The following is a 57671-nucleotide window of genomic DNA, read 5'->3' as shown; positions in this document are numbered from 1 at the left end:
TGGGCGGCACGCGATCGGACAACCCGCTCAGCAGCGGGACCACGGCGGTCGCGCAGAGCAGATCCGCGATCAGGAAGAGTCGCAGTACGGAGATGTCCTGCAGGGCAAGTGCGACCACCGGCAGCATGAGCAGGGCCGTGAGCCAGCGCGCGCCGCTCAGACCCATCCGGCCGGTCTCGGTCACGCCCAGCGAGACCAGCGCGTTCTGCAGCGTATCCACCGAGGAGGCCACCAGCGTGATCGCCAGAACCAGTGCCGGTAGCGTGAGCCAGCCGGGCGCATCGCCGAGGAGGGCGAAGAAGGGAATCGGCGGCGTTCCCAGATCGAGTCCGCGGACCGCGGCGAGGACCCCGGCACCGCCCAGTACCGCGACGACGACAATGGTGGCCGCGCCACCCAGCAGGGCACCGCGGCGCAGCGACTGATCGTCCCGGGCCGCCCAGACCCGCTGCCAATAGCCCTGATGGAAGAGATTGGCGGCGGTGACCGCAATGATCAGCGTCGCGGCCACCGACAGCCCGGTGCCCAGTCCCGGTGAGGGAAAGTGACCCGCCGAGGGCGTTGCGCCCGCCGGCGCCAGACCCAGTGCGCCGTAACTCACCACACCGATCAACGCGATCAGCAGCCAGGCCTGCCAGCGATCGGTGACGAGGCTGGCGCGCAGGCCGCCGATCGCCGTGTAGAGCAGGGTGGCCACCGCCACCGCGATGATCACGTACTGCCCATCGACGCCGGAGAGCAGGCTGGTGATGGCGCCAATGGCCGTCAGTTCCGCGGCCAGGAAGCAGAGCATGTAGAGCACGGACAGTGCGGCGACCCAGTGGCGGAACCCGCTCCCGAAGCGGCTCGCCGTGAACTCGGTCAGGCTGCGGCCGCTGGGCAGGCGCCGACGGATGGCCGGCCCCAGGAGGCCGAGGATGATGAAGGGCAGGGCCGAGCCGAGGGCGTAGCCGGCCACCGCGACCGGGCCCACGAAGGCGCCGACCTCAGGTGGTGCGAAGAGGATCCAGGCGCCCATCCCGGAGGCGAGGAAGGAGAGGCCCACGGTGGTGCCGCTCTGCGATCGTCGGGCGGTGAGATAGTCGTCGAGTCCGGCCGTATGCCGGGCGCGCAGTCCGAGGCCGATGAAAACAAGCAATGCGGCGGCAATCGCCGCCAGAGTCAGGGCAGGCATGTCGCACTTCCTCCGCCGGTATGATCCGGTTCAGGTTCCAGGGTCAGCGCGATGCGCACTCTCAGTCCGAAGACTCCCCTGGCGACGTGGGTTCAGATTGTTCAGCGGCAGTGAGTATGCCGGCCGGTATGCGCTGGTGCAAACAGGGCTGGCTGGGCAATCGCGCCCGCGCCGGGCATGATGCTCACCTGACTCAGGGTGCGTTCAGGGGTGTCTGATGACAAAGCAATGGCGCTGGGGGATTGTCGGTGCACTGATCCTGCTGGCGGGGATCGCCGCCGCGGTCCCGGTGTTCAATGGCTGGCAGGCCGAGCAGACCTGGCACAACCAGATCGATGAGCTGAATGCCCGGCTCGCGGCGGCGGGCGATGGCTCGGGTGCCCGGATCATCGAGTACGAGCGCGGGGCCTTCGCCGCCCGCACCCGTGCGCTTGTCGAGCTGTCGGCCGCCAACTTTTCCCCCGCCATGCGGGCCACCCTTGCGCTGCCGCCGGGCCCGGCCGAGCTGATGCTGACGCAGACGCTCCGGCATGGCTGGCGTGGGGTGTCGTTCGACGGCTATCTGCAACCGGTCGGCGCCCTCGCCGAGACCTTTGCCCGGCTCGGCGGCCACGAGCGCAGTGTGCGTATCGCCGGGCGTTTCGGCATGGGCCGGCAGTCGCTGACGGTGGAGAGCGAGTTGCTGGCCGGGGCGCTGGATCCCGCCGGCACACTGAGGCTGCGCAGCGAGCCGTTGCGCTTTGAGGCCGACTACCATGACCGGTCGGATCGGTTGACGACGCGACTGGTCTGGCCCGAGCTCTCACTGCAGGCCCCCGAAACCGATGGTGCCCTGCGCCTCGAGGGGGTGCTGATCACCACCGACGCCCGACTGCTCGCCGGCACGCCGACACAAGGGCTCTGGGTGGGTGAAAGCCAACTGGACCTGGGTCTGTTCAGCCTCGAGCCGGCGAGCGAACCCGGTCTGACCCTGCGGCAGTTCGCGTCCCGGGCGAGCACTCGGGAAGGTGAGGCCGGCCTCGTTGAAGCGGACTTCGACTTTGACTGGGCGTCACTGGCCATCGGCAGGTTGCCGCCGCTGCGCGGTGGGTTCGCGCTGGCAATCGAGCGGCTCGCGCCGGCCGGGCTGCTCGCGCTGTCGCAGCACACGCCAGGCGCTGATCCGCCGGCGACCTTCGATGCTCGCCAGCGGCGGGCACTGGCATTGCTCGCCGAGGCAGGTCCCCGCTTCGCATTGACCCGGTTGCGGCTGGAAAATCCGGCAGGCGCCGGTATGAGTGGGACCGCCGACCTGCGGATCCTGCCACTCATGGCCGATCGGCTGCGCATGGGCGAGAGCGGCATGGCACTGTGGTCCGCCGCGCGTCTGGACGCCGCCATGGGCATCGATGACGCGCTGGCCCGGGCGTTTCCGGCCGAGCAGGCAAGCTGGCTGCGGCAACTCCAGGCCTTCGGTGTTCTCCAACGGCAGGATGACCAATGGCGCCTGGAGGTATCGATGGACGAGGGGCGCCTCAGCGTTCATGGCCAGCCCTGGTGGCGTGGTGGCTAGCGGGCGGAGTCGACCATGAACCTGGCCGCGGACAGTCTGCCGGTATGGATGGCCTGGGGGCTGCTGGCGGTCTTTGGCCTGATCATCGGCCGTGCGGCGTGGCGCGCGCCCTGGCGCGCATTGCGCGCCAATGGGCTGGTGACGGTATTCATCGCGGCGACGGCACTGGCAGGGTTGCTCTGGAGCATGCAGGTCGGTGTGCGCGAAGGCCTCACGCTGCATCTGCTCGGCACGGCGAGCCTGGTGCTGGTGTTCGGGCCGGCGCTTGCCATGATGGCCGGCGCCGGCGCGCTGCTGATGACGATCATGGCCGGTCAGACCGATGTCCTGATGGCCGGTTACCAGGGGCTGCTACTGGCGGTGCTCCCGGTGTGGGTGGCCGACGGGTCGCACCGGCTGCTGCGCCGCCTGTTACCACCCAACCCGTTCATTTTCTTCCTCGGTAGCGGGTTTGTTGGCGGCATGCTGGCCCTGGCCGCGCCCATCCTCGTCTCCGCCGTGCTCATCGCCTTCCTGGGGCTGCAACCCGGCTGGGCCATCCAGCGCGACTATCTCGCCCTGCTGCCGCTGGTGCTATTCCCCGAGGGCTTTATCAACGGCGGGGTGATGACGGCGCTCGCCGTCTATCAGCCCGACTGGGTTCGAAGCTTCGACGACGAGACCTATCTGCGCTAGAGCCGCTCGATGCGGGCCATCTGCCCGTCGATGCGCTCCAGCGCCGAGCGCCCCTCGGCCAGCTTGTCGCGCTCGCGCTGGACGACATCGGCCGGGGCCCGGCTGACGAAGGCCTCGTTGGCGAGCTTGCCCTCGGTGCGCGCGAGATCGTCGGCGAGGCGCCGGCGCTCCTTGTCGAGCCGCGCGAGCTCGGCGGCCTTGTCAATGAGGCCGGCCATGGGGACGCGCACTTCCAGCTCGTCGACCAGTGCCAGGGCCGACTCCGGCGCCTCCTCGCCGGCCTCCAGCACGGTGACCGACTCGAGCCGGGCGAGGAAGTCGAGCTCGGCGCGATGGCGTTGCAGGCGCTGCCGGTCGAGGTCGGCGGCATTCTGCAGCAGCACCGGCAGCGGCTTGCCCGGGGCGATGTCCATCTCCCCGCGGATGCGCCGGATGCCGAGGATGAAGCGCTGCATCCATTCGATCTCCGCCTCCGCGGCGGGATCCTCGCGGCCGGCCTCCGCCACCGGGAAGGGCCGGGTCATGACCGTGTCTCCATCAACGCCGGCGAGCGGCGCCACGCGCTGCCAGATCTCCTCGGTGATGAACGGCATGATCGGGTGCGCCAGCCGCAGCAGCGCCTCGAGGACCCGGACCAGCGTCTGGCGCGTGCCCCGCGCGCGGGCCGGATCGGCATCGCCCTGCAGCGTCGGCTTGCTGAGCTCGAGATACCAGTCGCAGTACTCATCCCAGGTGAACTCGTAGATCGCCTGCGCGGCCTGGTCCATGCGATAGCCTTCGATGGCCTCGGCGACCGCACGCTCGGTGCGCTGCAGCCGTGAGATGATCCAGCGCTCGGCGGTGCCGAGCTCGATCCCGCCGTCGCCACTGCCGCAGTCCTCGCCCTCGGTGTTCATCAGCACGTAGCGCGCCGCGTTCCAGAGCTTGTTGCAGAAGTTGCGATAGCCATCGACGCGGCCCATATCGAACACCACGTCGCGGCCGGTGGTGGCGAGGCTCGCGAAGGTGAACCGCAGGGCATCGGTGCCGTGCGCGGCGATGCCTTCGGGGAATGCCCTGCGGGTCTGCTTTTCGATGGCGGGCGCGCGCTGGGGCTGCATGAGCCCGGTGGTGCGCTTGGCCACCAGCGACTCGAGATCGATGCCATCGACGATATCGATGGGGTCGAGGACGTTGCCCTTCGACTTCGACATCTTCGCCCCTTCGGAATCCCGCACCAGGCCGTGGATGTAGACCTCGCGGAACGGCACGTCACCGCGGAACTTCAAGCCCATCATGATCATCCGGGCGACCCAGAAGAAGATGATGTCAAAGCCGGTGACCAGCACGCTGGTGGGGTAGAAGGTGGCGAGCTCCGGGGTCTCCTCCGGCCAGCCCAGCGTGGAGAAGGGCCACAGCGCCGAGGAGAACCAGGTGTCGAGCACGTCCTCGTCCTGGGTGAGTGCGGTGGTCTCGTCCAGCCCATTGCGGCGGCGCACATCGGCCTCGTCATGGCCGACGTAGACCCCGCCCTGCCCGTCGTACCAGGCGGGAATGCGATGGCCCCACCAGAGCTGGCGGCTGATGCACCAGTCCTGGATGTCCTCCAGCCAGTTGTAATAGGTCTTGGTCCAGTTATCGGGGACAAAGCGGATGTCGCCCTGGCGCACGGCCTGGATGGCCGGGCGGGTGATCTCCGCCCAGCCGCCGGGACGGCCGTCTTCCTGCACCTCCCGGGTGAGGTCAACGAACCACTGATGGGTGAGATAGGGCTCGACCACGACACCGGTGCGGTCGCAGCGCGGGACCATCAGTTTGTGGGGCTCGATGCCCTCGAGCAGGCCGGCGGCCTCGAAATCCGCCACGATGCGCTCGCGCGCCTCGTAGCGATCGAGGCCCTGATAGGCGGCAGGGGCGTTGTCGTTGACCCGGGCCTCCTCGGTGAAGATGTTGATCGGCGTGCAGCCGTGACGCTGGCCGACCTCATAGTCGTTGAAGTCGTGGGCCGGCGTGATCTTCAGGCACCCGGTGCCGAATGCCGGATCGACGTACTCGTCGGCGACGATGGGGATCTCCCGGCCGACCAGCGGCAGCTTCACATGGCGGCCCACCAGATGGCGGTAGCGCTCGTCCTCCGGATTCACCGCCACGGCCGTGTCGCCGAGCATGGTCTCCGGCCGCGTCGTTGCCACCACAAGGACCTCATCGCCGTCGGCGAGGGGATAGCGCAGCTTCCAGATCGAGCCCTGTTCCTCGCTGGATTCCACCTCCAGGTCCGAGACGGCGGTCTGCAGCACCGGATCCCAGTTGACCAGTCGCTGGCCGCGATAGATCAGGCCCTCGTCGTGCAGGCGCACGAAGACTTCGCGGACCGCGGCGGAGAGGCCCTCGTCCATGGTGAAGCGCTCGCGCGACCAGTCCACTGAGGTGCCGAGCCGGCGCATCTGGTTCTGGATGGTGCCGCCGGAGTGGGCCTTCCACTCCCAGATTTTCTCGACAAAGGCGGCGCGTCCGAGCGCATGGCGGTCGGTCCCCTCGGCATTGAGCTGCCGCTCCACGACCATCTGCGTGGCGATGCCGGCGTGATCGGTGCCGGGCTGCCAGAGCGTGTTGTCACCCCGCATGCGATGGTAGCGGACCAGGATGTCCATCAGCGTGTCCTGGAAGGCGTGTCCCATATGCAGGGTGCCGGTGACATTGGGCGGCGGGATCATGATGCAGTAGGGGTTGCCCACGCCAGCGGGGCGGAAATGGCCGTTGCGCTCCCAGGTGGCATACCAGTGGGGTTCGATGCTGGCGGGATTGTAGGTCTTGTCCATCGCGGGCAGTGGCTCCTAGTGATCGATGCGGTGGGTGCGGGGTTCCGCGCCCCCTTGCTGATAGTCGCGGTAGCGCGTACGCCCGGCCCTGCGGGTGGTGGCGTCGGCGCTGATGATCTCGGCGATGCGGCTGCGCCCGGTCCAGTCCTCGGGGAGGGAATCGGCCAGATTGATGATCAGCGCGCCGGGGGCGGGGTCGGCGCTGATGACGATGGGGTTGTCGCCATCCAGCGCCTCGCGCCCGTGCGGGATGAAGCTCGCCTCCTCAAAGGTCCACAGCGCCGCGTCGATGCGCTCGCTCATGGCCTCGTCGGCGGTGCGGATATGCACATCCAGCCCCTCGCGCCAGGCGCGCGCCGCCAGACGGCAGCAGAAGTGCTCCCGTGGGTCATGGCCTTCGGCGGCCAGGATGTAGAAATCGATGCGCGGCATCATCGGCTCCGGCGCTGTACCATGACGATCCGAGGATCGGCTGGCATGGGAACGATCGCATTGCACAAACGGGGGAAGGTTACCGCAGCCGCCGGGGCGCTGTCGTGGGGCTGAGCCGGCTGACGCGCTATCTGCTGCGCGAGGTGCTGCTCGCCTGGCTGGCGGTGACGGTGGTGCTGGTGGTGGTGCTGCTGACCAATCGTCTGGTGCAGTTCATGGCCGACGCCGCGAGTGGCGACATCCCGGCCAATGTCATCTTCACGCTGCTCGGACTCAAGGCCGCCGCCAACCTGGGGGTGGTCCTGCCGGGGAGTTTCTTCCTCGGTGTGGTGCTCGCGCTGGGCCGGCTCTACCGCGACGCCGAGATGACTGCCATGGCCGGGTGCGGGATCGGCCCGGGCCGCATATTCCGAGGGATATTCGCCCTGGCGGTACCGCTCAGCCTGCTCGTGGCGCTGCTGACGATGTCGCTGGGGCCCGCCGCCGAGCGCGAGGCCGATCGCGTGCTCGCCAATGCCCAGCAGCAGGCGCGGTTTGCCGGCGTGCAGCCCGGCCGCTTCATCGAGCTCGGTGATGGCACCACCGTCTACGTCGCGCGCGTGAGCGATGACGGCGAACTCCAGGGGATTTTCGCCGAGCGGACTCTGCCGGACGGACGCCAGATCTGGGTGGCGGAACGGGGGCGGCGCGCCATGGATGCCATGGGCTCGGGAGAGTTTCTGGTGCTGGAAGACGGCTGGCGCTATGAGGGCGAGCCGGGCCAGGCCGCCTGGCGTTTGATGCGGTATGCGGAGCATGGCGTGCGCATCGCCGAGCCGGCGCCCGTGGAACCCGGGGCCGGGCTTGACGCGCAGTCACCCGGGCAGTTGCTGGCCGATGGCGGTGATGGCGCCATCGCCGAGCTGCAACTCCGGCTCTCCCTGCCGCTGATGGTCCTGGTGCTGGCCCTGGGCAGCCTGCCGCTGGCCAGTACCGATCCGCGCAGCGGCCGCTACGGCCGGGTGGTCGTGGCGGTGCTGCTGTTCATGATCTATTTCAACCTGCTCTACACCGCGGCTGACTGGGTGGGAAGCGGCGTGCTGCCCGCCTGGGTGGGGGTGGGCTGGGTTCACGCGCTGGCGCTGCTGGCCGCCCTGACGGGGCTGTGGGCGCGACTCGGCGTGCGCTGGCGGAGGCGGGCGGTGTGAGGCGCCTGGATCGCTACATCGCGAAGACCGTTTTCGGTGGGGCACTCGCCGGGCTCTTCGTGATCGTCTCGCTGAGCTTCGTCTTCGAGTTCATCGACGAGGCCGATGACATCGGCCGCGGCGGCTACGACCTTGCCTCGGCGATGCTGGTGGTGGCGCTGTCGATGGTGCAACGCGCCTACGAGGCCTTCCCCATGGCGACGCTGATCGGTGCCCTGGTCAGCCTCGGTGCGCTCGCCGCCCGCAGTGAGCTCACCGTGATGCGGGCCGTGGGCATGTCCGTCGGGCAGATCGCCCGCGCGGTGGTGGCCGCCGGCGTGCTGCTGGCCCTGCTGGCAGCAGCGCTGGGGGAGTGGGTGGCACCGCCGGCCAATCAGCTCGCCCAGGCCGTCCGGGCCGAGGCGGCCGGCGGCGGCGTGGGTGCGGTCGGGGGCGGCTTCTGGGCGCGGGATGGCGACTACCGGCTGCGGGTCGAGCAGGTCGTGCGGCCGGATCTGCTGGCCGGCGTGCGCGCCTATGAGCTGCGGGATAATCGGCTGCAGCGCATCATTGATGCCCCCCGGGCGCGTTTCGAGCAGGGGCGCTGGCGCCTGTCCGATGCCTCGGTGACGGCGCTCGGCGGCGAGTCGGTGGTCGTCTCATCCGGGCAGTCGCTGGCCATTGGCGGTGAGCTGCAGCCGGCCACCCTGGAGGTGGTCGTCCAGGCGCCGGAGACGCTGTCGGGGCGTGAGCTGCGTCGCTATATCGGCTATCTGGAAGGTAACGATCTGGACAGCGGCCGTTATCGGCTGGCGCTGTGGGTGAAGCTGGCCACGCCGCTCGCCACCATCGTGATGCTGTTGCTGACGGTGCCGCTGGTGTTCGGCTCGCAACGCGGCGCCGGGGTCGGCCAGCAGATCTTCCTCGGCGTGCTCATCGGCCTCGCGTTTTTCCTGCTCAACCGGTTCCTCGGCAATGCCGGACTGGTCTATGGGCTGCCGCCATCGTTCAGTGCGCTCGCGCCGACGCTGGTCTTTTTCGTGATCGCGCTGGCATTGCTGAGGCGGGTCCGGTGATCGGGGGCTCGACCCGGCGACGGCTTCCGGATCGCCTCTGCATGCCGCGGATGCTGCTGGCGTCGGTCCTGCTGCTGGTCGTCAGCTTCGGGGTCATGCATGCGGCTGCCGCGCCGCTGGAGCCCGCGGATACGCGGCGCGAGGTCTCCGGTGACTGGCACTTTCTCGATGATCCGAATGGTGAGCTGACGATCAGGGATGCGGCGCTCGCCTGGCGCACCGGCCGTTTCGAGGCGCGCGACGGATCAATCAACCGGGGTTACACGGATTCAGCGAGCTGGGTCGCGTTCGAGCTTGCCCCGGTGCCTGCCGATGCCCCGAGGCAGTACCTGCTCATCGAACCGGTCTACCTCGACAGGGTCGATCTCTACATCGCACCCGTGGTCGACGGTTCGCCTCCGGACGGGCAGGCATTCCAGGCCTATCGCTATGGTGACGCGAGACCTCTGGATGAGCGGCTCCTGCCGCAGACACGCATCGTGCATCCGCTGACGCAGGATCTGGACAGGACCCGACAGGTGTTCATCCGGGTCGAGACTCGCTCCACGCACACGGTTGACGTTGCCCTGGTGACCGAGGCGGCCCTTCAGGGGGCGCTTCAGTGGAGCGTCCTCCTACATGGTGGTTTTGTGGCCATTGCGCTCGCCCTCGCGCTGATCAACGTGCTCCTGGCGATCCGGCTCCGCCAGGGGCCGCTGGCGATCTACGGCGCCTACCTGCTGGCGCTCGCGATCGGCTATGCCGGCATCGAGGGCATCGGTAATCTGGTCTTTCCCCATTCCATTCACCGGCTGAACGACTGGTTTGTCTCGATCGGCACCGGTGGGAGTTTCGCCCTCGTGGCCTGGCTGGTAATGGCACTTTTCGATACGTCGAGACGCCATCGCTGGGCCCATTACTATCTCATCATCGTGGCGTTGGCCGGTCTCGGCGCCCTCGTGACCACCGGCGGCCCGCTTTACTCGCAGTCGGCGGAACTGCTTTTCGCGGTGAGCCTGCCGCTGGTGTTCGTGGCCATGTATCTGGCCTGGGCCAGCTACCGGGCCGGCGAACCGGCGGGGCGGATATTCCTGCTCGCGTTCTGTGTGTCGACCGTCGGCGCAACCGCGCCGTTTCTGCGCATTCTCGGGATTCTGCCGAGTAACCCGTTCACGCTGCATGCGCTGCAGGTCAGTTCATTCTTCCACATGATCCTGATGACCATGGGTCTGTCCGAGCGGGTGCTGGATGCCGAGGAGCGGGCGAAGAGAGCGCTGCAGGGTGCGGAACAGCGCGCCGTATCACTGGCCGGCAAGATGACGCAGCGGCTGGAGGCGAGTAACGAGGCGCTCACTCAGACACTCGAGCGTGAGCGTCAGCTGCGGCTCGATCAGCAGCGTTTCATCGAGTCGCTCAGCCACGACTATCGAACGCCGCTGGCGGTGCTGAACACCAACCTCGACATCATCAGGTCGGAAGGCGGTGTCGGGTCGGGCCGTCTGGCGGTCATGGGGCAGGCGATCCGACGGCTTCGAAGTCTGTTCGACGATGCGCTGCGCAGTCGGCGCTTCGGCTGGGTGCCCGATGACGAGAACCGGCGAGTCGATGTTGGCGAGATGCTCGAGCTGATGGTCGATGAGTTCCGTGTCCTGCATCCGGAATGTCCGCTCTCCCTCGAGACATCCAAGGCATCGATCGAGGCGCTGGGCAATGACCGGTTGCTTCGGGTCGTGCTCTTCAACCTGCTGGATAATGCGCGCAAGTACCGAGTCCGCGCCCCGGATGACCGCGGCATCGAGGTCTGCTGTCATATGAGCGATCATTCCGTGTCGATCGCGATACGCAACGCCGTTGAGAAAAAATCCGATGCGCCAGCGGATGCCCTGATGGCCCCCTTCGTGCGCGGGGGCTCGGAGGGCGATGAGTCCGGTACGGGGATGGGGCTTTTCCTGGTGCGTTCGGCGGTGGAGCAGATGAACGGTCGGATATGGCTTGTGGACGGTGATCCCTCGGTTTTCGAGGTGTTGATCGAGCTGTCAGGGGGAGCGCCCATCAAATGAACGACCCGCGCCTACGGGATGATTTCGAGCCTGCCCCGGTTCTGCTGGTGGAGGATGATGAAGACCTGGGAGCCGCCCTGGTGGAGTTGCTCGAGCTGAGCGGCTTCCGGGTCGCCTGGGCACGCTCCGGCCTCGAATGTTACGCGAGGCTGCAGTCGGGGCCGGATTTCCACGTGGCTGTCGTCGATGTGGGCCTGCCCGACCAATCCGGCCTTGTGCTCGCCGAATACATCCGCAGTAACACGGCAGCCGGCGTCATCATCCTGACCGCGAGTGACCGCATTGACCTGACCGCTCAGAGTTACGAGCTGGGCGTTGATCTTTTCATCGCCAAGCCAGTGGACAATGAGGTTCTGATCGCGGCCATCCGCTCGTTGAATCGCCGTTATTTCCAGCGCCACGGCGATCCCGTCACCGGCGCCATTCCCCCGCGGATTCCATCCACGGCGACCCGGCCCCCGGCCGGCGAGGCGGGCTCGGGCTGGACACTCAATGCCCGTCGGCGCCTCCTGGTCTCCCCCGAACGGGCCGAGATCCCGCTGACCGCCCAGGAACTTGCCTTATTGCGGTTGTTCGCCGATGCGGGGGACGAGACCCTGCCCCGCGCCATACCGTTGCAGCACCTCTATGGGCGAGAGGATGAATCGGCCGGCAGAGCGCTTGATGCGCTGATCAGTCGCCTGCGACGGAAAATCGCGGAGGCACGCGATGGTGACAACCCACTGCTCACGGAGCATGGGGCCGGGCACCGGTTTGCCGATCCGCTGCAGTTCCGTGATTGACGGGCGTCAGTGCCCGGCGCGGTCCTGGTCTGTCACATACCGTCATAATCCGTGCGTTCTGTTTGTTGCCGATCTGATGGCCGCCACCTAGCGTTGTTCCCGTAAAAAGGAATTTCGATGGAGTCCGTTTGATGGCGCGCATCCATGCGCAGTCCCTGGCTGCTCTCGCCACGCTGGTTCTTCTGTCCGGGGATGCATTCGCCCAGGAAGTGCCGGATGCCGGTTCTCTCCTGCGCCAGGAAGAGGAGAGCCGGCAGCCGGAGCCTGATGCGCTGCAGCGCTTCGAGGCCGAGCGGCCGCTCCCCGAGCTCACTGGCATCGGTGACGCGACGGTTGTGGTCAGGCAGGTGGAATTCACCGGGGCCACCGAACTCGTTGGCGAGGCGGGTCTGCAGGCGGTCGTCTCAGAGGCGCTGGGCCGCCGGCTCGACTTTAACGGGCTCCAGGCGCTGGCTGAACGGGTCACCCGGCACCTGAAGGCCGAGGGGTGGATTCTGGCGCGTGCCTACCTCCCCGAGCAGGATGTCACCAACGGCATCATCACCATTGGCATCATTCCGGGGCGTCTGGATACCGAGGGGCGCGCTTTCCGCATCGAGGCGGTGGGCGAGCGCGCGCTGCGCATCGATCCGCTGCGCCTTGGCCGGATGCTGACCGAACTGGTGCCCGAAGGCGAGCCGGTTCGCGCCGACGATATCAACCGAGCGGTCCTGCTCATCAATGATCTACCGGGGATTGGCGCGGCCGCACGATTCGAGCCCGGCGAGTCGCCCGGTAGCAGTCACGTGCTGCTCAGCGTCGAGGAAGGGCCGCTGTGGGCTGGCGATGGCAGCCTGACCAATACCGGCAACCGCAGCACTGGGCGGACACGCAGCACGGTTCAGGCAAGGCTCAACGACCCGGGCGGCCGTGGTGAGCAGTTCCAGTTCGGCGCGACCCGGACCAAGGGGCTCGATTACCTCAATTTCGGGTATTCCCAGCCGCTCGGCCACAACGGGCTTGTCGGTTCGCTCGAGTATGCACGGCTGCACTATGACATCGTCTCGGGGGAGGGCAGCGACAGCGATATCAGCGGTAAAGCCGCCGCCTACCGCGCCAGTGTCGAATATCCCCTGCTGCGGTCACGGCGGACGAACCTCTGGCTGGGGTTTGACCTCGAGCGTGAAAACCTCAAGGACACGGTCGAATCCGAAACCATCAGCGATCGACATGTTGACGTGGCCTCACTGCCGCTGACCTTCGTCCGTTCGGATGCATGGCGCGGCGGTGGGCGCAATACCGTGCGGCTCACGCCCGTCTACGGCGATCTCGACCTCTCGGGCTTCCCACGGCAGGCCGCCGATGATGCCGCCAGCTTCGAGCGTGCGGGCCACTTCGGGCGGGTGGCCTACGAACTGAACCGGCTCCAGGCCCTTGGCGACACACGCCTGTCACTGTTCGCGCAATGGCGCGGACAATGGGCGAGCAAGAACCTCGACTCGTCGCAGCGATTCCAGCCCGCGGGCCCGCGCGGCGTGCGTGCCTACCCCGGCGGCGAGGCGTCATCCGACGAGGGTAATCTGCTGCGTGCCGAACTGCGTTATGCCCTGCCGGTGAACGCGCTCCGCTACGGCAGCGGCCTGTTCGGCGTCTTCTACGACGTGGCCTGGGTGCGCCGCAACAAGGATCTCAGGGGCGAGGATATTGATTCGGCCACCGGCAGGAACCGCTACCGCATCGAGGGCGCCGGCGTCCGATTCGTCTATCAGTTACCCGAGCGACTTTCCCTGAGTGTCACCTGGGCCCACGCCATCGGCGATAACCCCGGTCGCAGCGTCGACGGAACCAACAGTGACGGCCTGGCCGATGATCATCAGGTCTGGCTGGAGGCCACCCTGCAGTTATGAAGCACCATAGTTCACTCACCCTGTTCGCCCTGTTGATGGCGCCGACCGCACTGGTGGCGCAGCCACTGGCTGACCAGCTGCCAGAGGGCGGTACCGTGACGCACGGTTCGGCCGCCATGGAGCGCACGCCGGGTGCGCTGACGATCCGCCAGGGAAGCGAACGGCTGATCACCGAGTGGCAGGAATTCTCCATCGGCCGGGATGCGCGGGTGGAGTTCATCCAGCCCTCCGCCGACAGTGCCGCGCTCAACCGGGTGGTCGGTGTGCGTCCGAGCGAGATCCACGGCTCGCTGACGGCCAACGGCGAGGTGCTGATCATCAACCCCGCGGGCATTCATTTCGCCAGCGGCAGCACCATCGACGTGGGCGCACTGACCGCCTCCACGCTCAACCTCAGCGACGCCGACTTCCTGGCCGGAAACCGCCGCTTCGCCGGCACGGGCGCGGGGGCGATCACCGCCGAGGGGGAAATCAAGATCGGCCGCGATGGCTGGCTGACGTTCGTGGCGCCCCTGATCGAGCATCGCGGCAACATCACGGCACCGTCGGGCCAGGTCAGCATGGCGGCGGGCGAGGCTGTTGAGCTTGCACTGGACGCCGATGGCCTGGTGAGCCTCAAGGTGACCCAGGGCGCCATTGATGCGGCCATCGAGAATGGGGGCGCCATCGAGGTCGGTGACGGGGCGGTGCTCCTCAACGCCCGGGGCATGGACGAGCTCACCCGTGCGGTGGTCAACAACACCGGCTACATCGAGGCAGACGGGCTCGACACCGATGGCGGGCGGATTCGCCTGACCAGCAGCGGCGATGTGAACAACAGCGGTACGCTGAGTGCGGACAGCCGCGACGGCGCGGGTGGACGGATTGTCGTGGAGGGTGACGCCATCACCCTTGGCGAGGACAGCGTGGCGACCGCCACCGGTGCGGCCAGCGGCGGCGATATCCTGGTGGGCGGCGACTGGCAGGGCGGCGCCAACGACCAGCGCCGTGTCTTTGAGGACCCTGACGCGGTGCGCGAGGCCACCACGGTCACCATGGACTCGGGGGCCCGCATCGATGCCAGCGCCACCGGGAATGGCGACGGTGGCACGGTGGTGCTCTGGTCCGATGTCACCCACCCCGACTCGCTCACCTCCGTCCACGGCGAGATTTTTGCTCGCGGCGGCCCCCAACGCGGTGACGGCGGTTTGGTGGAAACCTCTGGCTATTCGCTGAACGCAGAAAGTGGGAGGGTTGACGCGGGCGCTGATGAGGGTGCAGGCGGTCTTTGGTTAATCGATCCAGACGATATCACGATCGATCAATCCACAGCCGATGGTTACGCAAGTGCCTTGGACTCCGGAACAAGCGTTGAGGTGCTCGCAGAGGACGGCAAAATCGACTGGGACGGCGCCACGCTTGAAAAGACGGCGGGCGGTGATGCCACCCTTACACTGCGCACCAGCAGCACCGACACCATTACTAAATCCATCTCTTTCAATGGTGGAAGCATCAGCTCGAGCAGCGGTGCACTCAATGTGGTGGCGTGGACGGATTCGGGCGCATCAGGATCAGGAACCGCGACTGTCAATCTAGATGGTGTCAGCATCGACACCAATGGCGGGCATTTTTGGATCGGTGCCGGAGCCGAGGAGACCTGGAACGGCATTCAAGGTGGCAGCGGTCGCGCATTTACTTATAACCCCGACTCGTCGGGGGTTGAGATCGTCAATAGCAGCATCACAACCGATGGGGGTGACGTCCGCGTGAAAGGCTTGGCGCATCACACGAGCGGCGGGGATGTCGGACGGAACAACGGTGTCCGGGTTCATCAAAACAGCTCCATCCACACAACCTCAGGATCGATCGACATTGATGGTTTATTGAAAGGCAATTACGACACTGGCGTAGGCCTTCACATAGGAGGCGACGGTACGCTATCGGATGACACCACCAAGCTTTCGACAACAACTGGCAATATTTCCCTGAAAGGCGTAGATGAAGGGGTTGCAGGATGGGGGCATGGCCTTTTGTTGCGAGCCAATGGGAACAACACCATCACCAGAGTCAGGACAACGGCTGGTGCGATCAATATCGACGGGAACACTGCCACCAACAACACCAATGATGGTAGTGGTGTGCAATTGCAGTCATCTGGCCTCCTCGCCGTTGTTTCCCAGTCCGGCGATATTACGATCACCGGGGCGGCGAGTTCGGCTGACAGTGGCAATTTTATTAACGGCATTCGCCTCGCTGCCGAAAATACATCCAACCGCATTCAAATTGGTTTTGATGGCACCACTACCTACAGTGGCAATATCAAGCTGATTAGCGATTCGATTCTGCAGCGCAATGTGAATGCGGGTGCGGGTTCATTGAGTCTGCAAACGACCGGATCGCTCATCATCGAGCCGAAAGGGAACGCATTCACCCACCTGCGCGCGGGCAGTGGTACTCTCACGTTTGACGATGATTGGAATTTTGGTACCACGCTGAGTGCGTTGACCATCGGTAAAAGCACGAACACTTTTGATATCACGCTCAGTAACGCGATCGAGACAGCCGGATCGGTTTCAATCTACGGCGGCCAGATCGATGTCCAGCCAACGCTCACGGCCGCGGGTGACATTCTCATTCGGGCTGGGGGCAACAACGACGTTCTGTTTGGCGGAGCGATTACTAACACCTCTACCTCGAATGCCTCGACGACCACGATCGAGGCCGGCCGACATGTCCGATTGGGCGCGAACGCCACGGTTTCTGCCACCCAAGCCGCCATTGACACCCAGCTTTGGGCTGATACCAACGCAGACGGTGACGGCATCATCTATGTGGAAAGCGAAAGCGTTGGTACCAACGGCGGTAGCCTGACCTTCGGCAAGCAGGGCCAGACGGCCAACATCGCCGGATCGACGGTGTTGGTCGGGGGCGATACCTTCTTCCAGCGGAGTGCCTCCGCGCAGTCGCTGACGACAGAGGGCGGGGCTCTCGACATCTACGGGGAGACGATTGTCGCCAACACAAACGGCCTCACCTTCGACACTACGGATGCATCCGGTTCGGGTTCCGATGGGGCCGTCGTTTTGCATGGTCTGCTGAACTCGGGGAACAGTTATTCCTTTACCTCCACAACCGACAATTATCCTTGGACCAATGCCCGGGCTGATGCGAAAGGGGCGACTAGCGGTGGCAGTGCAGTCGGGGACAGCTACCTTGTCACGATCACTTCCCGCCTCGAGAACTCGATCGCCGGGCTGACGGCCGATTATCAATCCTCCTGGATCGGCGCTTTCCGCGATAAAGACAACTCCATCGGAAACGGTGACAACCAGTGGTATTGGGCCGACGGCCCGGAAGCGGATGTCAATTTCTTCACGCAAAGCGCCGGTGGCGGAGGCACCGCCGTCGATGGGTACTTTGAGTTCTTTGCTGGTGGAGAACCGAACGGAACCGGGACGGGCGGAGAGTCCTACGGTCAGTTCTTTGGAGCGGAGGGCCGCTGGAATGATTTGGGGAACTTTGGCAGTACCAATCCAACGTATACCTTGAAAGGTTATGTCGTGGAAACGAACGCGGACGCCTCACCCGTCACCATTGATGCAGGCACAGGTGCGGTCACGATTGGCGGCGGCATCGGCACCTCCAAAGCCCTTGCCTCCCTCGATGTGACCGCGGCCGATACCGCCGTCAACGGCAACGGCATCGTCACCACGGGCGCCCAGACCTACAGCAGCGGCCTGACCGTGAACAGCGCCGGGTCGACGACGGGTGTCCGGCTGGAGGCGGGGTCCGGGGGGATGGATGTGGAGGGTCCGGTGGAGGTCTATGGAGGAAACATCAATGTGGCGGGAAGTCTAGACACTTCCAGCGTGAGCGGTGCGGATGGGGATGTTCTGCTCAAGTCGGCCGGAGATATTAGCCTGGCGGCCGGGAAGTCGATTGACACTTCGGGTGGCAACGTCGTGCTGTGGGCCAACAGCGATGATCAATCCACCGACGGCAGTATCGCACTCAGAAACGGTTCTTCGATCACAACGGGTTCGAACTCGGTGGCCGGTGGTGTCGTTTGGCTAGGGGGCGGTGCCGACGGTGGCACCTGGGAGGGTGTGACTGTAGGCCAAGGCTACGCGGTCCCCGGCACCGAGTTCACCCCCTCCAATAGTGGGGGTAACATCATCACGGGTGTCTACCTGGAACGGAATTCGATCTCTTCTTTCGGCGGTGGAATCAAAATTGCGGGTGATGCCTCCTCCCGTTCTTCAGGAGGAATTGTGACCTACGGGAACACAGTCGACATCGATGCGGGTAGTGGTGTCGTTGAAATAATCGGCGCGGCCAGTGACACGAGCGACGACCCTCGAGGCATTTTATTCGGTATTCACGACAATACCATTGCCTCTACCGTGAACATCCTGTCTTCCTCGTCCGGGGACGCCATCACTTTGACGGGTACGGGTCAAGGCGACGCTGACGCCATCGCCATGAGCGGTACCCTCAATATTATTTCCTCGGGCGGCGGTACCATCCTCTTGAGCGGTGATGCGCAAGGCACAGGCGGCGGGATCGTAGCAGGAAATTTCTACAACGGCATATTAAATGTTCACGCTGACTCAGGAAGTATCACGCTCGATGGCGGCTCTAACGGAGTGGCGGTAAAGAAACGGGTAATGGATGGTAAAACATCAGGTCCTTCAAAGATCAATATCGGTCAGGGTGGCCCGATTACCTCGTCAAGTAGCGACGTTTTCATTATTGGAGACGCGATAACACTAGACCCGACTGAGGACGGAATTGAGGTCGATAGCTCAGGCGCCTTCACTATTGCGCCCTCCAGTGCCAGCTTTGCGAACCCGATGAGCTATCCAATTACAGATTTGACCGTGGGTTCGTCCGTGAGCGGATTGACGATTGGCAAGGAAAGCAACACCGCAAATATAACGATCGGTGGTGCGTTGGATATTGCCGGTCCGATTGCGGTCTACGGCGGTGCGGTTACTCTGGCCAGCAACCTCACCAGTCAGGCCACAACCGGCACGGGTGTCACGGTGGCAGGGAGCGGAATCACGCAGAACGCCGGCGTCGATGTGGTCACCAATGGTGCGGATATTGACTTTACGGTCGCGAACACCGTTTCTACGAACGGGCGAGATAACTTCCTGCTGCTGGATGGGTCTGACGGCAATCGAGCGACCTTGGATGCGCAGGGAGGCAATATCACCTTCTCCTCTACGGTGTCGGCCAACGGCTCGCATGACCCGGGCAGCTCGCTAGATTCCGACCGAGCCGGCAATTTTATCTACAGTACCTTTCGCACCAGTGGAGATGGCACAATTTCCATCACAGGGGATGCCAGCCTCTCTCCCACGGAAGGCAATGTTTTCGCGTTACAGTTGGGCGAGGTTGTCCTTGAAACGGACACCGGTGCCATTACGGTCACGGGAATTGGCGGTGGAAATTCGGCGAACAGCCGAGGCATCGCCGTCGACGGGTCATCCCTGCAGGTTCTCTCTACCAGTGGTGCGATCACTTTGCGCGACGAAAAGCCGTCGAATCTCGCGTCGGGTGCCGATTACACAGGGTTTTACCTAGAGCCGATCTCCGCTGGCGCGATCGTGATCGGTGCGGCGTCAGGGACGGGGATGACCTCGAGCTCTTCGGCGATCTCGATCGAAGCGGACAAGGCGACCTTTGCCGGGAATGCGACTGAGTTCGACACCACGGGCAGCTTCTCCCTTACCTCCGCTGTGGAGCCGACTTTTCTTGCTGGTGTCAACACCACCAATGTGAATCTGACCGGCAACCCTTCCTCCATCACCCTCGGCAAGACGACCAATACCGCCGATGTAACAGTCGGGAGCGCGCTCACGGCGGCGGGGCCGATCTCGGTCTATGGCGGCGACCTCACTCTGAATGATGCCGTTACCGCCACGAATTCCACCCTCACCCTGAACGCGAGTGGGTCCGTGACCCAGTCGGCGGCCCTCACCGCCGACAATCTCTCGCTCGGCGGGGTGGGGGATTTCACGCTCACGAACGCAGCGAACAACGTGGCCATCCTCGCCGGCGGCAGCAGCACCACTCCGCTGGGTAGCCTGTCGTATGTCGACGCCGACGCGCTCACCATCGGCATGGTCAACCCGACCGGACTCTGGTCCGCCGGCGATGTCGCCGTGAGCACCGTGAGCGGAGACCTCACCCTTGCCGAGTCGATCCAGACGACGGCCGGGACCGCCAGCGCGATTGTCCTCAATGCGGGCAGCGGAGAGGATATCTCGTCCGCCGCCCCGGCGGTCGGGACGGACACCGCCGGCAACCTGCTCGTCAGCAACGGTGCCACGGTCGTCACGGGCAGCGGTGGCCGCGTGACGCTCTACACCGGAAGCCTCGCGGACAGCACGGGTGTCGCCGAGAGCCACCCCAGCGCGGACGACAATGGGCACTGGCTGGTCGACGATGGTAGCGGCCGGTTCCGCTACGGGAGCGACGAGACGACCACACGCTATTCGGCCACCCTCGGGACGGGCGTCTTTGCGATCTACCGCGAACAGCCGCAGCTGACCGTAAAGCCGGATGGTGAAACCATCACCTATGGGGAGAACCCAGGGCTCACCACGGGCGTTTCGGACACGGCGAACCTCGCCAACGGCGATACGGTGGCGGCCGCGTACGGGGCGGACCTCGCGGCCAATGTCTACGATGCTGCTGACACGAATCCGGTCACGCCGAACACATCCGGGTACTACGACGCCACCGCGGGCGGCAGCCCCTACACGCTGCGGGTGGGCGACGGGTCAGTCCCATCGACTTCCGCCCTCGGCTACGAGCTCTCCACCGCGACGGACACCCTCACGGTCAATCAGCGCGCGGCGACCGTCACCGCCAATGACGATGCGAAATTCTACTCGCAGACGGATCCGAGCGGTTTTGCCGGGATCAGCTACACCGGGCTCGCCAGCGGGGAGACCGACCTCGGCGGAACGGCCTCGGTCAACCGGGCCAGCGGGGAGGCAGTCGGCGACTATGCCCTGACCCCGAGTATCACCAGCCCTTCCGCCAACTACACGGTCACCTATGTCGGTGGCACCTTCACCATCCTGCCGGTGGACCACTTGCGGGTTCAGGTAGGATCGACCTCGACGGACTACGGGACCGAAGCCAGCTACACGGCCACCTCGGCAAGCTACATCACCGCGCCGAATTCGGTGACGAGCAACGCGGCCGCGAGTGCCCTCAGTGGGGGGGATACAGTCACCCTCACCGACGGAAGCAGCAACCTCGCCACCGCGGAGGTGGTCGCGATCGATGGCGATGTCCTCGAAATCGGCAATGTCACCTACGAGAGCGGCGTCAGCAGCTTCGCCGACGCGACCAAAGTTTCGGCTTCCGGTACTGACTATTCCGTGACGGCCACCAACGTCCTCGAAGAAATTGACCTGACCCTCACGGACGCCACCGGCTCCGCCACCGACGATCTGGTCTTCACCGATGCCAACGACGCCACCGTGACGCTCAACATTGACGGTGACGGCACGCGCAACACCACCACCGGGCAGTGGGATGTCGGCTCCTACAGCCTCCTCGCCGAGAATGTCGTCAACGTCACTGGGGCGCTCGCGAGTGGCATCGCCATTGCCGGCCAGCTCGAAGTGAACCCGAAGACCGTTTCTCTTTCCGCGAACCGCACGTACGACGGTACGAGAGAGCTCGGGTCGGCCGACCTCACCCTCGATACGGGCGTCACTTCCGATGCTGGCAAGGAAACCCTCACCTTCAACAACGCCTTCGCCAACGACCGCGACGTCGCGGAGGCCTCGCATGTGAGCAGTATTGTCCTGCAGGACGCCACGGACGGATCGGGCGGTCGCGCTTCGAACTACCAGCTCCCGGACCTGAGCGCCTCCGGTGCCAACAACCAGGTCACCCTGACCCGACGCCCGCTCTCCCTCTCTGCGACTCGTGTCTATGACGGCACGGACGATGTGGCCGCGGCCCTCAGCCTTCGCGCGATCAGCGGGAATCCGGACAGCGGGCTCGTGGAGGGCGAGTCGCTCGAGGTCTCCGCCGCGACGGCTTCGGACCTCCATGTGGCCACGCCGGATAAGTTTGTCAGCAGCGTCACCCTGGCGGATGCCAGCGGGCGGGTCGGCAACTACAGCATCCAGGGGCAGAATCCCACGGCGGGCAGCGCTCTCTCCACTGGGCTGAGCCACACCACCGCGGAGAACGAGGTGAGCTTCTCCGCGCGCCCCCTCAGCGTCACTCTCACCAATACAGGAGTGACCAAGGTCTACGATGGCACGACCGACGCGGACGTTGCCGATGGCAATAACGCCAACACGCCCTTTACCCCGAGCTATGCGATCTCCGGGCTCGCCAGCACAGACAGCAACCCGGGGTTTACCTACACGGGAAGCTACAATACGAAGGATGTGACCACGGCGGACACCCTGTCGCTGGCTTCCTTCGCCCTCGACAGCATCAGCGGCGCTGGCAACACCTCCGACTACACGGTGCCGTCCAGCGTCTCGGTAGCCGCCTCCATCACGCCGCGGCCGCTCGAGATCTCGGGCTCGGGCGTTTCCAAGGTGTACGACGGCACCACCGCGATGGATAACGTGACCGTCGGTTTTGCGGGGACGGGTGCCGCCGAATCCGGGCTGGTCAGCGGAGAGACGATCACGGTGAGCGGGGGTACCGGGGCCTTTGACTCGGCCGATGTCGGCACGGGCAAGGCGTACAGCCTGACGGGGTTCAGCCTCTCCGAGGGCGGCGGGGCCGATCCGGACAACTATTCCATCCCCGGCGGAGGCACGACCACGATCACCGGGAACGACGGCACGATCACCCAGCGGCCGCTGGTCATCACCTTCACGGGGGACGACCGGGCTTACGACGGGAGCGCTGCCGCCACAGTGAGTCTCGCCTACACAGGCACTGACAGCCAGAAGCCCGTCGTCGGCGACGATCTGGTCGTCGATCGCTCGGCCGCCTTCGCGGATAAGAATGTCGGCACGAACCGAACCGTGAGTATCAGCGGGGTTGGCCTGAGCGGCGAAGCGGCCGGGAACTACTCGGTCACGATCACCGGTGCTTCCTTCAACACGACGACCACCGCCTCCATCATGCGCCTGGATTCAGCGACCTGGACGGGGAGCGGCGACGGGAGCCATTGGTTCGATCCGGCCAACTGGGAAAGCACGACCGGCGGGCTGGCGGGTACCGTTCCCGACCTTGCCAATGTGGCCGCCGTGGTGGTGCCGGAGGGCACCGCTATCACCTTGGACGAGGGCAGCCTGTCCGGCGCAGCCGAGGCGGGCACCGTGGAGCTGACTTCGCTCACCTATGGCGACGACACCGGCGCGCGCGACACCGGCGCTCTCGACCTTGTCGACGGCACCCTGGAGGTCGCCGGAGATGCCACCCTTGGGGCGCTGACGAGTGCTGTGGGTACGACTTTGTCCGCTGCCGGTACCCTGTCCGTGGACGTCTCCGCCGGAGACACCGACACGGTCGCCGGTTTCCTCGGCGGTTCCGGCGGTCTCGCCAAAGAGGGAGACGGTACGCTCGTCCTCTCCGGCACCAACACCTACGCGGGGACCACCGCTCTCAACGACGGCATCCTCAAGGTCACCGGTACACTGGCGGACGCCACCGCTCTCACCGTGGCGAGCGGGGCGGAGTACGCGGTCGACAGCACCGATACGATTGGTTCGCTCGCTGGAGCGGGCACGGTCACGATTGCTTCGTCGACAGTGCTCTCCTCCGGCGCGGATAATTCCTCGACGACCTTCTCCGGGGGCATCGGCGGCGACGGTGCTCTCACCAAGCAGGGCACGGGCACCCTCACCCTCTCCGGCCAGCAGACCTACACCGGCGACACCACCGTCGACGGCGGGACTCTCCGCGTTACCGGGAATCTCGGCGGCAGCAGTTGGGACTACGCGGGGGCGATCGCGCTGGCGAGTGGGGCCACGCTCGAATACGCGGAGACCGGTTCCACTCAGACCCTTTCCGGGGTCATCACCGGGGCAGGCGGGCTCTCCATGACGGCGAACGGCGGCAAGCTCGCCCTCACCAGCGGCAGCAGCACCTTCGCCGGGGGCATCGCCGTGACCGCTGGCCGGGTGGAGGCGGGGGCTTCCAGCACGGGCAGCGTGACCTCGGGCCCCTTCGGCACGGGCACGGTCAGCGCCTCCGGCGGTGGCGCCATCGATCTGAACGGGCAGACGATCGCCAACGCGCTCAGCCTCGCCAGCGTCGGCCAGACCCTCAACGACCGGGCCCTTTACAACGCCAGCGGCAATGCCGCGACAGCCAGCGGGCCGATCACCCTGACCGGGGATACCGTGATCGATGCCAGCAGCGGCGATCTGACGATTAGTGGGGTAGTCTCGGGCGATGCCAATGCGGACCTTCTCAAGACCGGTTCCGGCAAGCTCGTCCTTACCGGAAACAACACCTATGAGGGCGTGACCACGGTGGGGGCGGGGACGCTGGAGGCGAGGGATTCGAATGCGACTCCCACGCCGCTCGGTGCCCCCTCAGCAGGGACCGTGGTGAGCAGTGGCGCCACCCTCGATCTCGCTCCACCGTCTGGCTATACGGGCATTTACTCGGTCGGCGAGCCGGTCACCCTCGATGGTGGCACTCTCGCCAAGGGTGGGTCCACGGCAAGGATTACGGGGGCCATCTCGCTCACCGATGACAGCGTGATCCATGTTGCGAGCGATGAGTTCACGCTCGCGGGAGTCATCAGCGGCGACTACGGTATCTCCAAGATGGGAGCGGGCACCGCGCTGCTCACCGGTGTGAACACGTACATGGGCGCCACGGCGATCAACGCCGGCACGCTCGGGATCTTCGGCTCGAGCAACCTCGGGACTACCCCCACATCGGTCGCGCCAGCCCACCTGATGCTGAACGGCGGTACGCTGAGCGCGCTGAATGACTTAACGCTCTCCGCAAACCGTGGCATAACCATTGGAAGCGCTAACGGCACCCTGGAGGTTGATGCCGGAAAGACGCTATCCATCTCGAGTATCGTTGCCGGCGCCGGCAACCTGACGAAGCGCGGTCCCGGGGATCTGGGACTCTTCGGCGCGAACACCTACAGCGGAAATACCACGATCGCGGATGGGAATCTGTCGATCGATGGATCTGGATCGCTCGGGAATGGGAACTACGCGGGCACCATCTCGATCGCCGACGGCAGTGAATTGCGCTATACGAGTATTTTGAGTCAGGAGCTGAGCGGCGTCATCAGCGGTGACGGCGCGATCAAGACGGAGGCATCTGCCACCGCCCTCACCCTCTCCGCCCCGAACACCTTTGCCGGGGGCGTTGAGGTTACTGCAGGGATCGTCAAGGCGGGGGTCGACAGCGCGCTGTCCGGTGGATCCCTCGACTCCGGTGCCGTCGGGATCGGGACCGTGACGGTCACCAGTGGTGGCGCTCTGGATCTCAATGCCAAAAGTGTGGCCAACAATCTGTCGCTGGCCGGTACCGGCGATACCAACAGCGGTGCCCTCTTCAACAGCGCTTCCGGTGGGTCCAACACCACCGGCGCCATCACCCTGACCGGCGACACCACGGTCAAGGCGAACAACGGCACGATCACCCTGGGTTCCGCGATTGACGGTGGCCATGCCCTCACCCTCGACCACACGGCGCAGGTCACGCTGGACGAGGCCGTCGGCGGTACCACCGCCCTCACCTCCCTCTCCTCCAACGGTCTGCTCGCCGTGGAGAAGAACATCAAGACCGACGGCAACACCCAGACCTACGACGGGGTGACGACCTTCGCCGACGGCATCACTCTCACCGCCCTGAGTGGCGACATCAGCGGCACAGGGCCAATCAGCGCTCAGTCGGTCACCCTCGACGCCCAGGCGGGCAGTGTCCTTTTCACGAACACGGCCAATGAGTTCACCGGGACCGTCACGATCCCGAACGCCACCAACGCGACCCTCGTCGACGCCACCGGCCTCGATCTGGGGGCTTCCACGGTCGTCGGTGATCTCGCCCTGACCACGGGCAGCGGGGGAGCCACCGGCGGGCTTACCCAGAGCGGCGCGCTCACCGTGGGTGGGACGAGCACTTTTACGGCAGACGGTTTGGCGAACCAGGACGCGAGCCTCTCGGGACAGGACAACCGGTTCGGCGGCGCGGTCACCTTCGCGGGGGCGAACGGGGGTAGCTGGAACGGCGTCGCGCTGAAGGAGACCGACGGGGGAATCGTGCTGGGCGCGACCGACGTGTCCGGGAACTTTTCTCTTGAGAGCACCGACGGGGCCATCACCCAGTCCACGGGCACCACCGTCGGCATCGGTGGCACCACGACGCTGACCGCTTCCAACGGTGCCCCTACGCCCACTTTTTACGACATCACTCTGGCTGAGAGCGGAAACGACTTCGGCGCGGAAGTGCGGGTCATCAGCGCCGATAATGTCCGTCTGGCCGACACCAACGCCCTCACGGTCCACGACCTGACCGCGAGCGGGAATCTCCTCCTGTCCGCGGGAGGGAACCTGGTCGCCGAGGATGGCTCGGGGTCGGGTACGGACTCCCTGCAGGCGGGCGGGAACCTCCGGCTCGCCTCCTCGGGCGGTGCGCTCGACCTCCAGACCGATGTGACCTCGACCGGCGGCGACATCACCTTCCTCGCCGATACCAATATTGACCTCGCCAGCGGGGTGACGGTGACGACCGGCGCCGGTCAGACCTTCTACGGCGAGGCCACCAGCGGCGCCTGGACGATGGCCGCGGACACCTCGGTGGTCACGGGTGACTCGGCGAGTGATCCGGTCACCACCGGGGATATTTACGTCAAGACCGGGAGCGACCTGACCGTCTCCTCGCTCGACGCGGACGGGGGCACGATCTACCTCGAAGCGGGAGGGTCGCTCCTCGACGCGGACGCCAGCGGGTCGTCGAGCCCGAGCCAGCTCCAGGCGAGCGGGCTCGCGCTCGTGGCGGGCGGGAGTATCGGCAGCTCGTCCGGCTCCGGCGCGCTGGAAACGACCGCGGGCACCCTTGCGGCGACGGCCGCCGGTGCCGACGGCATCGACCTGCGCGGGGAGGGCGGCACCCTCACCGTCGATTCGGTGGAGAGCCCGACGGACACGCGGTACAGCGCGGTCGTCGAGCAGGTCACGGTGACCGGCACCACCGCGACGGTCGAGAAGGCCTCTCTCTCCGACGTCCGAACGACCGCCAATAACGGCAAGATCGACCTCCGCACCCCGAATGGCGCCCTCACCATCAATGGTGGCTCCGACGGCAGCTCATCGGTCGGCGTCTCCGCGCACGGCTCGGGTGCGATCGCCCTGAAAGCCACGGGCTCCACGGGCACGCGCACGCTCACGGTCAATGCCGATGTCCTCTCCGGTTCCGGCCTCTTTGACCTCTACGCGGAAGAGGCGCTTACCGTCGGCGCGGGGGTCAGCCTGACCACGGGCACCGGCGGCGTCGTCCGCGTCGAATCGGGCGCTGCCGGGCTCGGCCTGGGCGCGGGCAGTACGGTGTCTTCGGGCACGGGGAATGTGAGCCTGGTCGCGGAAACCGGTGTGACCGTCGGCGCGGGCAGCTCGGTGACCACCAGCGGAAACGGGCTGCTCTTCGTCGCGGGCAAGACAGCGGTCACCGTCGACGACAACAGCACGCTGACCGGTGGCACCGGCGGCCTGCTGGTGCGGGCCGGCCAGGATCTCTCCGTCGGCTCGGGCAGCGCCCTGTCGGCCGAGAGCACCGGACTCGTCCTCCTCGAGGCGGAAACGGGCAACCTCACGATCTCCGGGACCGCCGCCGACACAACGACCACGGTGTCCTCGGGAACGGGCGACATCACTCTCACGGCCGCTGACACCCTGCACCTCGAGACGGACCCCTCCGCGAACGGCGCGGTCACCGTGAGCACCGGGGGCAGTGGTTCGCTGACCCTGTTCGCCACGGGAGCCGACCTTCTCATGGACGCCACCGCGAGCCTGCAGACGGCCGACGGCGACCAGATCCTCGAGGCGAAGGGGGACGGTGGAGACGGGAGCACGGTCCGGCTGGTGGTCGGCGATCTCACCGCGACCAACGGCAAGGTCAGCCTGACGAGTGCTGGGTCCATCGAGGACGCCGACACGCCCACCGAGACGGACGATGCGGACACGGATGTCAGCGCTCAGGCCCTGCGGATCGACGCCGATACCTTCGCAGGCAAGCAGGCGAATCAGTTGGAAACCGCAGTGGGTACCCTCGCGGCGATCACGGGATCGGCCAGCGACGGACGCCTCTATGTGCGGGAGACCGATGCGCTGACCGTGGGCACCACGGGGAGCATTGCCACGGAAAAAGTGGTCGTGAGTGGCGGTGCGCTTGCCACGGAGACCGAGACGGTCACCGGCCTCAGCGGAATCGATGCCGAGGGTCCGCTGGAGCTGACCGCCGGCGGCACCGTCACCCAGGCCGCGAACATCGAAACGCTCGGCAACCTGTCCGTCGAGACCACCGCGGGCGGGATCAGCATGGAGAATGATGCGACGGCGACCGCGGGGGACGGTGGATCCGTTCTCTACACGGCGAGCGGCGCCATTTCGCTTGGGGGGATCGTTACCGGGCCGGCCGATGGGGGCGTGACGACCTCGCCGGGGATCACCGTCGAGGCCGGCACCACGATCGCCGACAACCGCACGGCGGGTAGCACCCTCCCCGTGAATTTCAGTTCGGTGGGTCCGGTCGACTTGCAGGCCAACCAGGGAATCGGCACCCGCTCCGATCCACTCACCCTCCGCTCGGGCACCCTCTCCGTGGCCAACGACGGCACCGGTGCTGCCGGCGGCATCTACCTGACCGAGGTCGCCGGTACGGGGGGCACCTCCAACGAGCTGCGGGTTACCGGCTGGGACCAGCAGGCCGCCACGGGCGACTCCGTGCTGTCCACCGAGAAGGGCGCGATCAGCTTTTCCGGTCCGGTCACCCATCAGGCCGGGGCCCTCACGGTCACCGCGAACGAGGGTGCGATTGCACAGACGGACGACGCGGGCACGATGACGGTCGCGAGCGGTCCGGCCACCTTCATGGCAGTCGGGCAGGACATTGAACTGGATCTCGCCAGCAACGACTTCGGCGGCTCGGTCACTGCCAGCGGCGCCAACATCTCAATCACCAACCGCAACGCCCTCCAGCTGGGCGCGATCACCGCGACAGGAGACTTCACCACCCGGACGGGAGCGCCGAAGGGCAGCACCAGCAGCGGGCTCACCCAGGCGCCGGCCACCGAGACCGCCATCCTCGCCATCGACGGGGACGCCACCTTCCTCGCCATCGGGGTCGCCGACCAGTCCGCCAACCTCCGCACCCAGGCGAATGAGTTTGGGGGCAAGGTGTCCTTCCTGGACGACCCCAATCCCAAGAGCGGGGGTTCCTGGGGCACGATCGGGGTGAAGAAGGAGGGGGACGCGGTGCTCGGGGACCTCAGCGCGACAGGCGATTACGCGGTCCTTGTCACCGGCACGCTCACCAACGATCCCAACGCCACGATCACCATCGCCGGCAACGCCGAGTTCGAGGGCGCTTCGATCACCCTGGGCGACCAGATAGGCGACAATCTCAGCTTCGGCACGCTCACTTTCATGAGCTCGGGTGACGTCTCCATCGCCGAGGATGACGCCATGGAGATCGCGAACTTCCCCGACGACGACCCGAGCGCGGCCGCCAATCTCACCCTGTCCGCTGCGGGGCCGATCACCGATGGGACGGGGGGCCAGCTGGAGGTGACCGGCACCGCGAGCCTGACCGCCAACAATGGCACCAGCGACGACGCGATCACCCTCGACAACAACGAGCACGACTTCGGGGGCGCGGTGGCCGCCACGGGTTCGGACATCACCCTGACCGACCGCAATGCCCTCGCGCTGGGCACCCTCAATGCCAGCGGCAACCTGGTTACGAAGACGGGCAGCGGCGGCGCCGGCGGCGGGCTCACCCAGAGCGGCATCGTCACGGTCACAGGCACGAGCACCTTCACCGCCGATACCTCCACTGACCAGGACGCGGTCCTCGCCAACGTGGACAATGACTTCGGCGGCGTGGTCACCTTTGACAATGCCAACGCTGGCAGTTGGCGGGACCTGACGATCGTCGACAAGAACGACCTCACCCTCGGCGATGTCACCGCCAGCGGGAAGCTGGATGCGACGGCGGCAGACGACCTCGATCTTTCCGGGACGATCACGGCGGACAGCGCGGACCTGACCAGCACGGGCGGGGCGATCACCCAGAGTGGCGGCACGCTCACCGTCGTGACGGGTCCGACCAACCTCGAGGCGGACGGCGCGATCACCCTCGACCGGGAGAACGACTTCAACGGGACGGTGAATGTGCTCGGGGGTACCGATGTCACCCTCAACGATACGGACGACCTCACCCTCGGCGATGTCACCGCCAGCGGGAAGCTGGACGCGACGGCGGCCACCGACCTGAACCTGAACGGGACGATCGCAGTCGACCAGCTCACCGCCGCGGCCACTTCAGGCGCGATCACCCAGGGCCCGGACGGCCAGCTCACTGTCCTGACCGGGCCGACGGACCTGACCGCCGGAACCGATATCACCCTCGACGCGCCGACCAATGACTTCAACGGGACGGTGAACGCGGACGGTCAGAACATCACCCTGGCCGACGGCACCGGCGGGCTCACGCTCGGCGATGTCACCGCCACGGGGACGCTTGATGCCACCAGCACGGATGGCCCGATCGACCAGGCGGCCGGGACCGGCATCCGGGTTGATGGCAACACGTCGATAACGGCGCGGAGCGGATCCAACCCGCCAAGTGATTTCGATATCACCCTCAACGGCGCCGATAACAGCTTCGGTGCGAATGTCTCCGCCCGGGGCAGGGATGTGACGCTTGCCGCCTCGAGTGGTCTGCGGGTCGATGTGCTGGCGAGTGGCGACCTCTCGCCTCGCTCAGGCGGGACCACGCTCCTTGAGAACATCGTCGTCGGCGGTGATATGTCGATCGTGAGCCGTGACGATATTCTGACGGTGGGCGAGGTCGTGGTGTTCGGCGTGACGGATGCCACTTCCGTCAATGGACGCGTGGTCGGCGTCGGCGAGCCCTACTACCGCTCTCTGGTGCCACAGGATCAGCTGCCCGGGGCCGGTAGGTCCGTGTCCGGATCGTCGGCGTCGGCGTCGGGGCGGACGATGATCATCCGCGGCACGGACGTGGTGATCGTTCGCACAGCGGTGAACATGCCGCTCGCCGACGGTGCCGGTCAGAGTGCCGTGCCGATCGCGGTCTTCCGTGTGAGCGAGGGGGGTATCCCGGACGCACTGCCCACGCTGTCACTCAGCATGGATAACGGTGACCTTGTGCTGCGATCTGCCGGTGTCCGGGTGGATGCCGGGGCGGAGCCGGTGCCCGAGCGCTTCCTCGAGCGGGTCACCTTCGAAACGCAGGATGTGGACGGCCGCCGGGGCCGGTTCGAGGCGATGCTTGCCGAGGGTGGCCGCGTCGTGATCCGTGGCGTGGATGCGGTCGGCAGCCGGTTGCTCGAGGGCGATGTGAAGAGTGTGGTGGGCGTGGCGCTGGCGGAGCTTCAGGCGCAGCGTGGCGTGCCTTCGATGTCGGTGACGGCGGTCTTTCTGGTGCAGCCTACAGGCGTCGTCATGGCAGGCCGGTGAGGTGGAGCCCTAGCGGATTTTCGGCTCCAGGTAGAGGTAGGTCTTCGACAGACGGTCGTGCCAGGTCAGGCCTTCGCGGTCAACGAGTGCCCAGAGAAATCCGGCGCCCGCGGGCAGCCAGGAGAGGATGGAGGCTACGAAACGGTTGGTGGCGGCGCGGACGGTGACGCGGTTGCCGTCGGCGTCAATCAGCCGCAGCCGCCAGGCCTGCATGCCCAGGGTGCGCCCGCCCCATATCCAGAAGCCGACGAAAAAGGCGTAAGCCACCGCCAGTAGATAAAGCCGGAAGGCACCGTCTCCCGCGGGGGCCGCGTTGCCCCCGTGAAAGCCGATCCATAGCGCGCCCGCACCCATCCACAATGCGATCAGCAGCATACCGTCATAGAGCACGGCGGCGAGGCGGCGCAGGAGGCTGGGGCGATGTTCTTCGGCAATACTCATGCCGGCATGATACGGATCCACATAGCGATAGGGTACACGTCGGCCTTTAATGGAAACGCTAACACTATTTACAAAGGGCTTTTTTGATGCGTGTTTTATCGAACGATCGCCATATCAAGCGGTTTCGGGGGGCGCTGGTGTTTTTGGTTGCCACGATTTCCCTGATGGTCATGGCGTCCGCCGTAGCGCAGGAGGAGGGCGATGCGGCACCGGAAATCGAGACCTCAACGGAGGTCTATGGCGACTGGACGGTGGTCTGCGTCGAAAGTACGCCCCGTGCCTGCCGCATGACGCAGCGACTGGATGTCGAGAACGAGCAGGGGGGCGGGCGCCTTCTGCAGGTGACGCTGCTGCGCAACACCGACGGGGTGGTCATCGCCATGGAACTGCCCTTCGGGCTCGATCTGCGCGCTGGTGTCGTGGTGCGTTTCGACGAGAACGAGGAGGTGCCTCTGCCGTTTTCGACCTGCTATGCGAGTGGCTGTCAGGTGATTGCACTGCTCTCCCCCGAGCATCTCGAGCAGTTCCGCAACAGCGGGCAGATGCAGGTGGGCTTCCGGGCGCTCAATCAGGCCCAGACACTGGTCACGGAGGTCTCGCTGAATGGCAGTAATGCGGCGCTCGCCGAGTTGCCGGAGCCTGTGCCCGCAATGTCGGCGGAAGAGGGCTGACGCGTCCGATCCGGTGAGTATGGGGGTGGCGCTCCCACGGGGATTTGAACCCCGGTTTCCGCCTTGAGAGGGCGGCGTCCTCACCACTAGACGATGGGAGCGTTGCCGGTTTTGCGCCGATTGGAGGCCATGATCGGCCTCGCTGGCGAGGGCTGGTATTATACGGGCTCGTTTTTAACGCACAAGAGGTTGAGCCCGCTCTGTGACTGAAGCCCAAGCCGGGGGGATCGAACCCACCATCATTCCGCGTGACCAGCACGCCATATCGAGATCGCAGATCAGCGAGCGGGCCCTGACCGTGCTCTACCGGCTGAAGAACGCTGGCTACGGTGCCTATCTGGTGGGCGGGGGCGTGCGCGATCTCTCGCTCGGCCGCGAGCCCAAGGATTTCGATGTGGCCACCGATGCCACGCCGGACGAGGTCAAGGCGCTGTTCCGCAACTGCCGGCTCATCGGCCGGCGCTTCCGGCTGGCGCATGTGCACTGGGGGCCCGAGATCATCGAGGTGGCCACGTTCCGGGCCCTCTCGCCGCCACCGGCGGATGATGATGGCGGCGATCGCGTGGTCGAGGACGGCATGATCCTGCGCGACAACATCTATGGCACCATCGAGGAAGATGCCCTGCGGCGGGATTTCACGATCAACGCGCTGTACTACAACATCGCGGATTTCTCGGTGGTGGACTATGCCGGCGGAATGGCCGACCTGCAGGCGGGGCGCCTGCGGCTGATTGGTGATCCGGCCGTCCGCTACCGGGAGGACCCGGTGCGGATGTTGCGCGCGGTCCGCTTTGCCGCAAAGCTTGGATTCACCATCGATGCCGGCACCGCCGAGCCCATTCCGCGCATGGCCGATCTGCTTGACGATATCCCGCCGGCGCGGCTTTTCGACGAAGTGCTCAAGCTCTTCATGGCCGGCCAGGGCGTCGAGACGTTCGAGGCGCTGCGCCAGCACGGCCTCTTCCGTTATCTCTTCCCGGCGAGTGATACGGCACTCGATGACGATGAGCACGGCCAGCTCATCACCTTCATCGCCCGGGCACTGGAGAGTACCGATCGGCGGGTCAATGAGGAGCGGCCGGTGACACCGGCGTTCCTGTTCGCGGCCCTGCTCTGGCCGGCCATCCTCGCGCAGTTGCCCGGTGGGCGCCTCCAGCCCGGCGTCGATCGCGAGCTCTTCGAGCAGTCGGTGACCGAGGCACTCGAGCGCCAGTTGCGGCAGGTCGCGATTCCCAAGCGCTTCGCCATGCCCATGCGCGAGATCTGGGCCCTGCAGCCGCGCTTTGATACCCGGTCGGAGAAAAAGGCCAAGCGGCTTTTCTCGCACCCGCGCTTCCGGGCTGCCTATGACTTCCTCCTGCTCCGCGGCGAGGCCGGACTGGTGGATCGCGAGCTTGCCGACTGGTGGCAGGAATACACCACGAGCAGCGCGGATGCGCCACCGCCAACGCCGCCCCGCCGGCGGCGACGGGGTGGTCGGCGCCGCAACGGCACCAGTGGCAGCGCCTCACCCGCGGATGGCGACAGGGGCTGATCCTTGGCGGTGCAGGCATTCATTGGGATAGGCAGCAATCTGGCCGACCCGGTGGCCCAGGTGCGCCGGGCGATCGATTGGCTCGATCAGCTCCCGGAGACGTCTCGCGCCTCGGCCTCGCGGCTGTACCGCAATCCACCCATGGGCCCGGCGGATCAGCCGCATTACGTCAACGCGGTGGCCGAGATCGAAACGGCCCTCTCGCCGCAGGCCCTTCTGGCCGCCCTGCAGGCGCTGGAGGCCGAGGCCGGTCGGGATCGCAGTGGTCGACGCTGGGGAGCGAGACCCCTGGATCTGGATCTCCTGGTCTACGGCGATCAGCAGATCGACGAGGCGACGCTGACCGTGCCCCATCCGGGTCTGGCCTCTCGCGCCTTTGTGTTGCATCCGTTGGCCGAGATCGCCCCGGCGCTTTCGGTACCAGGCCTTGGGACGGTGGCCAGCCTCGCCGAGCGCGTCGCGGCGGATGACCTGATGGCAGTGGAGTAGGGCATGACGTCGCCAGGCCTGGATTACGTGGTGGTGGAGGGGCCCATTGGGGTGGGCAAGTCGCGTCTCGCCGAGCAGCTCGCCGAGCGCCTGGTGGCGACGCCGCTGCTGGAGCGCAGTCAGGAGAACCCGTTCCTTGAGCGTTTCTACAAAAACCCGCGGGAGGGGGCGTTCCCCGCGCAGCTCTTCTTTCTGATGCAGCGTGCGGAAATGCTCAGCGGCATGCGGCAGAACGACCTTTTCGCGCCGCGCCATGTCGCCGACTTCCTGTTCGCGAAGGACCGCCTGTTCGCCGAACTCAACCTCGATGCCCACGAGTTCGATCTCTACGACCGCGTCTGGCAGACCCTGGCGCCGGGGGTGCCCGCGCCGGATCTGGTGATCTATATGCAGGCGCCCGCCGATGTGCTGCAGGCACGGCTGCGGCGATATGCCAGCGGCCCGGAGCGGCGTCTCGACATCGACTACCTGGAGCGCCTCTCGGGTGCCTATGTCGATTTCTTCCATCACTATCAGGCGTCGCCGGTACTCATCGTCAACGCCGCCGCCTTCGATCCGCTGGACAATGCCGATCATCTCGAATCGCTGATTGAGGAAATGGCGCTGGCCCGGACCGGGCGGCATTACTTCAACCCGGAGAGGGGCGTACTCTGAGGCCATGACACGTTCTATCTCGCTCTCGACATTGCGCAGAATGAAGGCCGATGGCACGCCGATCGTCGCGCTGACGGCCTATGACTACAGCTTTGCCCGCGTTGTGGATCGCGCCGGCGTCGACGTCGTGCTGGTGGGCGATTCGCTCGGGATGGTCATGCAGGGGCATGGCGGCACGGTGCCGGTAACGCTCCAGGAGATGGCCTATCACACCCGCTGCGTCGCCCGCGGGCTGGATCGTGCCTATCTGATGGTGGATCTGCCGTTTCTCAGTGACTACGACAGCCGGGCCGCGCTGGAGAGTGCGGCGATGCTGATGAAAGAGGGCGGCGCGGATATGGTCAAGATCGAGGCCAACGCCGAGCAGGCGCCCATCGTCGAGGCGCTCTCACGGGCCGGCGTGCCGGTCTGTGCGCACTTCGGACTGCGTCCGCAGCGCGTCGGTCAGCTTGGCGGCTACCGCGTCCAGGGCCGGGGCGAGGAGGCCGCCGAACAGGTGCTGGCGGACGCCCGGGCGCTGGAGGCGGCGGGTGCCGATATTCTGCTGGTGGAGTGCCTGTCGGCGCCGGTGGCCGCGCGGGTGCGGGCGTCCACCGGTCTGCCGTTGATCGGCATCGGCGCCGGCGTGGACTGTGATGGCCAGATTCTGGTGCTGCAGGACATTCTGGGTATCACGCCGGGGCGGCCGCCGAAGTTCAGTCACGATTTCCTGGCCGGGCGGGACAGCATCCCGGCCGCCGTCGAGGCATATGTCGAGGCAGTCCGCTCGCGGCGGTTCCCGGGCCCGGAACACGGATTCGAGTAACTCATGTGGACGATCACGGACATCGCGGCACTCCGCGAGACGGTGGCGCAATGGCGTCGCCAGGGTGAGCGCATCGGTTTCGTGCCCACCATGGGCAATCTCCACGGGGGACATCTGGCACTGGTCGATGAGGCGCGCCGTCAAAGCGACCGCGTCGTGGTGAGCATCTTCGTCAATCCCACGCAGTTCGGGCCGGGCGAGGATTTCGAGAACTACCCCCGGACCTGGACGGCGGACTGCGAGGCGCTGCGGCGCCATGATACCGATGTCGTGTTCGCCCCCGCCGTGGAGGCCGTCTATCCGGATGGGCCGAGTCTGCGCACGCGGGTGGAAGTGCCGGAGTTGACGGATATCCTCTGCGGGGCATCGCGACCCGGGCACTTCACCGGCGTGGCCACCGTGGTGACGAAGCTGCTCAACCTGGTGCAGCCCGATCTCGCGGTGTTCGGTCTGAAGGATTATCAGCAGCTCCTGGTCATCCGGCGTCTGGTCGAGGATCTCAGTCTGCCGGTGGAGATCGTCGGCGGCGCGATCGCGCGGGAGTCCGACGGGCTTGCCATGAGCAGCCGCAACGCCTACCTCGAGCCCACCGAGCGTGAGCGGGCGCCGGTGCTGTATCGCACGCTCCGCGATCTTGCCGCGCGCATGGAGGCCGGCGAGGACGACTTCGAGGGGCTTCTCGCTGACGGGTGGGAGCGGATCCGCGAGGCGGGCATGACGCCGGACTATCTCGAGATCCGCCGCGCGGCCGATCTGGCACCGGCAGGGCCCGGGGACCGTGAACTGGTGATCCCGGTGGCCGCCTACCTCGGTCGTGCCCGGCTGATTGACAACGTGCGGGTGAGCCGCCCGCATTCCGGACAAGGGGGAGGGAATGGATACACTGGCGAATGACGACACCTGGCAGCGGCTCTGGGCCTCGAGGGAGGCCATTGCGAGGCAGTCCATCAACGGCCTCTTCGCCGAGGATGCCGCGCGATTCGATGCGTTCTCGCTGACCGCCGCGGGGATACTGTTCGACTACAGCAAGCAGCCGCTGAGCCGGGCGACCCGTGACCGGCTGCTGGCGCTCGCCCGGGCCCGGGAGGTCGCGCGGCTGCGTGATGCGATGCTCGCCGGCGAGCCGATCAACCGGAGCGAGGGCCGGGCGGTGCTGCATACCGCACTGCGGGTGCCGGCGGGCGAAACCGGCTGGGCCGGGCCTGACATTGCCCGGGAAGTCGAAGATACCCGCTCGCGCATGGCGGAACTGGCCGAGGCGATCCGCACAGGCCGGCGCACCGGGGCCACTGGCCAGCCCATCGAGCATGTCATCAATATCGGTATCGGCGGCTCCGATCTGGGGCCCAGACTGGTGCTCGAGGCGCTGGCGCCGCTGGCGGACGGCCCGAGCGTGCACTTCGTCGCCAACGTCGACGGCGTTGAATTACAGCGAGCGATGGCGTGCTGTGATCCCGAGCGCACGCTGGTACTGGTGGTCTCGAAGAGCTTCGGGACGGTGGAAACCATGGCCAACGCCCACGAGGCCATGGCCTGGCTGCGTCGCCGCGTGCCTGCCGATGACGTGCTGGAGCGGCAGGTCATGGCGGTGACCGCCAACCTCGAGCGGGTCAGCGAGCTGGGGCTGGATCCCGCGCTGGCCCTGCCCATGTGGGACTGGGTCGGCGGACGCTATTCCCTCTGGTCCGCGGTCGGGTTCGCGATCATGCTGGGCATTGGCCCGAGCGCCTTCGCCGAGCTGCTGGCGGGTGCCCATGCCATGGATCGGCACTTTTCCGAGGCGCCGCTCGATTCGAACATGCCCGTGCTGATGGGCCTGGTCTCGGTGCTGAACGGCACGCTGCTCGGTCGGCGGAGTCAGGCCGTCGTACCCTACACGGAGCGGCTCGGCCGACTCTCTGCCTATCTCCAGCAGCTCGTCATGGAGAGCAACGGCAAGTCCGTCGACCGTGATGGCCGGTCCATCAGCCTTCCCACAGCGGCGGCCATCTGGGGGCAGACCGGAACGCCGGGCCAGCACGCCTTCTTCCAGGCCCTGCACCAGGGGACCGATGTCGTGCCGGTGGATTTCGTCGGTGTGGCCCGGCCTGTCGCCGGTGAGCATGGCGACCCCCTGGAGCTCACGGCCAACCTCTTCGCCCAGAGCCAGGCGTTGATGCAGGGGCGGGGCGATCCGGGCATGGCCGCGGAGCGGCACTGTCCCGGCAATCGCCCGAGCAACACCCTCCTGCTCGAGGCGCTCACGCCCTCCAGCCTCGGCGCACTGATCGCGCTCTACGAACACAGGACCTTCGTCGAGGCCGCCATCTGGGGGATTAACGCGTTCGACCAGTTCGGTGTCGAGCTGGGGAAGGTGCTGGCCACGGATCTCAAGCCCCTCATCGCCGGCGGTCAGGCGCCGGACGGGGTGGATGGTTCCACCGCCGGGCTGATTGCGCGCTACCGGGACTGGCGCGGTTAGCGTTGGCGCCGGGCCTGGCGGACCGCGGGCAGCGTCAGCCGTGCCCGGAGTCCCGGATGGGCGTTCTCAAGGGTGAGCCCACCCCCGGCACCCTCGGCGATCTCGCGACAGATGGCCAGACCGAGGCCGGTATTGCCCCCGCACTCGTCAAGCCGGGCACCGCGATCGAGCAGCCCGGTGAGGGCCGACTCGGGCAGGCCGGGGCCATCATCCCGGACGCCCATTTCGATCAGAGCGGCGTCGTTGATCCGCGCGGTGATCTCCACACGCCGGCTCGCGTAGCGGGCGGCGTTCTCCACCAGCGTGCCAAGGGCCTCGGCGAGGTCCGCCGGATCCAGCGCAGCCTGCATCGGCGCGCCGGCGGTCGGTCCGGGCCCGCCGTCCCCCGTCATCAATGTATCCCAGTCCAGACGGGCACCGGCCGGCGTGCGCACGATGACATCGACCACCTGGGCGACGACCGCGGCGACGTCGCTGCAGGCGCCGCCAGCGCGGCTCGCCACCCGGGTGCGCGTGAGCTCACGGTCGACATGCTGGCGCATGCTGCCGACGATCTGCTCAATGCTCTCGGCGGTCTGTTCGTGACCCGCCTGACGCAGGCGCTGGCTCTCGCCGAGCAGTGCCTGGAGGGGCGTCTTCAGTCCATGGGCGAGATCGCCCGCCCGCTGGCGGGCCGCCTGCATTTCCGCCTCGCGGGCGGCGAGCAGGGCGTCGAAGTCCGAGGCGAGTGGGCTCACCTCGCTGGGGAGATTCTCGCCGAGGCGCTCGGCATCGCCCGTGCGGATCGCCGAGAGGCGCCGTCCAAGCTCGCCGAGCGGGCGCAGACCGATGCGGAGCTGGAGCCAGCCGGCAGCGATCAGCGCCACCGCCAGCAGGGCGAGGTAGGGCAGCAGATCCTCGGCGAAGCCCCGGGTCGCCGCGCTCAGGGCGTCGCGGTCCATCGCCAGCAGAAGGGTCACGGTCTCGCCACCCAGTGAGGGAGGGAGCACGACGCTGCGCTCCACGCCGAGGAGGCGGCGGCCGTCGGGTGCCCGGAGGTCATGCAACACCGCCAGTCCGTCCGTGGGCGAGAGGGCAGGGAGTGTGAGCTGCCAGTCCCAGAGCGATCGCGAGCGGAGCGTCTCCCCCGCGGTATCGATCTGCCAGTAGAGCCCGCCATAGGGTTGCCGGAAGCGCGGGTCGGCGGGTTGATTGCCGAGAATCAGCGCGCCGCTCGCGCCCCGCTCCAATGCACCCAGGACCTGATCGAGATGGGTTTCCAGTTCGCCAACGGCGCGCCGCTCGACATGGGCGGAGAACAGCAGCGTCAGCCCCCATCCGGCCAGTGCGAGGCTTAGGCAGATGGCAACCGCCCCCGCCAGCGCCAGGCGCAGGCGCAATGAGCTGCGGGTCACTCGTCGGTCCCGCGCAGGTAGTAGCCAAAACCCCGACGGTTGCCGATGACCTCGGCGCCCATCTTCCGACGCAGCCGGGTGATGACCGCCTCGATGGCATTGACGTCGCGGGACTCGTCATCGCCATAGAGATGCTCGAGCAACTCCGTCACGGGGACGGTTCGATCCCGATGGTGGAACAGGTAGGCCACCAGCCGATACTCCAGCGCCGTCAGGCTCACCGGCTTGCCCCGTTGCGTGACGCGCATCTGATTGGCATCCAGACGCAGGTCGCCGAGCGTCTGGATCGCGCTGCCATGGCCGGCGGCCCGGCGCACCAGGGCGCGGGCGCGGGCGACGAGCTCCTCCATGTGGAAGGGTTTGGGCAGATAGTCATCGGCACCGGCTTCGATTCCCGCCACCCGCTCGCTCCAGGTGCCGCGCGCGGTGAGCACGAGCACGGGCATGCCGCGGCCGTTGTCGCGCCACTGGCGCAGGATACTGAGCCCGTCCAGTGACGGCAGGCCGAGATCCAGCACGATCAGGTCGTAGTCTTCCGTATCGCCACGGAACAGCGCCTCGTTCCCATCGCCGCACGATTCGGCGAGAAAGCCGGCGGCGGTGAGGGCATCGCCGAGATCGGCGCGGATGATCGGATCGTCCTCGACTACCAGGACCCGCATCAGTCGTCCTCGCGCTCGACTTCGAGGATCTCTCCTGTGGCGGCATCCAGCTCGATCTCGAGCACATAGCCGTCCTCATCGAGCAGTTCCAGCTCGTAGCGATAACCGTCGTCCTCCACCTCGAATTCCGTCTCGAGGACATGGCCCGGGTACTGCTCGCGCACCCGCTCGAGGATTTCGGTCAGCGGCAGGACCTCGCCACGCTCGAGCGCCTGGCGCGCGCGCATGTGATCGTCATCGGCATATGCCGCACCCGCGGCCAGCAGCCCGACGAGGAGGAGGGCCGGTATCGCATCTCTCATGGGTGCAGTGTAGCGCGTCCCAACCTGACAGATCGCTGACAGACGCCGTCAGGCTGCGGTCAGTCGGCGGGTGGCAGATTGGTCCCCGCAGCACAGGGCTGCATTCGCAGAAACCGCAAGGAGTATTGACTATGAATCGCAATCGCATGATCCCGGGTCTGGTCGGTGGTCTCGCCGCTGCCGTGCTCTTGAGCGCGGGCATCGCCATTGCCGATGGTGATGATCGGCATGATCGGGACGACGACATGCCGCGTGATGGCTGGATGAGCCTCGTCGAGGTGGCCGGGCAGCTCGAGTCGCAGGGCTACACGCCCTATGAGATCGAGATCGATGACGGCGCCTATGAGGTGACGATGGTCGATGAGCAGGGCATGGTGATCGAGACCTATATCGACCCGACTAATGGTGAGCCGCTGCCGCGTCGCTGGGACGACTGAGCCGCGTCAGGGCCCACTGGACATGCTCACGGACCATGGCCGAGGGATGGTCGAGGCGCTCGCGCAGGGCCTCGACCGCCTCCGGATCATCAGGGCCGTTCCCCAGGGCGACGGCGAGGTTGCGCAGCCAGCGCTCATGCCCAAGGCGGCGTATGGCAGAGCCCTCGGTGCGCTTGAGGAAGGTGGTCTCGTCCCAGCGGAAAAGCGCCACCAGCGAGGCGCTCTCGAGGCCATGGCGTGGCTGGAAGTCCGCCTCGTCCGTCGGTTGGGCGTAGCGATTCCAGGGGCAGACGGCCTGGCAGTCGTCACAGCCGAACACCCGGTTGCCGATGGCCGGGCGCAGGTCCTCGGGGATACCGCCCTCGTGCTCGATGGTCAGGTAGGAAATGCACCGCCGGGCATCGAGCTGACGGGGGCCGGTGATGGCCCCGGTGGGGCAGGCATCGATGCACGCCCGGCAGCTTCCGCAGAGATCCTCCACGGGGCCGTCCTCGGGCAGTGGCAGGTCGGTGAAGAGTTCGCCGAGAAAGAAATATGAGCCGGCGTGGCGATTGAGCAGCAGCGTGTTCTTACCGATCCACCCCAGCCCCGCATTCCGGCCCAGGGCCTTCTCCAGGACCGGGCCGCTGTCCACGAACGCGCGGTAGCCGAATTCCCCCACGGCGGCCTCGATGCGGTCTGCCAGGTGCTGTAGACGCCTGCGCATGAGCTTGTGGTAATCCCGCCCGAGGGCATAGCGGGCGATGAACGCCCGGCGCGCGTCGGCGAGCACGGCGTCATCGGCCTCGAGGTCCGGCGGGCGGTAGTCCATGCGCACGCTGATGACGCGCACCGTGCCGGGAACCAGGCGCTCGGGCCGGGCGCGCTTGACGCCATGCCGGCCCATCCAGCGCATGGTGCCGTGCCGGCCATTCCGTAGCCAGCGCAGCAGATGCGCTTCATCCTCGCTGAGCGCCGGTCGGGCGATGCCCAGCTCGTCGAATCCCAGTTCATCCGCCCATTGACGGATATCGTCGCGGAGGCGTTGCATGTCGGCCGTGCGTTCCATGGCCCCCAGTGTAGCGATTCCCCGCCGATGATCGGCAGAGTCGTTATAATCGGGGCATGAGTGAATTGCCTGACGCCCTCTACACACCCGAACAGGTCCGCGCACTCGACCGGCGGGCCATCGAGGACCACGGCATCCCCGGCGGCGTGCTTATGGCCCGTGCCGGCCGGGCCACCTGGCGCCTCATCCGGCAACGCTTTCCCGACGCGCGGCGGGTGATGGTGCTCTGCGGCGGGGGAAACAACGGCGGTGATGGCTACGTGATCGCCCGTCTGGCGGCGGATGCCGGTCTGGCGGTCGATCTCTGCCCGTTCGCCGATCCGGCGGGCCTGAGCGGCGATGCGCGCCGGGCGGCCGACGAGGCGCTCGCCCGCGTTCCGTCAGCGGCGTTCTCCCCGGAGCGGCTGGCGGAAACGGATCTGGTGGTGGACGCGCTGCTGGGAACGGGGCTTGATCGCCCGGTGAGCGGCGCGATGGCCGATGCCATCGGAGCGGTGAACGCCAGCCACTGTCGAGTCGTCGCCGTGGATGTGCCCTCGGGTCTCAGTGCCCGGACCGGACAGGTCATGGGGATCGCGGTGCGGGCGGCGCTGACGCCCACCTTCATCGGGCTCAAGCAGGGGCTGTTTACCGGCGAGGCGGCCGACTGCATCGGTGAGGTGGTCTTCGATGATCTCCAGGTTCCCGCCGCGGTTCATGACGGCATGGAGCCTTCGGCCCGCCTGCTGGGCGCGGAGGCGCTGGAAGCGGGGCTGCCGAGGCGACCTCGCACCGCGCACAAGGGTGCGTTCGGGCATGTCCTGGTGATTGGTGGTGATCTTGGCATGGGCGGGGCCGTGCGCATTGCCGGTGAGGCCGCGGCCCGCAGCGGCGCGGGGTTGACCAGCGTAGTGACCCGGCCGGCGCATGTCGCCGCGCTCCTTGCCGCGCGGCCCGAGCTGATGGTTCACGGCGTCGAGGCAGGCAGCGGGCTGGCGGCGCTGCTCGCACGCGCCGATATGCTCGCGGTGGGGCCCGGGCTGGGTCAGGCTGAGTGGGGGCGCGCCCTCTTCGAGGCGGTCCGTGATGGCGATCGACCACTGGTGGTGGATGCGGACGGACTCAACTGGCTCGCGCAGGCGCCCACCCGGCGCGATGACTGGGTGCTGACGCCGCACCCCGGGGAGGCGGCGCGCCTGCTGGATACGGATATCGCGGAAATCGATCGGGACCGCTTTGCCGCGGTGACGGCGATCGCCCGTCAGTATGGCGGCGTGGCGGTGCTGAAGGGTGCCGGCACCCTGATCAGCGATGGCCTGTGCTGTCGCGTCTGCACCGAGGGCAACCCCGGCATGGCAAGCGGTGGCATGGGAGATGCGCTCACCGGTCTCATCGCCGGGCTGCGGGCCCAGGGGTTCGACACGCTGGCGTCGGCCTGTCTGGGCGTCCAGGCCCATGCCCGGGCGGCGGATCGAGCGGCGTTGGATGGCGAGCGCGGTCTGCTGGCCGGTGACCTGCTCAATGCCCTGCGTAGCGTGGTCAATCCATGACAGCGACAGCGCTTCATCTGCCCGATGAGGCGGCCACCGAGTCGCTGGGCGCCGCGCTCCAGGCCAAGCGGCCCCGGCACGGCTGCGTTCATCTCACCGGCGATCTGGGCGCCGGCAAGACCACGCTGGTCCGCGGGTTCCTGCGCGGGGCGGGCCATGAGGGCGCGGTACGCAGCCCGACCTACACGCTGATCGAGCCCTATGAGCTCTCCGGCGGGGCGGTATTCCATCTGGATCTCTATCGGCTCTCGGATCCTGAAGAGCTCGAGTTCATCGGCCTGCGTGAGCTCCTCGATGCGGGGCTGCTGCTGGTGGAGTGGCCGGAGCGGGGCGAGGGCGTTCTTCCCGCGCCGGGACTGCATGTGCACCTGGCGTTATCGGACAGCGGACGCATGGCGCATCTCGAGGCATTCTCCGGGGAGTGGTCGGATCTGCGCAGAATGCTTGATCCAGTAGACTAAGACATCACCCTATCCTCCTATCGAGCCAAGGGTTTTTGTTGAAATCTCCGCAGCGCTGTGGCGTACTGGAGAAAAGAATTCCGGGAATGGGGGGACGATGCGCGTCCTGGCAATGGTTTTTGCACTTCTACTGGCGCCGGCCACCGCGCTGGCTGAGACGGTGGTGGAGGACGTCCGGACGTGGAACGGCCCGGATCACACGCGGGTCGTCCTTGATCTGAGTTCGCCGACTGATCATGAGCTCTTCACCCTTGAGGGCCCGCATCGGGCGGTCATCGATCTCGCGGATGCCCGCCTCGATCCGGCGCTGCTGGAGGGCATTCGCGATGAAGGGCCGATTCGGCGGATCCGCAGCGGACGTCGGGACGATGGCGTGCGCATCGTGTTCGACCTCGATCGCGCGCTCGCCACGGAGAGTTTCCGGGTGGCCCCGAATGAGAACTATGGCCACCGCCTGGTGGTGGATCTCAACCATGTCGGTGGCGGGGTCGATGACGGATCGTCGGGCGGGCGCGGCGATGCCCCGGTGCGCACCGCCGAGTCAGGCCGAACCGGGGAATTCGTGGTGGCCATCGATGCCGGTCATGGCGGTGAAGACCCCGGTGCCATCGGTGCCGCTGGCACGTACGAAAAGGATATTGTGCTGGCGGTGGCACGGAAGCTGGCCAACCGGGTGAACGCCGTCGACGGGCTGCGTGCCGTGCTGATCCGGGACGGGGATTACTATATCGGGCTGCGTGACCGCACCCGCAAGGCCCGCGAGTCGGGGGCGGACCTGTTCATCTCGCTGCATGCCGATGCCTTCCACGACCGCCGCGTCAAGGGCTCATCGGTGTTCGTGCTCTCCCGCAACGGGGCAACAAGCGAGATGGCCCGGGTCCTCGCCCAACGCGCGAACCGCGCCGACCGGATCGGTGGCGTGTCGCTGGCGGACAAGGATGAGCAGCTCGCGTCCGTTCTGGTGGATCTGTCGAGGGCGCATACGGTGGAGGAGAGCGTTGACGTGGCGCGTGTTCTCATCGAGGAGCTCGACGCGCTGGGTGACGTGCACGGCGGGGATGTGGAGCAGGCGGGCTTCGCGGTGCTCAAGTCACTCGACATGCCCTCGGTGCTGGTGGAGCTCGCCTTCATCTCCAATCCCGATGAGGAGCGGCGTCTCAGGTCGAAGGCCTACCAGCGCCAGCTCGCCGATGGCCTTGTCCATGGTGTCAAGGCGTACGTGTCGCGGACCCGCCCGGAGCTGGCCCTCAAGGTGGACGACAGCGAATATATGGTGCGCCGCGGTGACACGCTCTCGGCCATCGCGCAGCGTCACGCGGTGAGCGTTGGCGCGCTGCGCCGCGTCAACGACATCGGTGGCGACATGATCACTGCCGGCCGCACGCTGCGTATCCCCTGATCCGGTTTCCTCCCCAGCGCCGTGCGACGGCATAATGTGCGGATGAGCATCCGCCGTCTGTCCCCCGAACTCGTCAACCAGATCGCTGCCGGTGAGATCATCGAGCGGCCCGCCTCGGTGCTCAAGGAACTGCTGGAGAATGCGCTGGACGCAGGGGCGGGGGCGATCCAGGTCGACATCGAAGCCGGGGGCACGCGGCTGATCCGGGTGCGCGATGATGGCCGCGGCATGGCGGCGGCGGATCTGGCGCTCGCGGTGGAGTCTCACGCCACGAGCAAGATTGCCGCGCTGGATGACCTCGAGCATATCGCCACCCTGGGATTCCGCGGCGAGGCCCTGCCGAGTATCGCCTCGGTCGCCGCGCTCAGGATCACCTCGCGTCCGATGGATGCCGATCATGGCCATATGCTTGCGGCGGGTGATGAGCGCACGCCGGTGCCCGCCCCCCATCCACCCGGCACAACGGTGGAAGTGCGCGATCTGTTCCACTCGGTCCCCGCGCGGCGCAAGTTCCTGCGCACTGAGCGCACCGAGCTGCGCCACATTCAGGAACTGGTCCGCCGCGTGGCGCTGGGGCGGCCGGAGGTGGCGTTCCGGCTGACTCACAATGGCCGTGAGTTACTGCACCTGCCGGCGCTCCCCGCCGAGCGCAGCGAACAGCGCGTGGCCGAACTCATGGGGCATGCCTTCACCGAGGCCGCCCTGCGCCTGGATACCGAGGCGGCCGGACTGCGGCTGCAGGGCTGGATCGGTCTGCCCACCGCGGCCCGCGGTCAGCCGGATCTTCAGTATGTCTATCTCAACGGTCGGATGATCCGTGACCGGCTGGTCACACAGGCCCTGCGCCGGGCCTATGCTGATGTGCTCTTCAAGGACCGCTTCCCTGCCTATCTGCTCCACCTGCAGATGGATCCGGCGCTGGTGGATGTGAACGTGCATCCCACCAAGCATGAGGTGCGCTTCCGTGACGGCCGCCTGGTGTTCGATTTTCTCCACCGGCAGATCACCCGCGCGCTGGCGCATGGCGGTGCCGCGGCGGCGGTGTCGTCGGCCGAGGCCGGGGATGCCGATGCGCGGGTTGAATCGGTGTCGGTGTCCGCCCCTTGGCGAGGCGATGTACGCGGCGGGCTGGCGTCCCGGCCGGCGTTCCACGCCGCGCCCCGGCCCGGTCATCTGCCACTGCCCGTCGCCGAGGCGAGGGCGGTCTATGCCGGGCCAGCGGATGCGACGCCGGCTGGCGAGGCCGAGCCGGACCATACGGGTGCCGGCGGGCAGGGGGTGCCACGGCTCGGTCATGCGGTGGCCCAGATACATGGTGTCTACGTGCTGGCCGAGTCCGCCACGGGCCTGATCCTGGTCGACATGCACGCTGCCCACGAGCGCATCGTCTACGAGCGTCTCAAGCATCAGTACGCACAGGAAGGGATCGCGCGCCAGCCCCTGCTGATGCCGGTGGCGGTGGCGGTCACGCCGGGCGAGGCCGATCTCGCGGAGGACAGTCGGGCGCTCCTCGAGGCGGTTGGCCTGGAGGTGGACCGGGCCGGGCCCGAGCAACTGCGTCTGCGGACCGTGCCCGCGTTGCTGGCCCGGGCCGATGGTGAGGCCCTGCTTCGGGATGTCCTCGCCGATCTGCGCGCTCATGAGGGCATGGCCGCCGTCGAGGCACGGCAGCGCCATCTGCTCGCCACCATGGGTTGCCACGGCTCGGTGCGCGCCAACCGGCGCCTGACCCTGACGGAGCAGGAAAACCTGCTGCGCGAGATGGAGCGCACGCCCAATATCGATCAATGCAATCATGGCCGGCCGACCTGGGTGGCCCTCGAGATGGCCGATCTGGATCGGCTTTTCCTGCGTGGCCGATGAGCAGGGGGCAGGCCGAAAAGCCGCCGGTGATCTGTCTCATGGGCCCGACGGCCGCCGGCAAGACCGATCTGGCCCTGGCGCTTCACGCCGCGGGCGGGCTTGATCTGATCAGCGTCGACTCGGCGATGGTCTACCGTGGCATGGATATCGGCACCGCCAAGCCTGACCCGGCAGTGCAGGCCCGGGCTCCACACGCGCTGATCGACATCCGTGATCCAGCCGAGGCGTATTCGGCCGCGGAGTTCGCCCGGGATGCCCGCGTGCTGATCGACGCCGCGCATCGCGCCGGTCGGGTGCCACTGCTGGTCGGGGGAACGATGCTGTATTTCCGTGCGCTCCTGCACGGGCTCTCGCGGCTGCCCAACGCCGACCCCGGGATCCGCGCGGATCTCGAGCGCGAGGCGGCGGACGTCGGCTGGCCCGCCCTGCACCAGCGCCTCGCGGCGGTGGATGCGGCCACCGCCGAGCGACTGCATCCAAACGATGCGCAGCGCATCCAGCGGGCGCTTGAGGTCCATGCACTGACCGGGCAGCCGCTGAGTGCGCTGCAGTCCCAGGCGGCGCCGGAACCCTGGCCGGGCAGGCTGGTCAGAATAGCTGTCGCGCCGGCATCCCGTGCCGCGCTCCACGAGCGAATCGCCGCACGGTTCGAGGCGATGCTTGCCGAGGGGTTCATCGACGAGGTGGCGGGACTGCGGGCGCGGGGTGACCTGCATCGGGATCTGCCCGCCATGCGGGCGGTGGGATACCGGCAGGTCTGGGACTGGCTGGATGGCCGGATACCGCGGGATGAGCTGCGCTTCCGGGGTGTTGCGGCCACGCGGCAGTTCGCGCGCCGGCAGATGACCTGGCTGCGCCGGGAGCCGGACCTGAACTGGCTCGATTCCGGGGCCGGCGACTGTCAGGCGCGGCTTAGGGATCTCCTCCCGGACGTGGTAATTTAGAGCGCAGGATTGAGAAGAAAAACCGCCGCGAGCGATCAAGGAGTCACGGCACTATGTCGAAGGGGCAGTCATTGCAGGAACCATTTCTGAACGCGCTTCGCAAGGAGAAGGTTCCGGTGTCCATTTATCTGGTCAACGGCATCAAGCTGCAGGGCCAGGTGGAGTCGTTCGACCAGTTCGTGATCCTGCTGCGCAACTCCATCAGTCAGATGGTCTACAAGCACGCCATCTCCACGATTGTCCCGTCCCGCAACGTCCGCAGCCTGTTGCAGGAGGAGCGTAATCCCGAAGCCGACGAAGACTGAGCGCACGGCGGGTCCGGATACCGCGCCATCGCAGCTTTTCGAGCGCCCCGGCGGGGGCGAGCGGGCGGTGCTGGTGCAGGTGGATGGTGGCGTTGTCGACGCCGACGATGCCCTGCGCGAGTTCCATGCCCTGGCCGAATCCGCTGGTGCAGAGGTTGTTGCCAGCCAGACCGGGCGACGCCGGAAGCCGGATCCGCGGACCTATGTGGGGCCGGGCAAGGTCGAAGAGCTCGCCGGGATGCTACGGGCGCACGAGGCGGACCTCGTGCTCATCAACCATGCCCTGTCGCCGGTCCAGGAGCGCAATCTCGAGCGCGCGCTGCGCTGCCGCGTGCTCGATCGTACCGGGTTGATCCTCGATATCTTCGCCCAGCGGGCGCGCTCTCACGAGGGCAAGCTCCAGGTGGAGCTGGCGCAGTTGCGGCATATCGCCAGCCGCCTGGTGCGCGGCTGGTCCCATCTGGAGCGCCAGAAGGGTGGCATCGGGCTGCGCGGCCCGGGCGAGACCCAGCTCGAGCTGGACCGCCGGATGCTGGGCAACCGCATCCGGCAGCTCGAGAAACGGCTCGGGCGCGTCCGGCGGCAGCGTGATCAGGGACGCAAGGCGCGCCGCCGCCGTGATCTGCCAGCCGTCTCGCTGGTGGGTTACACGAACGCCGGCAAGTCCACACTGTTCAACCGGGTCGCCGACTCCAGCGTGTACTCGGCGGATCAGCTCTTCGCCACGCTGGACACTACGCTGCGGCGCATCGAGCTCGCCGGCGGTGAGGCGGCGGTCTTGGCCGACACCGTCGGGTTCATCCGGGATCTGCCGCCGCAGCTTGTCGCGGCATTCCGCTCGACGCTGGAAGAAGTGGTGGAGGCGGACCTCCTGGTGCACGTGATCGATGCCGCGGATCCGGCCCGGGAGGACAACGCGGCCGAGGTGGAGTCGGTGCTGCAGGCACTGGGCGCCGATGATGTGCCGCAGTTGCGTGTCTACAACAAGATCGACGCTCGGGGCATGGCGCCGAGGATCGATCGCGACGATGACGGTCAGGCCGTGGCGGTATGGCTGTCCGCGGCCACGGGTGAGGGGCTGGGGCTGCTTCACGAGGTCATTGCCGAGCGTGTGAGCGCCGAGCAGGCGCGTGGCGTGATCGAGCTCAGTCCGTCGGAAGGACGCCTGCGGGCGCGTTTCTACGCCTTGGGCGATGTCCTCGAGGAGCGCTACACCGACTCGGGTCATGTCCGGCTCGCGGTTGAGCTGCCGCGACGGGAACTCGAGCGGCTCTACCGGCACGAAGGGTTGGCCGCGGAACTCATGCCTTTTGCCGATGCCAACTTGCCGGTAGGTGCGGTGGCTCATTAGAATCACGCGGCTGGGGCCGGCGACGGCGCTGACCGCATAACATTGGAGTATTTGCATGGCCTGGAACGAACCCGGTGGCGGCAACCGCGACCCCTGGAGCAGTGGCGGGGGCGGACGCGGCAACAACCAGGGGCCGCCTGACCTGGACGAGGCGATCCGCAAGCTGCGTCAGCGTCTGGAGGGCCTGTTCGGCAAACGCGGCGGTGGCATCCGCGGAGCTGGCGGCGGCGATGATGGGGGCAAGGGTAAAACGCCCGGGCTCAAGGGTGTCGGCATCATCGCGGGCCTGTTGCTGACCGTCTGGATCCTCTCCGGCATCTACATCATCGACGAAGGGACGCGCGGCGTGGTCACGCGGTTCGGCGCCTATCAGTCGATCGCCATGCCCGGGCCGCACTGGCATCTGCCGTACCCCATCGAATCGGTCCAGACAGTGGACGTCTCCAGCCGTCGGCGGATCACCATCGGGTATCAGGCGGTCTCCGCTCAGCAGACGCGACCGGTCCTCTCCGAGGCGCTCATGCTCACCGAGGACGAGAACATCGTGAACGTCCAGCTCGCGGTGCAGTACCAGGTGTCGAACGCGGCGGATTTCATATTCAACTTCGTCGACCCGCAGCAGACCCTCAAGGAAGTCACCGAGAGTGCGCTCCGCGAAGTCGTGGGTAAACGGCGCATGGACTTCGTGATCACCGAGGGCCGGACCGAGGTGGCGCAGCGAACGCGCGAACTGGTGGTCGAGGCGATGGCGGAGTACGAGGTCGGAATTGAGGTCGTTGAGGTCGTCATCCAGGACGCCCAGCCGCCGGAGCAGGTGCAGCCGGCCTTCGAGGATGCCATCAAGGCGCGTGAGGATCGGGAGCGGCTGATCAACCAGGCCGAGGCCTATCGCAACGAGGTGATCCCACGGGCTCAGGGTCAGGCGGCGCGTATCGGCGAGGAAGCCCAGGGTTACGTGGCGCGTATCGTGCAGCGGGCCGAGGGTGACGCGAGCCGGTTCTCGCAGCAGCAGCAGGAATATGCCAAGGCGCCGCGTGTGACGCGTGACCGTCTCTATCTCGACACAATGGAGCGTGTCCTCGGCAGCTCGGCGAAGGTGCTGATCGACAACGAGTCGAGCCAGCAGCTCATGTACCTGCCGCTCGACCGGATGATGCGCTCCAGCGGGGCCACCGGCGGTAGCGCGGGGAGCGACGGGACGCCGTCAATGGATAACGCCGTCTCGAGCAACACGGGCTCGAACCGGACACAGAGCAGCGGCACATCAAGCAGTTCGCTGCGCATGCGGGAGACACGCTGATGAATCGTCTGACTACCATCGGCGCGGTGGTGATCGTCCTGCTGATCGTGGGGATCACCTTCGGCACTTTCACCGTCAAGGAAACCGAGCGGGCCCTGAAGTTCCGGCTGGGTGAGGTGGTCCGTACCGACTTCACGCCGGGTCTTTACTTCCAGATCCCGTTCGTCAACAACGTCCGCAAGGTCGACGCCCGGGTCCAGACCCTCAATGAGAGCCCGCAGCGGTTCCTGACCAGCGAGCAGAAGAACCTGATCGTCGACTCGTTCGTGAAGTGGCGCGTGGACAATGTCGAGCAGTACTACGTCACCGTGGGCGCCAACCCGCGGCGGGCCAACCTGCGTCTGTCGGAGATCATCCGCGACGGACTGCGGGCGGAATTCGGCAAGCGCACGGTCCAGGAGGTGATCTCCGGTGACCGCGCCGAGATCATGGCCATCCTCACCGAGCAGGCGCAGAGAGCCGGTGATTCGCTGGGTGTCTCGGTACTCGATGTCCGACTCCAGCGTGTCGACCTGCCGGAGGGCGTCAGTGAGTCGGTGTTCAACCGCATGGTCGCGGCGCGTGAACAGGTGGCGCGTGAGTTCCGGGCTGAGGGTCAGGAGCAGGCCGAGCGCATTCGTTCTGCCGCGGACCGCCGACGCACGGAGATACTCGCCGAGGCACAGCGACAGGCCGAGGAGCTTCGCGGTGAGGCGGATGCGGAAGCGACGGCGATCTATGCCGAGGCCTATGGGGCCGATGAGGAGTTCTATCGGTTCTACCGGAGCCTGAGGGCCTACGAGAACACCTTCAACTCGCAGGATGACATGCTTGTTCTGTCGCCGGAATCGGAGTTCTTCCGCTACTTCGACCAGCTTGACACCCTGCAGCCCTGATTGACGGGTTCGGAATGCAGGATCTTCTCACGGCGGTCGCGCTGCTGCTGATCATCGAGGGGATCCTGCCTTTCGTGAGCCCGCGCACCCTGCGTCGGGCGCTGTTCTCGATCGTCCAGCACAATGACAAGGCACTGCGACTGACAGGGCTGGGCACCATGCTGGCGGGGGTCCTGCTGCTTTACCTGGTCCGCTGAGGGGGAGCCATGAACGACAAACTGGCGGGCAAGCACAACCCCTGGCTGCTGCCCGATGGGGTGGAAGAGCTTCTGCCGCCTGCCGCGGAGGGCCTGGAGCGGCTCCGCCAGTCCTGTCTCCAGCGCTGCGCGCGTTGGGGCTACGCACTGATCATGCCGCCGGCGATTGAATATCTCGAGGCGCTGCTCTCCGGTGTGGCGCATGATCTGGACCTGCAGACCTTCAAGCTCACCGATCAACTGAGTGGGCGTCTGATGGGGGTACGGGCCGACATCACCCCGCAGGCGGCGCGCATCGATGCCCATCAGTTGCGTCGCGATGGCCCGGTGCGGCTCTGCTACAGCGGCACCGTGCTGCGGACGCGGCCGGAGGGGGCCGACGGCTCCCGCAACCCCTTGCAGATGGGCGCCGAGCTCTACGGCCATGCCGGGATCGAAAGCGATGTGGAGGTCATCACGCTGATGGCCGAGTTGCTCGCCGAGGCTGGTGTGGAGGCATTGCATATCGATCTGGGCCATGTCGGGATCTTCCGGGGGCTGAGTGCCGCAGCCAGGCTCGACGCAGACGCCGAGGCCCGGCTCTGGGACGCCCTGCAGCGCAAGGCGACGGCCGATATTGCCGAGCTGCTCGACGCGCTGGATGTGTCGGCATCCGCCCGCGGGCGACTGGCGGCACTGGCCTCGCTGAGCGGCGGTCCGGAGGTCCTCGCCGAGGCACGGGCGTGCCTTCAAGGGGCCGGTGAGGCGGTTGATGAGGCGCTGGATGCCCTCGAGCGGATCGCCGAAGCGCTGGCGGCTGCCCTGCCCGACGTGACGCTGCATTTCGATCTTGGCGAGCTCCGTGGCTATCGCTACCACACCGGTGTGGTGTTTGCCGCCTATACGCCGGGCGTATCCGGTGAGCTCGCCCGGGGCGGGCGCTATGACGATATCGGCGCCGTGTTCGGACGGGGGCGTCCGGCCACTGGCTTCAGTGCTGATCTCAAGGCGCTGTATCGCGTGACATCGAATGGGCATGACGGGCGCGAGGCAGCCGGGGCGATCGCGGCTCCATGGCATGGCGATGCGGCGCTGCGCAGAAAAATCAACGCGCTGCGTGCATCCGGCGAGACCGTGGTCTGGCTTTTGCCGGGGCACGAGGGCGAAGCGGCAGAGATGGGATGTGATCGCCGTCTGTCATCCACGACGGATGGCGACTGGCGGGTCGATCCGCTTTAGATAACGGGGAATACAATGGCCAGAAGCGTGGTAGTCATCGGCTCCCAGTGGGGGGATGAGGGCAAGGGCAAGATCGTGGATCTGCTCACCGATCGGGTATCGGCGGTGGCACGTTTCCAGGGCGGACACAACGCCGGGCACACGCTGGTCATCGATGGCGAGAAGACTGTGCTTCATCTCATTCCCTCCGGGATCCTCAGGGACGACGTGCTCTGCCTCATCGGCAATGGTGTCGTCCTCTCCCCGGAGGCACTGATGACCGAGCTGGCGGCCCTCGAGGCCTCCGGCGTCCCTGCGCGGGAGCGACTGCGCATCAGTCCGGCCTGTCCGGTGATCCTGCCTTCGCATGTCGCCCTCGACCAGGCCCGGGAGAAGGCCCGTGGCAAGGCGGCGATCGGCACGACGGGCCGTGGTATCGGTCCGGCCTATGAGGACAAGGTGGCGCGGCGCGGTATCCGGGTGGGGGACCTCTTCCATCGGGAGCGGCTGGCGGCCAAGCTCGGTGAGCTGCTGGACTATCACAACTTCATCCTCAAGCAGTACTACGGCGAATCCGGACAGGATTTCCAGGCCATCCAGGAGCAGTGCCTCTCGGTGGCCATTGAACTCGAGCCGATGGTGGCCGACGTCAGTCATCTACTGCACACCCACCGCAAGGCGGGTGACAATCTCCTGTTCGAGGGCGCCCAGGGCACGCTTCTGGACATCGATCAGGGCACCTATCCGTTCGTGACCTCGTCGAATACCACCGCCGGGGCGGCGGCGACCGGCACGGGGGTGGGTCCGCTCGAGCTCGATTATGTGCTGGGCATCACCAAGGCTTACACCACCCGGGTTGGTGCGGGGCCGTTTCCGACGGAGCTCTCTGACGACCTCGGCGAGCACCTGGCCCGCCGCGGCCATGAATTCGGCTCGACCACCGGACGCCCGCGGCGCTGCGGCTGGTTCGATGCCGTGGCCATGCGTCGCGCCGTGGAGATCAGCAGCATCTCGGGGCTTTGCATGACCAAGCTCGATGTCCTCGATGAGCTTGATACGCTGCGCATCTGCACGGGCTATCGCTGCGGATCTCAGCGCAGCGATGTCCTGCCCACCGGCGCTGAAGCGCTGGCCGAATGCGAGCCGGAGTACGTCGAGCTGCCCGGCTGGCAGTCCTCCACGCTGGGCGTGCAGCGCTACGAGGATCTCCCAGCGGCAGCGCGCGATTACCTCGAGCGGATCGAAGCGCTCTGCGGCGTGCCCGTGGACATCGTCTCCACCGGTGCCGACCGACGGGACACGATCATCCGACGCCACCCCTACGACGGCTGAGCGGCTCTCCGACGACCCTCCCATCTCGACGCTCGCCAGCGTCACATCGCCCCTTGCCGGCCGACACCGCGCCGCGGCGGCCATGGTGATCGATTTCTCTCATGGCGCATCTGCAACAAAAATTGCTAAAATGTATTATTCGGAATAAACATAACACCCTGAATAAGGTGCTCGAGAGGAGATAGCGCATGTCAGCCCCGGCCATCACTGAAATCAATCATTACATCAATGGCGCGATCGTCCGAGATGAGGGGGGGCGGCGTGCTCCGGTCTATAACCCGGCAACGGGTGAGCAGACCGGGTCCGTCGCGCTCGCGAGCGCTGACCGCACCCGCGAGGCGATTGCCGCGGCGGCGGAGGCCTTCCCCGCGTGGCAGGCCATAACGCCGCTGCGCCGGGCGCGAGTGATGTTCAAGTTCAAGGCCCTGCTGGAGGACAACCTGCCACGGTTGGCCGAGGCCATCACCCGTGAGCACGGCAAGGTCTACTCGGATGCCCGCGGCGAGGTGATCCGGGGGCTCGAGGTCGTGGAGTTCGCCTGTGGCATTCCCCATCTGCTCAAGGGCGGGCACTCCATTGACGTGGGCACCGATGTCGACTCCTGGTCGCAGCAGCATCCGGTGGGCGTCTGTGCCGGGATTACGCCATTCAACTTCCCGGCGATGGTGCCGATGTGGATGTTCCCCATTGCCATCGCCTGCGGCAATACCTTCGTCCTCAAACCCTCGGAGAAGGATCCGACGCTGCCCATGATGCTGGCCGAGCTGCTCGCGCAGGCGGGACTGCCGGCGGGTGTGTTCAATGTGCTGAACGGTGATCGCGAGGCCGTCGACACCCTGCTCACGGACGACCGGGTCGGTGCCATCAGTTTTGTCGGCTCAACGCCCATTGCCGAGCACATCTACTCCACGGGTGCCGCTCATGGCAAACGGGTTCAGGCGCTCGGCGGTGCCAAGAACCACATGGTGGTCATGCCCGATGCGGATATCGACGGCGCGGCCGACGCCTTGATGGGGGCTGCCTATGGATCGGCAGGCGAGCGGTGCATGGCCATCTCGGTGGCCGTGCCCGTCGGCGAGGAAACGGCAGACCGGCTCGTGGCGGCTCTGCAGTCCCGTCTGGCCGGGCTCCGGGTGGGCAACGGTCTTGACAGCAACGAGCCTGAGATGGGCCCTCTGGTGACCCATGAGCACCGTCAGAAGGTGGCCGACTATGTCGAGATCGGCGTGCAGGAAGGCGCGGCGCTCGTCCATGATGGTCGAGCCATCGAGGTGCCCGGCCATTCCCACGGCTTCTTCCTCGGACCCTGCCTGTTCGACCGAGTGACGCCTGAGATGAGGATCTACCGGGAGGAGATCTTTGGCCCGGTCCTTTCGGTTGTCCGGGCGGCCGATTTCGATGAGGCGGCCGCGATCGTCAATGGTCATGAGTTCGGCAATGGCACCGCGATCTTCACGCGTGATGGCGATGCGGCCCGCACCTATGCCCAAGCCATCGAGGCCGGCATGGTCGGCATCAATGTCCCCATTCCGGTACCGATGGCGTTTTACAGCTTTGGTGGCTGGAAGCGCTCGCGATTCGGCGTCCTGCATGCTCATGGCCCGGATGCCGTTCGTTTTTACACGCGCATGAAGACGATCACGGCCCGCTGGCCACGCGGCGTGCGCAGCGATAATCAGTTCGTCATGCCAACGATGCAGTAGCGCTATGACTGATCAGCAGAATACCGCCTTTGCCCGATATCCGGGTCTTGCGGGCACCACCGTATTCGTTACGGGTGGTGCCTCCGGCATCGGTGAGGAGATCACCGCCGCGTTCGCCGCTCAGGGCGCCCGCGTCGGATTTATTGATCTTGACCTCGATCGGGGCGCGGCGCTCGCCGCCCGGCTGGGTGAAAACGTCGTGTTCGAGGCCTGCGATCTGCGGGATGTCGCGGCGCTCAGGGCCTCCTTCAAGCGCCTTGCCGAGCGGTTGGGTCCCGCCACCGTGCTGGTGAACAATGCCGGACGCGACGACCGCCATGACTGGCGGGAGGTGACCGAGGATTATTGGGATGAGCGTTTCGCGACGAACATCCGGCACATGTTCTTTGCAATCCAGGCCGTCGCGCCGGGCATGATCGAAGCGGGCGGTGGCTCCATTATCAACCTCGGGTCCAATAGCTGGTGGGAGGCCGGTGGCGACATGCCGGCTTACACCACCGCAAAGTCAGCCGTGCACGGCCTCACTCGGACCATGGCCCGTGATCTGGGCGACTACCGGATAAGAGTCAACACGGTGGTCCCGGGCTGGATAATGACAGAACGCCAGCGTGCGCTGTGGGTGACGCCACAGGCAATCGAAAAGCACCGCGACCGGCAGTGTCTGCCGGATCTCATCAATCCGGTGTATGTCGCGCGCATGGTGCTTTTCCTGGCATCGGACGACGCCCGGATGTGCACGGCGAGCAATTACATGGTGGATGCGGGTTCGATCTGAGGACGCCCTCAGCGATCGCCTCCCAGCAGCCAGGCAACCGCCGGGTCGGGCTGGAACCGCCAGCGCCGCAGCGGCCCGGCCATGACGTTCAGATAGTACATTTCGAACCCATAGGGCACCCCGCAGGGGTGATGCCCGCGCGGGACGAGCACCACGTCGCCGTCGGCAACGGCCATCGTCTCGTCAAGACTGCCATCCTCGGTATAGACGCGCTGGACGCCGAAGCCCTGGGCCGGGTTGAGTCGGTGGTAGTAGGTCTCTTCCAGGTAGGTGATGCGTGGGAAGTCGTCCTCGTCGTGGCGATGGCT

Annotated in this window: 39 protein-coding genes, 1 tRNA gene and 1 riboswitch (2 of these 41 running past the window's edge); of the genes, 30 read left to right on the top strand and 10 right to left on the bottom strand. The window is 66.5% G+C overall.

What is annotated here, in order from left to right; all coding sequences use genetic code 11:
- Positions 1-1174, bottom strand: partial view of a sodium:solute symporter family transporter gene (locus V6X63_RS02755; RefSeq protein ID WP_367967054.1) — the 5' portion only. It extends 218 nt beyond the left edge of the window; only the first 1174 of its 1392 coding nucleotides appear in the window; its start codon is at positions 1172-1174; its stop codon lies off the left edge, out of view.
- Positions 1164-1264, bottom strand: a riboswitch (TPP riboswitch). It overlaps the preceding gene by 11 nt.
- Positions 1265-1391: 127 nt before the next feature.
- Here V6X63_RS02755 and V6X63_RS02750 point away from each other — a divergent pair.
- Positions 1392-2726 (top strand): DUF945 family protein, encoded by a 1335-nt coding sequence (locus V6X63_RS02750; RefSeq protein ID WP_367967053.1) that lies wholly within the window; start codon positions 1392-1394, stop codon positions 2724-2726.
- A 15-nt stretch (positions 2727-2741) separates the two neighbouring features.
- A complete protein-coding gene (locus tag V6X63_RS02745) occupies positions 2742-3401 on the top strand; it encodes an energy-coupling factor ABC transporter permease (protein ID WP_367967052.1) in 660 nt (219 codons plus the stop codon).
- Here the strand turns inward: V6X63_RS02745 and V6X63_RS02740 are convergent.
- Positions 3398-6199, bottom strand: coding sequence for a valine--tRNA ligase (locus tag V6X63_RS02740; protein ID WP_367978047.1), 2802 nt, complete (start codon positions 6197-6199; stop codon positions 3398-3400). The two genes, V6X63_RS02745 and V6X63_RS02740, sit on opposite strands and share 4 nt — an antisense overlap.
- 15 nt (positions 6200-6214) lie before the next feature.
- Positions 6215-6634, bottom strand: a complete 420-nt coding sequence (locus V6X63_RS02735; RefSeq protein WP_367978046.1) for a DNA polymerase III subunit chi — start codon at positions 6632-6634, stop codon at positions 6215-6217.
- Between the two features lie 101 nt (positions 6635-6735).
- On the opposite strand from V6X63_RS02735, the gene lptF reads away from it, so the two are divergent.
- The 6 genes from lptF to V6X63_RS02705 all read left to right on the top strand — a co-directional run bounded on the left by lptF (position 6736) and on the right by V6X63_RS02705 (position 31234).
- Positions 6736-7818, top strand: coding sequence for an LPS export ABC transporter permease LptF (lptF, locus tag V6X63_RS02730; RefSeq protein ID WP_367978045.1), 1083 nt, complete (start codon positions 6736-6738; stop codon positions 7816-7818).
- Positions 7815-8873, top strand: a complete 1059-nt coding sequence (lptG, locus tag V6X63_RS02725; protein ID WP_367978044.1) for an LPS export ABC transporter permease LptG — start codon at positions 7815-7817, stop codon at positions 8871-8873. Before lptF ends, lptG begins: the two co-directional genes overlap by 4 nt.
- 41 nt (positions 8874-8914) lie before the next feature.
- Entirely contained in the window at positions 8915-10912 is a 1998-nt protein-coding gene (locus V6X63_RS02720) for a sensor histidine kinase (RefSeq protein ID WP_367978043.1), read from the top strand.
- The gene (locus V6X63_RS02715) at positions 10909-11694 is read left to right on the top strand and encodes a response regulator transcription factor (protein ID WP_367978042.1); all 786 of its coding nucleotides are present in this window, start codon (positions 10909-10911) and stop codon (positions 11692-11694) included. The genes V6X63_RS02720 and V6X63_RS02715 overlap by 4 nt, the downstream gene beginning before the upstream one ends.
- Positions 11695-11825: 131 nt before the next feature.
- Positions 11826-13580, top strand: coding sequence for a ShlB/FhaC/HecB family hemolysin secretion/activation protein (locus V6X63_RS02710; protein WP_367978041.1), 1755 nt, complete (start codon positions 11826-11828; stop codon positions 13578-13580).
- A gap of 35 nt (positions 13581-13615) precedes the next feature.
- Positions 13616-31234, top strand: a complete 17619-nt coding sequence (locus V6X63_RS02705) for a YDG domain-containing protein (protein ID WP_367978040.1) — start codon at positions 13616-13618, stop codon at positions 31232-31234.
- A 9-nt stretch (positions 31235-31243) separates the two neighbouring features.
- On the opposite strand, the gene V6X63_RS02700 is transcribed toward V6X63_RS02705, so the two are convergent.
- A complete protein-coding gene (locus V6X63_RS02700; RefSeq protein ID WP_367978039.1) occupies positions 31244-31675 on the bottom strand; it encodes an RDD family protein in 432 nt (143 codons plus the stop codon).
- Between the two features lie 170 nt (positions 31676-31845).
- Between V6X63_RS02700 and V6X63_RS02695 the strand changes: the two genes are divergently transcribed.
- Positions 31846-32346 carry an invasion associated locus B family protein gene (locus tag V6X63_RS02695; protein ID WP_367978038.1) on the top strand — a complete coding sequence of 167 codons (501 nt, stop codon included), beginning with the start codon at positions 31846-31848 and terminating at the stop codon, positions 32344-32346.
- Positions 32347-32372: 26 nt separating this feature from the next.
- Here the strand turns inward: V6X63_RS02695 and V6X63_RS02690 are convergent.
- Positions 32373-32447 (bottom strand) — tRNA-Glu (locus V6X63_RS02690).
- Between the two features lie 101 nt (positions 32448-32548).
- Between V6X63_RS02690 and pcnB the strand changes: the two genes are divergently transcribed.
- From pcnB to pgi, 6 genes are read left to right on the top strand one after another with little or no spacing between them, the layout of a single operon-like run.
- A complete protein-coding gene (gene pcnB, locus V6X63_RS02685; protein ID WP_367978037.1) occupies positions 32549-33880 on the top strand; it encodes a polynucleotide adenylyltransferase PcnB in 1332 nt (443 codons plus the stop codon).
- Between the two features lie 9 nt (positions 33881-33889).
- Positions 33890-34369 carry a 2-amino-4-hydroxy-6-hydroxymethyldihydropteridine diphosphokinase gene (folK, locus tag V6X63_RS02680; protein WP_367978036.1) on the top strand — a complete coding sequence of 160 codons (480 nt, stop codon included), beginning with the start codon at positions 33890-33892 and terminating at the stop codon, positions 34367-34369.
- Between the two features lie 3 nt (positions 34370-34372).
- Positions 34373-35023, top strand: coding sequence for a deoxynucleoside kinase (locus V6X63_RS02675; protein ID WP_367978035.1), 651 nt, complete (start codon positions 34373-34375; stop codon positions 35021-35023).
- A 4-nt stretch (positions 35024-35027) separates the two neighbouring features.
- On the top strand, positions 35028-35828 hold the full coding sequence (gene panB / locus V6X63_RS02670; protein WP_367978034.1) for a 3-methyl-2-oxobutanoate hydroxymethyltransferase: 801 nt from the start codon (positions 35028-35030) through the stop codon (positions 35826-35828).
- Positions 35829-35831: 3 nt separating this feature from the next.
- The gene (gene panC / locus V6X63_RS02665; protein WP_367967042.1) at positions 35832-36722 is read left to right on the top strand and encodes a pantoate--beta-alanine ligase; all 891 of its coding nucleotides are present in this window, start codon (positions 35832-35834) and stop codon (positions 36720-36722) included.
- Positions 36703-38289, top strand: coding sequence for a glucose-6-phosphate isomerase (gene pgi / locus V6X63_RS02660; protein ID WP_367978033.1), 1587 nt, complete (start codon positions 36703-36705; stop codon positions 38287-38289). The genes panC and pgi overlap by 20 nt, the downstream gene beginning before the upstream one ends.
- On the opposite strand, the gene V6X63_RS02655 is transcribed toward pgi, so the two are convergent.
- The 3 genes from V6X63_RS02655 to V6X63_RS02645 are packed head-to-tail and all read right to left on the bottom strand — an operon-like array spanning position 38286 to position 40647.
- Complete coding sequence (locus V6X63_RS02655) at positions 38286-39683, bottom strand: ATP-binding protein (protein WP_367978032.1); 1398 nt, start codon at positions 39681-39683, stop codon at positions 38286-38288. The genes pgi and V6X63_RS02655 overlap by 4 nt on opposite strands.
- The gene (locus V6X63_RS02650; protein WP_367967039.1) at positions 39680-40345 is read right to left on the bottom strand and encodes a response regulator transcription factor; all 666 of its coding nucleotides are present in this window, start codon (positions 40343-40345) and stop codon (positions 39680-39682) included. The genes V6X63_RS02655 and V6X63_RS02650 overlap by 4 nt, the downstream gene beginning before the upstream one ends.
- Positions 40345-40647, bottom strand: a complete 303-nt coding sequence (locus V6X63_RS02645) for a PepSY domain-containing protein (RefSeq protein WP_367967038.1) — start codon at positions 40645-40647, stop codon at positions 40345-40347. The genes V6X63_RS02650 and V6X63_RS02645 overlap by 1 nt, the downstream gene beginning before the upstream one ends.
- 131 nt (positions 40648-40778) lie before the next feature.
- Here V6X63_RS02645 and V6X63_RS02640 point away from each other — a divergent pair, with 131 nt between their 5' ends.
- The gene (locus V6X63_RS02640; RefSeq protein ID WP_367967037.1) at positions 40779-41084 is read left to right on the top strand and encodes a PepSY domain-containing protein; all 306 of its coding nucleotides are present in this window, start codon (positions 40779-40781) and stop codon (positions 41082-41084) included.
- Here V6X63_RS02640 and queG read toward each other — a convergent pair.
- Positions 41047-42132 (bottom strand): tRNA epoxyqueuosine(34) reductase QueG, encoded by a 1086-nt coding sequence (gene queG, locus V6X63_RS02635; protein WP_367967036.1) that lies wholly within the window; start codon positions 42130-42132, stop codon positions 41047-41049. The genes V6X63_RS02640 and queG overlap by 38 nt on opposite strands.
- A 56-nt stretch (positions 42133-42188) precedes the next feature.
- Here queG and V6X63_RS02630 point away from each other — a divergent pair, with 56 nt between their 5' ends.
- The 14 genes from V6X63_RS02630 to V6X63_RS02565 all read left to right on the top strand — a co-directional run bounded on the left by V6X63_RS02630 (position 42189) and on the right by V6X63_RS02565 (position 57363).
- On the top strand, positions 42189-43661 hold the full coding sequence (locus tag V6X63_RS02630) for an NAD(P)H-hydrate dehydratase (protein ID WP_367978031.1): 1473 nt from the start codon (positions 42189-42191) through the stop codon (positions 43659-43661).
- A complete protein-coding gene (gene tsaE, locus V6X63_RS02625) occupies positions 43658-44122 on the top strand; it encodes a tRNA (adenosine(37)-N6)-threonylcarbamoyltransferase complex ATPase subunit type 1 TsaE (protein WP_367967034.1) in 465 nt (154 codons plus the stop codon). The genes V6X63_RS02630 and tsaE overlap by 4 nt, the downstream gene beginning before the upstream one ends.
- A gap of 112 nt (positions 44123-44234) precedes the next feature.
- On the top strand, positions 44235-45521 hold the full coding sequence (locus V6X63_RS02620; protein ID WP_367967033.1) for an N-acetylmuramoyl-L-alanine amidase: 1287 nt from the start codon (positions 44235-44237) through the stop codon (positions 45519-45521).
- A gap of 42 nt (positions 45522-45563) precedes the next feature.
- On the top strand, positions 45564-47384 hold the full coding sequence (gene mutL / locus V6X63_RS02615) for a DNA mismatch repair endonuclease MutL (RefSeq protein ID WP_367978030.1): 1821 nt from the start codon (positions 45564-45566) through the stop codon (positions 47382-47384).
- Positions 47381-48328 (top strand): tRNA (adenosine(37)-N6)-dimethylallyltransferase MiaA, encoded by a 948-nt coding sequence (gene miaA, locus V6X63_RS02610; RefSeq protein WP_367978029.1) that lies wholly within the window; start codon positions 47381-47383, stop codon positions 48326-48328. Before mutL ends, miaA begins: the two co-directional genes overlap by 4 nt.
- 53 nt (positions 48329-48381) lie before the next feature.
- A complete protein-coding gene (hfq, locus tag V6X63_RS02605) occupies positions 48382-48633 on the top strand; it encodes an RNA chaperone Hfq (RefSeq protein ID WP_367967030.1) in 252 nt (83 codons plus the stop codon).
- Complete coding sequence (gene hflX, locus V6X63_RS02600; RefSeq protein ID WP_367978112.1) at positions 48611-49984, top strand: ribosome rescue GTPase HflX; 1374 nt, start codon at positions 48611-48613, stop codon at positions 49982-49984. Before hfq ends, hflX begins: the two co-directional genes overlap by 23 nt.
- Before the next feature lie 55 nt (positions 49985-50039).
- Positions 50040-51284, top strand: coding sequence for an FtsH protease activity modulator HflK (hflK, locus tag V6X63_RS02595; RefSeq protein WP_367967029.1), 1245 nt, complete (start codon positions 50040-50042; stop codon positions 51282-51284).
- Positions 51284-52159, top strand: a complete 876-nt coding sequence (gene hflC / locus V6X63_RS02590; RefSeq protein WP_367967028.1) for a protease modulator HflC — start codon at positions 51284-51286, stop codon at positions 52157-52159. Before hflK ends, hflC begins: the two co-directional genes overlap by 1 nt.
- A gap of 14 nt (positions 52160-52173) precedes the next feature.
- Positions 52174-52356 (top strand): DUF2065 domain-containing protein, encoded by a 183-nt coding sequence (locus tag V6X63_RS02585; protein WP_367967027.1) that lies wholly within the window; start codon positions 52174-52176, stop codon positions 52354-52356.
- 9 nt (positions 52357-52365) lie between these two features.
- The gene (locus tag V6X63_RS02580) at positions 52366-53574 is read left to right on the top strand and encodes an ATP phosphoribosyltransferase regulatory subunit (protein WP_367978028.1); all 1209 of its coding nucleotides are present in this window, start codon (positions 52366-52368) and stop codon (positions 53572-53574) included.
- A 15-nt stretch (positions 53575-53589) separates the two neighbouring features.
- Positions 53590-54885 (top strand): adenylosuccinate synthase, encoded by a 1296-nt coding sequence (locus V6X63_RS02575; RefSeq protein ID WP_367978027.1) that lies wholly within the window; start codon positions 53590-53592, stop codon positions 54883-54885.
- A gap of 188 nt (positions 54886-55073) precedes the next feature.
- A complete protein-coding gene (locus V6X63_RS02570) occupies positions 55074-56588 on the top strand; it encodes a CoA-acylating methylmalonate-semialdehyde dehydrogenase (RefSeq protein ID WP_367978026.1) in 1515 nt (504 codons plus the stop codon).
- 4 nt (positions 56589-56592) lie between these two features.
- A complete protein-coding gene (locus V6X63_RS02565; protein WP_367967023.1) occupies positions 56593-57363 on the top strand; it encodes an SDR family NAD(P)-dependent oxidoreductase in 771 nt (256 codons plus the stop codon).
- 8 nt (positions 57364-57371) lie between these two features.
- Here V6X63_RS02565 and iolB read toward each other — a convergent pair whose 3' ends face one another.
- Positions 57372-57671, bottom strand: the 3' portion of a protein-coding gene (gene iolB, locus V6X63_RS02560) for a 5-deoxy-glucuronate isomerase (RefSeq protein WP_367978025.1). Its footprint extends 507 nt past the window's final position; the window shows 300 of its 807 coding nt (coding positions 508-807); its start codon lies off the right edge, out of view; the stop codon is at positions 57372-57374.

It is taken from the genome of Spiribacter onubensis, assembly GCF_040838425.1.
GTDB classification, from domain to species: Bacteria; Pseudomonadota; Gammaproteobacteria; order Nitrococcales; family Nitrococcaceae; genus Spiribacter; species Spiribacter onubensis.
Note: the sequence above shows the minus strand (reverse complement) of the source record. Positions and strands in the feature narration are given on the sequence as shown.

What these genes read in the sequence shown, in the direction of transcription:
- V6X63_RS02750 (WP_367967053.1), top strand. Translation starts at nt 1,392, where the DNA reads ATGACAAAGCAATGGCGCTGGGGGATTGTCGGTGCACTGATCCTGCTG.
- V6X63_RS02745 (WP_367967052.1), top strand. Translation starts at nt 2,742, where the DNA reads ATGAACCTGGCCGCGGACAGTCTGCCGGTATGGATGGCCTGGGGGCTG.
- V6X63_RS02740 (WP_367978047.1), bottom strand. Translation starts at nt 6,199, where the DNA reads ATGGACAAGACCTACAATCCCGCCAGCATCGAACCCCACTGGTATGCC.
- V6X63_RS02735 (WP_367978046.1), bottom strand. Translation starts at nt 6,634, where the DNA reads ATGATGCCGCGCATCGATTTCTACATCCTGGCCGCCGAAGGCCATGAC.
- V6X63_RS02720 (WP_367978043.1), top strand. Translation starts at nt 8,915, where the DNA reads ATGCCGCGGATGCTGCTGGCGTCGGTCCTGCTGCTGGTCGTCAGCTTC.
- V6X63_RS02715 (WP_367978042.1), top strand. Translation starts at nt 10,909, where the DNA reads ATGAACGACCCGCGCCTACGGGATGATTTCGAGCCTGCCCCGGTTCTG.
- V6X63_RS02710 (WP_367978041.1), top strand. Translation starts at nt 11,826, where the DNA reads ATGGCGCGCATCCATGCGCAGTCCCTGGCTGCTCTCGCCACGCTGGTT.
- V6X63_RS02705 (WP_367978040.1), top strand. Translation starts at nt 13,616, where the DNA reads ATGGCGCCGACCGCACTGGTGGCGCAGCCACTGGCTGACCAGCTGCCA.
- V6X63_RS02700 (WP_367978039.1), bottom strand. Translation starts at nt 31,675, where the DNA reads ATGAGTATTGCCGAAGAACATCGCCCCAGCCTCCTGCGCCGCCTCGCC.
- V6X63_RS02695 (WP_367978038.1), top strand. Translation starts at nt 31,846, where the DNA reads ATGGCGTCCGCCGTAGCGCAGGAGGAGGGCGATGCGGCACCGGAAATC.
- V6X63_RS02675 (WP_367978035.1), top strand. Translation starts at nt 34,373, where the DNA reads ATGACGTCGCCAGGCCTGGATTACGTGGTGGTGGAGGGGCCCATTGGG.
- panB (WP_367978034.1), top strand. Translation starts at nt 35,028, where the DNA reads ATGACACGTTCTATCTCGCTCTCGACATTGCGCAGAATGAAGGCCGAT.
- panC (WP_367967042.1), top strand. Translation starts at nt 35,832, where the DNA reads ATGTGGACGATCACGGACATCGCGGCACTCCGCGAGACGGTGGCGCAA.
- pgi (WP_367978033.1), top strand. Translation starts at nt 36,703, where the DNA reads ATGGATACACTGGCGAATGACGACACCTGGCAGCGGCTCTGGGCCTCG.
- V6X63_RS02650 (WP_367967039.1), bottom strand. Translation starts at nt 40,345, where the DNA reads ATGCGGGTCCTGGTAGTCGAGGACGATCCGATCATCCGCGCCGATCTC.
- V6X63_RS02645 (WP_367967038.1), bottom strand. Translation starts at nt 40,647, where the DNA reads ATGAGAGATGCGATACCGGCCCTCCTCCTCGTCGGGCTGCTGGCCGCG.
- V6X63_RS02640 (WP_367967037.1), top strand. Translation starts at nt 40,779, where the DNA reads ATGAATCGCAATCGCATGATCCCGGGTCTGGTCGGTGGTCTCGCCGCT.
- queG (WP_367967036.1), bottom strand. Translation starts at nt 42,132, where the DNA reads ATGGAACGCACGGCCGACATGCAACGCCTCCGCGACGATATCCGTCAA.
- V6X63_RS02630 (WP_367978031.1), top strand. Translation starts at nt 42,189, where the DNA reads ATGAGTGAATTGCCTGACGCCCTCTACACACCCGAACAGGTCCGCGCA.
- tsaE (WP_367967034.1), top strand. Translation starts at nt 43,658, where the DNA reads ATGACAGCGACAGCGCTTCATCTGCCCGATGAGGCGGCCACCGAGTCG.
- V6X63_RS02620 (WP_367967033.1), top strand. Translation starts at nt 44,235, where the DNA reads ATGGTTTTTGCACTTCTACTGGCGCCGGCCACCGCGCTGGCTGAGACG.
- mutL (WP_367978030.1), top strand. Translation starts at nt 45,564, where the DNA reads ATGAGCATCCGCCGTCTGTCCCCCGAACTCGTCAACCAGATCGCTGCC.
- miaA (WP_367978029.1), top strand. Translation starts at nt 47,381, where the DNA reads ATGAGCAGGGGGCAGGCCGAAAAGCCGCCGGTGATCTGTCTCATGGGC.
- hfq (WP_367967030.1), top strand. Translation starts at nt 48,382, where the DNA reads ATGTCGAAGGGGCAGTCATTGCAGGAACCATTTCTGAACGCGCTTCGC.
- hflK (WP_367967029.1), top strand. Translation starts at nt 50,040, where the DNA reads ATGGCCTGGAACGAACCCGGTGGCGGCAACCGCGACCCCTGGAGCAGT.
- hflC (WP_367967028.1), top strand. Translation starts at nt 51,284, where the DNA reads ATGAATCGTCTGACTACCATCGGCGCGGTGGTGATCGTCCTGCTGATC.
- V6X63_RS02585 (WP_367967027.1), top strand. Translation starts at nt 52,174, where the DNA reads ATGCAGGATCTTCTCACGGCGGTCGCGCTGCTGCTGATCATCGAGGGG.
- V6X63_RS02580 (WP_367978028.1), top strand. Translation starts at nt 52,366, where the DNA reads ATGAACGACAAACTGGCGGGCAAGCACAACCCCTGGCTGCTGCCCGAT.
- V6X63_RS02575 (WP_367978027.1), top strand. Translation starts at nt 53,590, where the DNA reads ATGGCCAGAAGCGTGGTAGTCATCGGCTCCCAGTGGGGGGATGAGGGC.
- V6X63_RS02570 (WP_367978026.1), top strand. Translation starts at nt 55,074, where the DNA reads ATGTCAGCCCCGGCCATCACTGAAATCAATCATTACATCAATGGCGCG.
- V6X63_RS02565 (WP_367967023.1), top strand. Translation starts at nt 56,593, where the DNA reads ATGACTGATCAGCAGAATACCGCCTTTGCCCGATATCCGGGTCTTGCG.